The sequence below is a fragment of the Jiella avicenniae genome (assembly GCF_021390325.1).
GTDB classification, from domain to species: Bacteria; Pseudomonadota; Alphaproteobacteria; order Rhizobiales; family Rhizobiaceae; genus Jiella; species Jiella avicenniae.
Map to the genome: position 1 here is coordinate 281223 of NZ_JAJUWU010000004.1, position 56250 is coordinate 337472.

Consider the following 56250-nt stretch of genomic DNA (forward strand, 5'->3'; position numbering starts at 1 on the left):
TGCAGCATTCCAACGGCGCCAATGTCGGGCGCTACGGCTACCGCGTGGTGGTGCCGAAGAGCGAGGTGGCGAACTGCCTGCCGGAGCGCGCGGAGACGGCGGAGGTCGCCGAGACGGCAGGGCCGAAGGCGGACGAGACCGTGCCGCCGCAGCCCGAGCCCGTCGCCGCCTGCTCGTCCGCCTTCGATGCGGCGCGGGCGGGTGGCTCCGTCGGAGCGATCCGGGCGTTCGTCGCGGACAACGTCGCGTGTGCCGAGGAGCGCCGGCTGGCCGATCTCTTGCTCGACCAGATCGCCGCGAGCTGCGCGGCGGAGGCGGACAGCCTCGCCCCGGCCCAGGCGACGGCGCGGCTCGACGTCTGTCTGGCCGAGTTTTCCGGCAGCGTTCGCCACGAGATCGGCCTCAGGGCAGCGCGCGACCGGGCGGTCCTGAGGGAGCGCAGCGCCGCCGCCGAGGCCGAGCGGCAGAAGCGCGAGGCCGAGCTGCGCGACCAGCTCGAAGCCGACTACCGCGCCCGGCTCGAAGAGATCGAGACGCGGCTCGAACGCGAACGCCGCGAGCGCGAGGAGGCCGAGCGTCGCGTCGCCGAAGCGCGGGCAGAGGCCGAGAGCCGGGCCGCGGAAGCCGAGCGCCGAGCGGCCGAGGCCCGGGCGAATGCGGCATCGGCTTCGCCTGGCGACGGCCGCCGTCGCTGCGTCGTCGCCGATCCCTCGCCGACGCCGCTCAACGTCAGGGCCTCGCCTGGCAACGGCGGCAAGGTGATCGGTACGCTGAACGACGGCCACGTCGTCTTCGTCCTGCGCGAATATCCGGGCGGCCGGCCCTGGGCCTATGTCGCCGACACGGTCGGCGGCGGCAGGCGCGAGCTCGGCTGGGTGTACCGGCCCTACATCCGCTGCTAGGCATCTGAGCCGAGATCGATCGGATTCGCGTTTTTTCGGAGCAGCAGTCTTGGGTGAGTCGCAGGCGTCCCGCTTCGTTGCGATCGGGGAATGCATGGTGGAACTGTCCGTCGCCGGCGACGGGCTCTATCGCCGGGGATTTGCCGGCGACACCTTCAACACGGCCTGGCATTTCGCCCGCCATGCGCCGGAAGGATGGCGGGCCGCCTATCTGACCGCGCTCGGCACGGACGAGATGTCGGCGGAAATGCTCCGCTTCTTCGCGGCGAGCGGCATCGAGACGACCGCCGTGCGGCGTATCGCGGGCGCTTCGCCGGGCCTTTACATGATCCACCTGAAGGACGGGGAACGGTCGTTTTCCTATTGGCGGGAAATGGCGGCGGCGCGGCGCCTCGCCGAGGACGGGGAGCATTTGAAGGCGGTCTTCGCGACGGGAGATGCGTTCTATTTTTCCGGCATCACGCTCGCGATCCTTCCCGAGGAGGACCGAGACCGGCTTCTGCGATATCTCGCTGCGGCGAAAGCGAGGGGAAAGACGGTCGCCTTCGATCCGAACATCCGTCCGCGCCTCTGGCCCGAGATGGCGACGGCCTGCGATGCGATCGGATGGGCGGCACGCGTCGCGACGCTGGTGATGCCGAGCTTCGACGACGAGCGCTCGGCCTTCGGCGACGAGACCCCGGAATCCACCGCCGCCCGCTATCACGCGCTCGGCGCGGGCGAGGTGATCGTCAAGGACGGCGGCGGAGCGGCGCGGGCCTCGTGGGACGGCGGCCGCCGGAGCGAGATCGTGCCCGCCGTGCCGCCGGCGAAGATCGTCGATACCACCGGCGCCGGCGACAGCTTCAACGCCGCCTATCTCGCCGCAAGGCTCGGCGGGGCAGCGCCGGCCGACGCGACGCTGGCGGGGCACCGGCTGGCCTCGCGGGTGGTCGGCGGGCATGGAGCGCTGGTGGGGTAGAAGAAGATGAAGGGGGCGACCGAAACTGCCGAATTCATGCGAGGCCCCGCAGCGGATTGAGGATTTCGACGCCGTCGAAATCCTTTTCGTTGTCGGTCACCACGGTGCAGCCATTCACCGCGGCGACGGCGGCAATGATGGTGTCGAGGGCGCTGCGAGGTCGCCCCCGCGCCGTTGCATCCGACATCATCTGCGCCCAGGCGAGGGCAGCCTTTTCGTCGAAGCCAAGCACACGCCCCGCGAACAGGGCTTGCGGCCCTTCCGGGCCGAAGAACCAAGCATCGAGGCGATCGCGTCGCTTGCCCGCGGGTTTCTGCAGAATGCCCCTGCGGATTTCGGCGACGGTCAGGGAGGCAATGAACAGGTCTTCGTCCCGTTGGGCGCCCATCCAAGCGAGGAGGGGCCCGGAAGGCATCTGCTTGGTGACGTTGCTGATGATATTGGTGTCGAGCAGATAACGCATCAGATGTCGGGCGTCCGACCCTCTTCGTGGGAACGGTCGGGGTCGAGGTCTTCACCGACGAGCGGCGAGCGGCGGAGCGCCGCCAGGATGCCGCCTTTCTTCGCAGGTGTCTCGGCAATGGCTTCGGCCACGACTGCGCGCAGATGGATGGCCCCCGGCCCGTCTTCCGCCAAATGCCGGGCCAGGGAGCGAATCAGATCTCGGTCGATATCCCGCCCGAGAACTTCGAAGCGCGCCAGGCCACGCTCGCCGAGGCGTGCCCGATAGTTCTGGATGGCGCGTTTCTGAGAACTGCCCACGGCCGCCTCCCCGATATTTCCAGTAATATAGCCGCGGACGGCATGGACCTCAACGATCGCCGCAAGGAGCGCGCCGATCATCAAGCGATCTGGAAGCACCACCCGGGCGACGACACGGACACCGCCCGCATCGGGTGGATGCGGATGGTTCCGGCCATTGCTGCGGTCGGCCTACTCCGCCGGCTCCAGCGCCGCGTCCGCGTTGCCGAACTCGCGCACGTCCACGAACCGTCCGGCGATCGCCGCGGCTGCCGCCATGGCGGGCGAGACGAGGTGGGTGCGGCCCTTGTGGCCCTGGCGGCCCTCGAAGTTGCGGTTCGAGGTGGAGGCGCAGCGCTCGTAGGGGGCGAGGCGGTCATCGTTCATGCCGAGGCACATGGAGCAGCCGGCCTCGCGCCACTCGAAGCCGGCGTCCTTGAAGATCCGGTCGAGGCCTTCGGCTTCCGCCTGCAGCTTCACGAGGCCGGAGCCGGGCACGACCATCGCCGAGACGCTCGGCGCCACCTTGCGGCCCTCGACGATCTTGGCCGCCGCCCGCAGGTCCTCGATCCGGCCGTTGGTGCAGGAGCCGAGGAACACCCGGTCGATGGTGACGTCGGTCATCTTCGTACCCGGCGTCAGGCCCATGTATTCCAGCGCCCGCTCTTTCGATTTGCGCTTGTTCTCGTCCGGGATCACGGCCGGGTCCGGCACGGTGCCGTCGATGGTGGTGACGTCCTCCGGCGAGGAGCCCCAGGTAACGATCGGCGGCAGGTTCCGCGCGTCGAGCTTCACCACCTTGTCGTAATGGGCACCGGAGTCCGAGACGAGCGTCTTCCAGTAGGCGACCGCCTTGTCGAATTCGGAGCCCTTCGGCGCGCGGGGCTTGTCCCGGATGTAGTCGAAGGTCGTCTCGTCCGGCGCGATCAGGCCGGCGCGGGCGCCCGCCTCGATCGACATGTTGCAGACGGTCATGCGGCCTTCCATCGTCAATTGCCGGATCGCCTCGCCGGCATATTCGATGACGTAGCCGGTGCCGCCCGCCGTGCCGATCTGGCCGATGACGGCGAGGATGATGTCCTTCGCCGTGATGCCCGCGGGGATCGGCCCCTCGACCTCGACGAGCATGTTCTTGCCCTTCGACTGGATCAGCGTCTGGGTGGCGAGGACGTGCTCGACCTCGGATGTGCCGATGCCGTGGGCGAGGGCGCCGAAGGCGCCGTGGGTCGAGGTGTGGCTGTCGCCGCAGACGATGGTCATGCCGGGCAGGGTGAAGCCTTGCTCGGGGCCGATGATGTGGACGATGCCTTGGCGGTTGTCGGCGGCGTCGAAATACTCGATGCCGAAGTCGGCCGCGTTCTTCGCCAGCGCCTCGACCTGGATGCGGCTTTCCTCGTTCTTGATGCCGTTCACCCGGTCCGAGGTCGTCGGCACGTTGTGGTCGACGACGGCGAGAGTGCGCTTCGGCTGGTGCACCTTGCGGCCGGCGAGGCGCAGGCCCTCGAAGGCCTGCGGGCTGGTCACCTCGTGGACGAGATGGCGGTCGATGTAGATCAGCGACGAGCCGCCCTCCTGGTTCTCGATCAGATGGGCGTCCCAGATCTTGTCGTAGATCGTACGGGGCTTCTCGCTGGGCTGGGTCATGGGGTCTCTCCCGGAAGGGCGGATCGTCGGCTCAAAGGCGCGACGGCCGCAAGACATCGGTTCGGATTTCTGATGGCGAAACGGGCGCGCTGCGCGGCGCCCTATCTGCCGCCGGCGACCGTCATGCGGTAGAAGAACCGGCCGGGCAGGCGCGCATGATCGGAGAGCTTGGCGAAGCCCTCGCTGGTCGGCAGTCTGACGCGCCCTCGGGCGCGCGACCATGCTCGCAACAATCCGTTCATGGCGGCGAAAATAACAACTCGGCCCCGCCATGACAATCGAATGGTTCCAGAGCAGCGGCGGCCGGCGCCTCGCGCCCGGTGCCAGTAGCGGCCGAAAGGCTGCGCCCGAGCCGGGCGAGACGCCGGTTGAACAACCTCTGATTTGCAGATATCCATTTCAAACTACTTTTTGATGCATTCGGAGCAGCGCTCGCCCGATGTCGTGGTACAGCAAGGTCGCCTGGACGGAAGGGCTTTTCCTGCGGCAGCACCATCTGCAGCAGCACGACCGCTATCTCGAAAAGCTGATCGAATGCCGCGTCCGGCATCTGACGCCCTATCCCTGGGGCTTTGCCGAGATCGAGATCGACGGCGATCTCGCCCAGCAGTCGAAATTCGCGCTGCGCAGGGCGTCCGGCATCATGCCGGACGGCACGCCCTTCGACATGCCGGGCGTCAGTCCGCTGCCGGAGCCGGTGGAGGTGGCGGAGGAGGCGGGCAATCTCTTCGCCTGGCTGTCGCTGCCGGCGGCGATCGCGCTCGGGCAGGAGATCGACATGGCCGAAGCGGGCAGCGCCAGCCGCTACGTCACCGGCACCTTCAAGACGATCGATTCCGTCTCGGCCATGCCGCTCGAGGAAGCGATCACGGTCGCCCATCCGCGGCTTGCCCTCGACATCCGCGAGACGCCGCGGCCCGGCTTCCATTGTCTGAAGGTGGCGCGGATCGTCGAGGTGCGCGATCGCACCATCGTCTTCGATCAGAGCTTCGCCCCACCCGTTTTCGTTCTCGATGCCAGCCGGGTCGTTGCAGGGTTCGCCGAGCGGGTGATCGGCTGGATCGACAACCATCTGGCGGCGCTCGCCCGTTTCGGCGCCGATCCTTCCTCGCACGGCGGCTTTCAGAACATCGATTATTTCAGGCTGCAGATGCTCAACCGGGTGATCGGCGGGCTGAAGCATCTCGCCGCCTCGCGCTACACCCATCCGGTCGAACTCTACCGCGAACTCCTGGCGATCGCCGGCGAACTCTCGACCTTCTCGCCGGAGCGGCGCGCCAAGACCTACCGGCCCTACGACCAGGACGATCTCACGGCGAGTTTCGAGCCGGTGCTCGACGACATCCAGCGGTTGCTCGCCATCGACATCGGCCGGCCGACCCGGCTCGATCTCGAAGGGCGGGGAAGCAACCAGTTCGTCCACCACATCAAGGACCGCAACGTGTTTCGCGACGCGACCCTGGTCCTCGAGGTCGCAGCCGCCCGGCCACCCGCGATGATCCGCGACAAGTTTCCGTATCTCTGCAAGATCGGCCCGAACACGAAGATGAACGAGATCGTGCAGACGCATCTGCCCGGGGTGCAACTGGTCCACATGCCGACGCCTCCCCGGCAGATCCGTACCTATTCCGACCGGGTGTATTTCTACTTCGACAAGCAGACGCCCCTCTGGAGCGAGTTTTCGATCGCCAACGGCATCGGCATCCAGGTTTCGGCCGACTGGCCGGATCTGTCGATGGAACTCTGGGCGATCCGGGAGGGCTACCGATGACCGGCTCGGGCGACGGATGGGGCGGGCGGACGGTCATCCGTCCCGATCCGGGCGGGATCAGGCGAGACGGACGGGCCGATCCGCCGGCCCGATCGCCGCTCCGGGACGACTGGGCACAGCCGGTCCGCGGCGAGGCCGGCGGCTGGGGCGCATCGGACGCCGCCGGCAGCCGGCAGGCCTGGGCGCGCGACGGCGAAACGTCGGGCGGCTGGCAGGCACCGCGCGCCGGCCAGGAAACCCACGACTTCTTTCCCGGGGACCGGCCGAAACAGGCGGCGGCGACGCCGGTGCAGAGAATCCCGCTGGCGGCTGTGGTCAATGCGCGCGAGGGCGAGCGGATGGCGAGCGCCAACCCTCTGCTCGACGCCGCGGCGCCGCTGCTGATCCTGATCGGTCGGCTGAGGCTCGGCGTCGTCGAGATGGAAGCCGCGCCGCTGATGAACCACGTCATCGGCGAGATCGAAGGTTTCGCCAGGAAGGCCGTGGCGGCCGGCCATTCCAGCGACGATGCGCGGCGCGGCCAATATGCCCTCGCGGCCACCGCCGACGACATCGTCCAGAACCTGCCGAGCGAAGAGCGGGCCGAATGGCTGCGCTATCCGATGCTGGCGCGGTTCTTCGGCGTTCGCGATTCCGGCGTCGAGTTCTTCGAGGTGCTGCGCGACGTCCTCGCCAACCCGGCGGCCGAATACGACCTTCTCGAACTCTACCATGCCTGCCTGTCGCTCGGCTTCGAGGGAAAGTATCGCACCAGCCACGGCGGCGATACGGGCCTCGCCAACGAACGCCGGCAGGTCTACGACGCGCTGCGGCGGGTCAAGGCGAGGGCCGACGACGACCTCTCGCCGCGCTGGCAGGGCCAGGCGATCGGGGCGCGGGCGCTCAAGGCCGCCGTGCCGCTCTGGGTCGTCGCCTCGCTCGCGGCGGTCGCGCTGGTCGCCCTGTTCTTCACCCTGCGGATCCTGCTCGTCGGCGAGGCCGAGGCGGTCGCCGGCCAACTGGCGGAGCTGAACCTGAAACCGCTTCCGACGCTGGTGCGGCCCGCCAGCGCCGAGATCGTCCAGCCGCCGCCGCCGCAGACGAGCCAGCTCGAGCGCATCCGCGAGGCGCTTTCCGACGAGATCGGCAAGGGCGGGCTCGACGTCGTCCCGGTGGGCGACAGCATCACCGTCCGCGTCGACAATTCGCTGCTGTTCGACAGCGGCAGCGCCGACGTGACGCCCGCCTTCCAGACGCTGGCCGCCGACATCGCCGCGGCGCTCGACCGCGAGCCCGGGCAGATCTTCGTCACCGGCCATACCGACAATGTCGGGATGAACGGCTTCGGCCGTTTCAAGTCGAACCAGGAACTCTCGCTGGCACGGGCAAAGGCCGTCGAGGCGATCCTCGCCGAGGGCCTTTCGGACCGTGCGCGCCTCGTCGTCGAGGGCCGCGGGGCCGACGTGCCGATCGCCGACAACGCGACGAAGGAAGGCCGGGCACGCAATCGCCGGGTGGAGATCGCCATTCCGCGGGAGGAGACGCTCTGATGCCGACGACAGCGGGTGAGCCCCGACGATGAACCGCATTTTCCTGCCCGTCCTCGTCACCCTCGGCCTCCTGGCCTTCGCCGCCGTCGTCTGGCTCGCCGGGCCCTTCATCGCCATTGCCGACGTCCGGCCGCTCGGCTCGGCCGGGATGCGCTCGGCGGTCATCGCCGTCGCCGCGTTGGCGGTCGGCCTCGTCTACGGCATCCGCTTCTGGCGGCGCCGCCAGCGGCAGAGGGCGCTGGAAGCGGCGCTGACCGCCGAGAGCGGCGAGGCCGAGATCATCGGCGACGAGGCCGTCCTCTCCGACCGCATGGCCGACGCGCTCGCCGTCCTGAAGAAGTCGAGCGGCAGGAGCACCTATCTCTACGAATTGCCCTGGTATCTGATCATCGGCCCGCCCGGCTCCGGCAAGACCACCGCACTGGTCAATTCCGGTCTCGAATTTCCGCTGGCCGGTCCCGGCGGCCCGGCTGCCGTCGCCGGGGCGGGGGGCACCCGCTACTGCGATTTCTGGTTCACCGAGGATGCCGTGCTGATCGACACGGCCGGCCGCTACACGACCCAGGATTCCGACGCGAAGGCCGATGCCAAGAGCTGGCTCGGTTTCCTCGCTCTGCTCAAGGCGAGCCGGCCCCGCCAGCCGATCAACGGCGTCATCGTCGCGATCAGCCTGGAAGACCTGATGACGCTTCCGGCGGCGGAGACGGAGGAATTCGCCACCCGGATCCGCGACCGGCTGACCGAGCTCCACCGCGAGCTGAAGGTCGACTTTCCGGTCTATGCGCTGTTCACCAAGGCCGATCTCGTCGCCGGCTTCTCAGACTATTTCGGCAGCTTCACCAAGGCGCGGCGGCAGAAGGTCTGGGGCGCCACGGTGCAGAGCGGCCGGCGCGACGCCTCGCTCCTCGCCAAGGTGCCGGAAGAGTTCGACGCGCTCGTCCGGCGGCTGACGGAGGAGCTGACCGACCGGCTGCACGAGGAGCCGGACCGCCATTCGCGCATCGCCATCTACGGATTTCCGGCCCAGTTCGCGATGCTGCGCGAGGCGGTCCTCGGCATGCTCGGGCGGATTTTCGAGCCGACGCGCTACAGGGCGAAGGCGAGCCTCAGGGGCTTCTACTTCACCTCCGGCACCCAGGAGGGAACGCCGATCGACCAGCTTCTCGGGGCGATGGCGGGAACGGCGACCAGTGGCTCGCCGGATCGCCGATCCGCCGGCGGCCTGATGTCCGGCCTCGGCCGGAGCTTCTTCCTGCACGATCTTCTGAAAAAGGTGATCTTCGCGGAGGCGGGCCTCGTCTCCCACGACCGGGCTGCCGTGATGCGCGGCCTTGCGGTGCGCTACGGCGCCTTTGCCGCGATCGGTCTGGTGGCGTTCGTCCTCGCCGCACTGTGGGGGCTCAGCTATGTCGCCAATCGCAGCCTCATCGCCGAGACCCGCGCCGACGTCGAGCGATACCAAGCAGCGGCGGGCGCCGATCTCGACGCGAGCGAGATCGCCGACGCCGAGGTGGCGGGGCCGGCCGCCGCCCTCGACATTCTCAGAACCATGGAGGTCGGCTACGACAACCGCGACCGGCCGGTTCCGCTCGCCGAGGGCTTCGGCCTCGCCGTCAGGCCGGAACTCGTCTCGGCAGCGGGGACAGGCTATCAGGCCGGTCTCGACAGGATGCTGAAGTCGCGCATCCTCATCGACGTCGAAAACCATCTCGCCGGGCTCGTCGTCGCCAATCAGCCGATGCCGACCTTCGACGCCTTGAAGGTCTATCTGATGTTGAGCGGCCAGGCCGCGAAGGTCGACGCGGCCTTCGTCGGCGACTGGTTGCGCCAGAACCTCTGGCAGGATGCGTTCGTCGGTCAGGAGGGCCGACGCCTCACCGAGGCGCTCGACCGGCACGTCGCGGCCATGCTGGCCTTTGCGAGGCGCCGCAACGCCGAATACGGGCTGAACGCCGATCTCGTCGACGACGCCCGCAAGACGCTCGCCCGCATGACGATCGCCGATCAGGTCTATGCCGCGATCCAGTCGGGCGAAGCGGGCGCGGTGGCCGCCTATCCGGACTTCGTCCTCGCCGACCGCATTCCCCAGGACGCCGATCTCGTGCTGCGGACGCGCGGCGGGACGCCGATCGAGAGCGTCCGGATTGCGATGCTCTACACCTATTCCGGCTTCCACGAGGTGTTTCTGGAGCGATTGTCCCAGGCCGCCCAGCGCTTCGATGACAATCGCTGGGTGCTCGGCGACTATGGCGATCAGACGGCGATCGAAAACCAGATGGCCAATCTCGGGCCGGAGCTTCTGGAGCGCTATGGCCGCGATTTCGTCGCCGCCTGGGAGGGGATGCTCGACGATCTCGAACTTCAGCCGATGGCTGCCGACAAGCCCTTCTACCGGGCGCTCGGGGCACTCGGCGCGCCGACCTCGCCGCTGGTCGTCCTGGTCGAGGAGGTGGCTCGCGAGACCGAACTGACGCGGGGCGAAGCGGAGGGCCAGCCGGGTGCGGGCCCGGCAGGAAACGACGGTTCGGTGGCGGCCGAGGTCGCCAGCGCGGTCAAGACGCGGATCAGCGACCGGCTGGGCGGGCTGTCGCGCATCGGCCTCGACATCGCGCTGCGCAAATCCCAGAGCCGGCTCGGCGCCTTCGCGGGCGCAAACGCTTCCAACCCGGCCGAACTTCTCTCCGGACGCAACGTCGAAGCGCGTTTCCGCGCCTATCATCAACTGGTCGATGGAACGCGCGGCAGCCGGCCGATCGATGCCCTGCGCCAGAACTTCGCCGAGGTCCACAAGACCCTCGTGACCATGGAGCAGAATCCCGCCTCCGTCGGCCAGGGCGAGGCGGCGATGCAGGGCTATGTCGGCACGCTGCGCTCGACGATCTCCCGGCTGCCGGAACCGGTCGCCCGGATGGTGCAGTCGGCCGTCAACGACATCGAGGGCGGGGCGGTGGACGCCTCCAAGGCCGAACTCGAGCAGGATCTGCAGGGCCGCGTCACCCGCGACTGCCGGCGCATCGTCGAGGGGCGCTATCCCTTCGACCGGCGGAGCACGAGCGACGTGTCGATCGCCGAATTCTCCCGGCTGTTCTCGCCGGACGGCATCGTCGACCGCTTCTTTCAGCAGAAGCTCGCCTCCTATGCCGACCTCAGCGGCAAGACCTGGCGCTGGCGTGACGACACGCCGCTCGGCCGGTCGCTGTCGCCGGCGACGCTGGCCGAGTTCCAGCGCGCCGCGACGATCCGCGACGCGTTCTTTCCGCAGGGCGGCGGCAGCCCGAAGGTGACGCTCAGGGTCGAGCAGACGGCGCTCGACGGCGCGGCGCAATACGCGCTTCTGACCGTCGACGACGAAATCCTCCAGACCTATGCCCAGGGCTTTTCGTCGAGCCAGGCTCGCAGCTTCGAGTGGCCGGGCGCCGACGGCGGCGAGGTGATGGTGCATCTGATGCCGCCGATCGAGGGCCGCGAGCATTTCGTCAAGAAGGTCGGCCCCTGGGCGCTGATGCGGATGATCGCCGCCGGCTCGCCGCAGAAGCGCGGCGACGTCATCCAGCTGCGCTATCCGATCGGCGGCCGCTCGGTCAGCTATCAGGTGAAAATCGACACGGCGCTGAATCCCTTCTATCTCCCGGCGCTGACGGAGTTCCAATGCCCGGCGGCGCTTTGAGCGCGGCGCGCCTTCCGGCCGGCGACTCGGCGCTCCACGGTGATGGCGTCGCCTTCGCCCTTTACGGCAAGCTGCCGCAGCGGCGCGACTTCGTCACCCACGCCATGCCGCCGGCGCTGCTTTCGCCGTTCGAGAGGTTTCTTTCGGACGGCATGGGGCAGGCCCGGCAGGATCTCGGCGAGACCTTCGCGGCGAATTATCTGGTGATGCCGGCCTGGCGGTTCTGGATCGGGCCCGGCTGCTTCGGCCATGCGGCGCTCGGCGCGCTCGTCCCGTCGGTCGACGGGGTGGGGCGGCATTTTCCGCTGGCGATCCTTGCAGTCGCGCCCGAGGGGCGGTGCTTCGAGCACCCGCTGACCGAGCCATGCGGGAAAGTGCTGCAGGTGATCGAGGCGCGGCTGCTGGCCGCCCTCGGCGCCGAAACGGCGGCGCCCTTCGATGCGACGGTGGCCGTCGCCGGCCTCGATCCGCCGGCGCTCCTGCCGGCCGGAGCCGGGACGGGCGGGCTCATGGAGGCCGACTCACGGGATGCTTCCGGCGGGGACGGAACCGGCGGCCTCGACGCCTTCCTGCAGAAAGCGCGCCTTGAAGACCAACGCCGGCTCGCGGCCGGCCTGTGCTATTTCTGGACGGCGGGGCATGGTGGCGCGCGTCCGGCGCTGTTCGTTCGCGCCGGCCTGCCGGCGCCCGCCGATTTTTCCGCCATGGTCCGCGGCGTCGCGCCTCCAGAGCCCGTGCCGGGCGGGGCGGAGGTCTTGCCGTGACGCGGCCGGCGTTCCGTTTCGACGTCTTCGGGGCGACGCATGTCGGCCGGGTGCGTGACCTCAACGAGGATCGCTTTCTCGTCGATGCCGCGACCGGCGTCTTCGCCGTCGCCGACGGCATGGGCGGCCACCACGGCGGCGACCGCGCCAGCGCCGCGATCGTCGAGCGGTTGGCGACCGTCGGCCTCGCCACCACCGCCGCCGACCTCAGGGCCCGGGTCGAAGCCCGGCTGATCGCCGCCAACGAGGCGATCCGCGCGATGGGCGAGGCGGCGGGCGCCACGATCGGCTCGACCGTCGTCGTGCTCCTCGTCTTCGGCGATCGCTTCGCCTGCCTGTGGGCCGGCGACAGCCGCCTCTACAGGCTGTCGCGCGGCATCCTCACGCAGGTCACCCGCGACCATTCGAAGGTCCAGGAGCTTCTCGACGCCGGCGTGATCTCACCCGGCGAGGCCGCCACGTGGCCGGAACGCAACGTCATCACCCGCGCCGTCGGCGTCTCCCCGCGGCTGGATCTGCAGCGGGTCTCCGATGCCGTCAGGGTCGGCGACGTGTTCGTTCTCTGCAGCGACGGGCTGACCGGCCATCTCGGCGACGGCGAGATCGCCGCCCTCGTCACCTGCTTCGACGCGAGGACGGCTGCCGAGGCGCTGATCGCCGCGGCACTGGAACGCGGCGGCAGCGACAACGTCACGGTCGTCGTCCTGCGCTGCCTCGGCGCCCTCGGTCCGGGATCGATCCATGGCTGACGATCGGCTTTCCGGCCCCGGGGGGCGAGGCTCTGCACCCCGGACCGAGATCCACCGGCCGGCCGCGCGGCTGGAACCCGGCACCGAACTCAACGATACCTACGTCATCGAGGCGCCGCTCGCCGCCGGCGGCATGGGCGAGGTGTATCGCGCCCGCAATCTGGCGACGGGCGAGACGGTGGCGATCAAGGTGATCCTGCCGGAATTCGCCGGCGATCCGACTTTCATGCGGCTGTTCCTTCGGGAGGCCGAAACGCTCGCCCGGCTCGCCCACGACGCCATCGTGCGCTCCCATGTCATGACGATCGATCGGCGGCTCAACAGGGCCTATTTCGCCATGGAATTCGTCGAGGGCCGGTCGCTGAAGGAGATCGCGTCGCAGGAACCGATGACGCCGGAGGCGGTGCGGCGGCTGCTCCTGCGGCTCGCCTCGGGGCTCGACGTCGCCCACCGGGCCGGCATCGTCCACCGCGATCTCTCGCCCGACAACGTCATCCTGCCGGAGGGCGACGTCGACCGGGCGAAGCTGATCGACTTCGGCATCGCCAAACTGGCGCGGCCGGGCGACAAGACGATCCTCGGCGACACCTTCGCCGGCAAGGACAACTTCGTCTCGCCCGAACAAATCGGCGGCATCCGTGGAGAAGTGACCGGCCGCTCTGACGTCTACAGCCTCGCCCTCGTCGCCGTGGCGGCCCTGCGTGGCCGGCCGCTCGACATGGGTGGCAGCGACTTCGACCGGCTGGAGAAACGCCGGCGCCCGCCCGAACTGTCCGACGTGCCGCAGCCCTTGCGCGGTCTTCTCGAACGCATGCTCCAGCCCGACCCGGCGAACCGGCCGGCCGGCATGGCCGAGGTGTGCCTCGCGCTGATCGACATGGAGGGCGAACTGCGGGGCGACGGCCCCGTGGATCGCGGCTGGCATCCCGGCCGCTCGCGCGGCGCAGCCCGCCCGGCGCCGCCGCATGGACCCGTCTCAGGCATCGCCGGCGCGCGAGCGAACCCGACGTCCGCCACGGCCGGGCGAGGCTCTCGCCGCAGGCGCCGCGTGGCCCTGGCAGCCGGCCTCCTGATCGTCGCCGTCGCGGGTGTCGGTAGCGTCATATGGCTTCGGCCGGATTTCGTGTCGCCGCTTTTCGGCGACGGTGCCGAACACGAAGCCGCAGCGTCGAATGCCGCGCCGGCCGAGGTGGCGCGCGATTTCCTCGTGAAGGGAGCGGGCGGGCCGGATGCGGCACAGGCGGACCTCTCACAGGCCGAAACGTCCCCGACCGCGGCGGAAGACCGGACCACCATGCGGGCCGAGCCGGCCGGGCCAGAATTGGACGAGGCCGCGCGACGGCCATCCGCACCCGCCCGGCCAGCCGCGGTCGATCCGGCGAAGCCGGCCGCGTCGGACGGTGACGAAGCCCGGCAGCCGGAGCCCTCGCTTCCCGACGAGCTCGGGCCGCTGAAGGACAGCGGCGAGGCGCTCGACGACACGGCCCGCTTCGTCGACTTCATCCAGCGCTTCGACGGCGGCAGCTGCTTCTATGCGATTCCGGCCGACGTCGCCGACACCGCCGTCCGGATCGAGGCCTATGGCGGCGACGTCGCGCCGGCCGAGCGGCTGCTGCGGCAGTTCCGGGCGCGATTCGGCATCGAGCCGGACATCGGCTTTCGCCCGGTGACCGAGCGGCAATGCGCCGCCCTGGAGTTTGCCGCCGAGCGGCGAAGCGCCGTTATCGATCGCGCCGTCATCGCCCTTCGCGAGGACGTCGTCGCCAGCGGCGAAACCGTCAGCGCACGGATCGAAGGCCTCGGCGCGAGCGAACTCGTCGTCCTCTTCGTCGACGGCCACGGCTTCGTCCAGGACGCCAGCGCCGCAGCCCGGCGGCGGGGCGAAACCGCCGAGCTCGGCCTCGTCGCCCATCTCGACGGCGACGCGCCGGAGCAGCATCTCATGCTGGCGATGACGTCGAAGACCGCGCTCGGCCCGATGCTGCCGCAACTGCCGGCCCAGGCGGCTTCGGTCTTCGCCCGGCTGGACGAACGGCTGAAGCAACGGACGATCGCGGTATCGGTCGGCCTGGAGTCGCTGCGGATCGGTCGCTGACGACGGCGCCGACATCCTTGCGCGCCGCCTCGTGGCAAGCGCGGTTCGTCCCCTGGCATCGAGCGTGAGGGGACGCGGCCGTCGCCGTTTCGGATACAAATTGCGATTGCCCGCCCTATCTGAGAGGCGAGGCAAACCGAGAATCGTCGCCACGCCACTCTGGATCGAACCCGCCCGAGACCGATGAAGCGCCCCCCAGCAATCGACCCGACCCGACATGCCCTGTTTCTCGATTTCGACGGAACGCTCGTCGACCTCGTCGACGATCCGACCGAGGTCGCGCTCGCCGGCGATCGGATCGAACGTCTCGCCGAGATGACCGAGCGGCTTTCCGGCGCGCTGGCGATCGTCAGCGGCCGCAGGATCGCCGATCTCGACCGGTTCCTCGCGCCGCTGGCCTTCGCCGCCGCCGGGGTCCACGGGCTGGAACGCCGCCGAGAGCCGGGGGGCGAGACCGAGTTCTTGATGCAGCCCGAGGCCCTCGACCCCATCCGGGACGCCCTGGCGCCGATGCTCGAGGAGAACCGTCGGCTGCAGCTCGAGGACAAGGGCACCGCCCTCGTCCTCCACTATCGCACCGCGCCGGATCTCGCGGAGGCCGCCAAGTCGGTGATGCGCCACGCGGTCGAGGGGCGCGACGACCTCGTCGTCATGGAGGGCGACAACATCGTCGAGGTCCATCCCGCCGGCATGGACAAGGGCAAGGCGCTCGCCGATTTCATGGCGGCAGCGCCCTTCGGGGGACGGATCCCGGTCTATCTCGGCGACGACACGACCGACGAATTCGCGCTGAAGATCGTCACGGAGATGCGTGGGATCGCGATCAAGGTCGGCGGAAAGGAGAGCGTCGCCGAATATCGCCTCGCCGACGTCGTCGACGTCCATCACTGGCTGGACGTCTGCGGGATCTGACGAACGACCGGTCGGGCGCGCCCGGCCGGCACCAAGAGAAGGAAGGGAGACGATGGCTGAGGGGCATCGCCGTCTGGTCGCGGTATCGAACCGGGTCGGGCCGCTGAACGACGAGGGCAAGGCAGGCGGACTCGCGGTCGGCTTGTCCGACGCGCTGAAGCGGCGCGGCGGTCTCTGGTTCGGCTGGAGCGGCAACACCTCTGCGGAGGGAACCTTCAGAGAGGCGGTCACGGAGATCGAAGGTGACGTCGCCTTGACGACGATCGACATGAACGAGGAGGAGCTGAGCGGCTTCTACTACGGCTACGCCAACCGCTCGCTCTGGCCGCTTCTGCACTATCGGCTCGACCTCGCCGAATTCGACCGGCAGTCCGACCGGATCTATCGCTCGGTGAACCAGCGCTTCGCGGCGCGGCTGGCGCCGCTTCTGGAGGAGGACGATCTCGTCTGGATCCACGACTACCATTTCTTCTACATGGGATCCGAGCTTCGCCAATGCGGCTTCAAGGGCAAGATCGGCTTCTTCCTGCACATTCCCTTCTGCCCGCCGGAGATCTTCACCGCCCTGCCGGCGAGCCACGACATCGTCCGGGCGATGCTGGCCTATGACGTGATCGGCTTCCAGACCGATACCGATCGGCGCAACTTCGTCAATTTCTGCGTTCGCGAACTCGGCGGCGAGAAGCTGCCGGGCCATCGGGTCAAGGTCGGCGAGCGGATCGTCGTCGCCGACAATTTCCCGATCGGCATCGACGCCCCCGGCTATGCCCGCTTCGCCGTCTCGCCGGAGGCGGGCGAACACGAGGAGATGGTTCGCGAAATCGCCGGCGACCGCCTGCAGATCATCGGCGTCGACCGGATGGACTACTCCAAGGGTCTCGTCGAGCGCTTCCGCGGCTTCGAGCGGCTGCTCGAGGAATATCCGGAAAATCGCGGCACGGTGCAGTTCCTGCAGGTCGCGCCGCTGTCGCGATCCGAACTCGACGCCTATGTCGAACTGCGGCGTGAACTCGAGGAACTGGCCGGCCACATCAACGGCCGATTCGCCACCCTCGACTGGACGCCACTGCAGATCATGACGCGCGGCTTCACCCGCCGGGCGCTCGCCGGCATCTACCGGGCGGCGCGGGTCTGCCTCGTGACGCCGCTGCGCGACGGCATGAACCTCGTCGCCAAGGAATATGTGGCCGCGCAGGATCCGGACGATCCCGGCGTGCTCGTACTGTCCCGCTTTGCCGGCGCGCGTTCGGAGCTCAAGGACGCGCTGGTGGTCAATCCCTATTCGACAGACGACATGGCGAGAGCCTTGCAGCGCGCGCTCACCATGCCCTTCGACGAACGCAAGCGGCGTTGGGAGAAGATGCGCGAGGCCGTCTTCCACGGCACCTCCGCCCACTGGTGCGACGGCTTCCTGCATCGGCTGGAGGCGGCGGGCGACGACGAGGATGGGCCGGCCGCCGAGGCGATCGTCGAGGCGCATCCTTCCTGAGCGGGCGCCCGGCGGGACCTTCGGAACGTACGTCCGGATCGGGGCGACTCGGAGGTCGTGCGCGACCAAGACCCTTGCGGCGCGCCGGCCTTGAGTAGGGCCGGCTGCCGGGTCAGGCCGTGCGCCCGCGGATCGCCCACAGCAGCGCGAGAAGGCCGAGGGTGAGGACGCCGGCGGAGGCGGCGAGCGGCATCCCGTAGTCGCCCTCTCCCGAAACGAGCATGCCCGCGGCATAGGGGCCCACCATCTGGCCGAGCCCGAAGCCGGCCGTCAGCACGGCGAAGCCCCGGCCGCCGAGCCCGTTTCGGCCGAGCGGCATGGTGAGCAGGGTGATGGCGATGAAGGTGCCACCGAAGAGAACGGCTCCGACCAGTGCGGCTGCGGGCGCCCCGCTGACGACCGGCAGCATGACGCCGACGATCTGCGCCACATAGGCCGCGGAAAGGGCGGCGGCGAAGCCGATCTTTTCGGCGATCCTCGACCAGAACAGGCAGCTCGGCAGGATCGCAAGGCCGGTGACGATCCACACCCAGTCGCCCAGCGCCTCGATGCCGGGCCGGGTCTTGATCAGTGCGACGATGAAGGTCGCGAAGACCGAATAGCCGAGACCCTGCAGCGTGTAGCCGGCGAGGAGCGGCCAGAAAGGCAGGGGACGGGGGATCCGGCGTCTCGGGTCGGCCTTCCGGACCGAAGCCGGCAGATCGCGTTCGCGCACCAGCATCAAGGGAAGCGGCGCGAGCAGCGCCGTGATGGCACCGACCAGCACCCACAGCGTCGACGACGCCATCGTGTCGACGAGCAGGTGGACGACGAGGCCCGAGGCCGCGATCCCGGCGCCGACGCCGCCGAACACCCAGGCGAGCCGCCCCTCCTCGCCGACCTTCGCGAGCCGTTCGGCGACGATCCCCGCGGCCGAAATCATCGCGAAGGCGCTGGCGAGACCCGACAGGAGGCGCAGGATCAGCCAGAGCGCGACGTCGTCGGTGAGGCCCATCAGGATCGTCGTCGCGACGCTCGCCGCAAGACCGCCGCGAAAGGCGAGACGGCGTGACGCGCCGTGCGAGGCGAGGGCGGCGAGCATCGAGCCGGCGAAATATCCGGCGAAATTGGCACTGGCGATCAGCCCCGCCACCTCCGCTCCGAAACCGTACTGGCGCTGCATCAGCGGCAGCAGCGGCGTGTAGAGGAACCGCCCGACGCCCATGACGATCGCGAGGGTGAGGCTCCCGCCGAGGAGAAGTCTGGTCGTCCGGTGCATGGCGATCGGGAAAACGGGGGAGCAAAAGGCAGAGCGGGTCCGCTGGGCGCGGACGGGCCGTGCGACGACTCTAAAGGACACAGCCGCCGGCGGCCATATGCCTCGGCGTGAAATTACCCGTCGCCGGTATGAGCGAAACGCATGGCCGGGACGACGGGGCCGCGCGCCGAGGTCCACCCGTGCCGTTCGTTGCCCGGCCTCAGGTCACCGTCGGCGGCGCGCCGTGAACCTGCGCCGGGACCTTGACCGGGTCCTGGTGCCTCGCCGCTTCCGCCTCGGCGCCGGCCGCCTTTTCGCGGTCCAGCCGCCGCTTGCGCTTGGCGAGGATGTTGAGAATCTCGACGAGGGCCGAGAACGCCATGGCCGCGTAGACGTAGCCTTTCGGCACGTGGAAGCCGAGGCCGTCGGCGATCAGCGTCATGCCGATCATCAGCAGGAAGCCGAGGGCGAGCATGACCACCGTCGGGTTCTGCTCGATGAACCGGGACAGCGGCCCGGAGGCGAGCAGCATCACCAGCACCGCCACCACGACGGCGATCACCATGATGCCGATCTCGTCGGTCATGCCCACGGCTGTGATGATCGAATCGATCGAGAAGACCAGGTCGAGAAGCAGGATCTGCATGATCACCGCCCCCATGGTGACGGTCGCGGCCCGCGAGACGATCGTATCCTTGTGATCCTCCGGATCGACGGAATGATGGATCTCCTTCGTCGCCTTCCAGACGAGGAACAGACCGCCGACGATGAGGATGATGTCGCGCCAGGAGAAGCCATGGCCGAACAGTTCGAAGATCGGCTCGGTCAGCTGGACGATGATCGCCACGGTGGAGAGGAGGGCGAGCCGGAGGATCAGGGCGAGGCCGATGCCGGCGCGCCGCGCCGTGGCCCTGCGGTTTTCCGGCAGCTTGTTGGACAGGATCGAGATGAAGACGAGATTGTCGATCCCCAGCACGATCTCCATCACCACCAGGGTGAACAGGGCCACATAGGCAGTGGGGTCTGCGAGGAAGGCGAACATGTCGGCCATCGGGGCTCCAGGGCGCGAGGTGGTCGACCGCAGGACGGATGGGCCGGAAGAGGACGGCCTCCTCGGGCGCGTTCCGCGCAGGCAAGACGGTCACCCGCGATCACCGGATCCGGGCCAGGAGGACATGTGGTGCCGAAGGGGCGATTAAAGGGTAGGGCTACCAAAAATCCGGGCGGCATTCCTCGAGCCGCGATCCGATCCGCACGGCGGAGACCTTTTCGGCGAGGCCGGTGCGGTCGGAAATCTCGACCGCCAGTCCGCAGATCGTCGCCGGCCCCTGCGCCGCCTCGAATCTGCCGCGCGGGACCTTGGTGACGAAGCGGTTGAGCGGCTCCTCCTTCTCCATGCCGAGAGAGGAATCGTAGTCGCCGCACATGCCGGCGTCGGACTGATAGGCCGTGCCGTTCGACAGGATCTGATGGTCGGCAGTGGGGACATGAGTGTGGGTGCCGACCACGACGCTGACCCGCCCGTCGAGGAAATGTCCCATCGACTGCTTCTCCGAGGTCGCCTCGGCATGAAAGTCGATGACGATCGCGTCGGCCTGTTCGCCGAGCGGGCAGGAGGCGACGAGCTGATCGGCGGCGGCGAAGGGATCGTCGAGGTCGGGCGACATGAACACCCGGCCCATGATGTTGGACACGAGGACGCGCGCGCCGTTCTTCGCCTCGAACAGCCCCGAGCCCTTTCCCGGCGCCCCCCTCGGATAGTTGAGCGGGCGCAGGAACCGCGGCTCGCGTGGGGCGAATTCCAGCGCCTCGCGCTGGTCCCAGACATGGTTGCCGGTGGTCATCACGTCGGCGCCGGCCGAGAGCGTCTGGTTGAAGATCTCCTCGGTGATGCCGAAGCCGCCGGCGGCGTTCTCGCCATTCACCACGACGAAGTCGAGCCGGTAGTCGGCGACGAGGCCGGGAAGAGCGGCGAAGACCGCGTTGCGGCCCGAGCGGCCGACCATGTCACCGAGAAAGAGAAAGCGCATCAGCCCTGTTTCGAACGCTTGGCGTGATCGAGCTTCTCGATAGCCGCCTTTACTGCAGGACGCGAGCCCACCCGCTCCGTCCAGGCCTTCAGATGGGTCAGGGTGTCGGCACCCTCGTCCTTCAGCCCGGAGAGGCCGGAGCGCGCCCAGCCGAAGTTCACGACGTCGGCAATGGAATAGTCCCCGGCGAGGAAGTCGCGATCCTTCAGACGGTCGTCGAGGACACCGAGGAGACGCAACGACTCCTTCTTGTAGCGCTCGATCGCATAAGGAAGCTTTTCGGGCGCAGCATTGGTGAAGTGGTGCCACTGGCCGAGCATCGGTCCTGTCCCGCCGACCTGGAAGAAGGTCAATTGCAGCGTCTCATAGCGGGCGGTTCCGGCGGCGGGCAGCAACTTTCCGGTCTTCTCCGCGAGGTAGATCAGGATCGCGCCGGATTCGAAGACGGCATGGTCTTCGCCGCCCTCCCTGTCGACGATCGCCGGGATTTTGCCGTTGGGATTGATGGCGAGGAATTCCGGGGTTTTCTGCTCGCCGGCGGAGATGTCGATCATATGGAGGCGATAGTCGAGCCCGCACTCCTCGAGCATCAGAACCGGCTTTTCTCCGTTCGGCGTTTGCCAAGTGTAAAGGTCGATCATGAAAAATCCTCGGTCTGAGGTCATTGGCTGGCGGAGCTGGCACGGGAGTTAGGTCGCTTCGCCAATGCGAAAAGGAGGCGCGGCGCTGCAGCCCGGCCGGGCGACACGATCTGGGGGATTGCGAAATGACTGAGACGCAACGTCGATCTTTCGGGGCGCAGGGCCCGGTTCGCGCGGCCATGGCGGTTTTCGTTGCGCTGACACTCTCGCTCGGGCTCGCGGGATGCGCCGGTGGCCTCGGCAGCGTCGACGTCGCCGCCACCCGCGACGTTCCGGTCGACCGGCCGCTGGCCCTCGCCTCGATCAACGCGTTCCGGGCCGAAAGCGGGCTCCCGGCGCTCCGATTCGATCCGCTGCTCGACCAGGTGGCGGAACGTCAGGCGCGGGCGATGGCGGCGCGGGGCGATCTTTCCCACAGCGTCGACGGCAGCCTGCCGGAGCGCGTCCGCGCCTATGGCTACGACGTCTACGCCGCGGCGGAGAACCTCGGCTGGAACTATCGCTCCGTTCCGGCCGTCATCACCGGCTGGAAGAACTCCGCCGGTCATCGCAAGAACCTGCTCAACCCGCGTGTTCGCGACGTCGGCTTTGCCGCCGCGGCCGGCCCGAACGGCGAGCCTTACTGGGCGCTCGTGCTCGGCGCGGCGGAGTGAAGCTGCCGGCGAGCTGTCTGCCGGGGGCTCGCGATGCCGTTCGCCCTAAGGCGCGATGACTTCGCGCTCGGTGACGATAAGGTCCAGCGGCACGTCGTGGGCGTCCATCGGCACGGCCGGAGCTTCCTGGCAGGCGAACGCCACTCCGATCAAAAAGGGCGAAAGCTCTTTTGCGCGGAGGGCCGCGATCGCCCGGTCGTAATAGCCGCGGCCATAGCCGACGCGCCCGCGCCTGCGGTCGAAGGCGGCGAGCGGAACCAGCATCAGATCCGGATCGAGGATCGCCGCGTCCGCCCCCGGAGCATGGGTGCCGAAGCCCTGCGGCTCCAGCGGCGCCCCGCGGACGAGTTCGCGGAACTGAAGCTCGCCATCGACGATCGCCGGAACGCAGAGCCGCGCGCGGCGGTCGGCGAAGGCCGTCATCAGCGGGCGGATGTCGATCTCCGAGCGAATCGGCAGAAAGCCGGACACCACGTCCGGTCGGGCATCGACGCGTTCGGCAATGCGATCGCAGACAACGAGCGACGCCTCGATCCGCTCGGCCGGCGCCATCGCGGCGCGACGGGCGAGGGCGTCCCGGCGTATCGCCGTCTTGCGCTCTTGAAGGTCTGAAGCCATCGTCGGGCGGACGTCCCAATTCGTTCGGGCAAAGGCGCTGGCGCCCCGAAAGGCGAAAGGGTGAGACGGCGAGCCACCCGGCCGATGGAGAAGTCGAACCCGGGAACCTACAACGTAGGTGGGCGCCATATGCCCCAGCCCACGGGCCGAGGCAGGGACAGCTCCCTTGGGAATGACTAAGGCCCCGAGGAAATGTTACCCCTGTCGCACCGCGCAGCCCGCCTGGAACGAGATATAAGCCGAGGGGATTCCCGGCGAAAGGGCCAGCCCGCGAAAATTGCTCCCGGCGGGTCCTCGGCGTCGTCGTCGTGCCCGCAAGGCGCGGCGATTTCGATCGTTCGGGGGTGGGCGATTGCGGGCGGATCCCCGAGCGCGATCGCTCGGGCTATCCGATCGTATCATTCTGTCGCGCTTGATCCTCGGGCCGACCCGCCACAATTTGGCGGCCATACGGTCGGCATATCGAGCCGAAGAGGATGAAATCATGGAACAAAGCAATTTTCCGGTCACCCGCACCGATGCCGAATGGCGCGCGATGTTGACCCCCGAGCAATATGAGGTGATGCGAGGCCACGGCACCGAACGGCCCGGCAGTTGCGCGCTGCTGCACGAGAAGCGCGCCGGGGCCTTTTCCTGTGCCGGCTGTGGCCAGCCGTTGTTCGTCGCGACCCGCAAGTTCGAAAGCGGCACGGGCTGGCCGAGCTTCGACACGCCGGTCGAAGGAGCCGTCGAGGAGACCGTCGACCGCAGCTACGGGATGGTGCGAACCGAGGTCCATTGCAGCCAGTGCGGCAGCCATCTCGGCCATGTCTTCCCCGACGGTCCGCCGCCGAGTGGCCTGCGCTACTGCATCAATGGCGTGGCGCTGAATTTCGAGCCCGAGTGACACCATCTTCAGAGCCTCGCAGGCCTCTGTCGGAGCGCTCTTCCGGGTTCTTTCTCAAGAGAAGCATCGATCGTTCGCGACGAGGCGCCTTCCCGGCCTCGTGGCGGGGGAGATGACGGTGCCTTGCGCGGGAGGGATTCCTCGATGCGGTTTTACGCGTTCATGCAGCGGGTCGGATGGCCCCGGTCGTATCGCGGCAAAATTCTGGCCATCTGCTTCGTCGGAACGCACGTCCCGCTGATCGCGCTGATCGCGTGGCTCATCGGCACGGGGCCCGTCGAGGGCGGCCTCGCCGAGATTCTGGTCGTGCTCGCCGCGACGTTGCTCGGCACCGCCGGGGCGCTGCTCGGTCTTTCGGCGATGCTGTCGCCGATCCTGCACGCCACCCAGACGTTGGACGCCTATGCCGAGACGGGCCGACGGCCGGATCTGCCGACGGTCCACGGCGATGCCGCGGGTCGTCTGATGGCAAGCGTCCAAATGACGCTCACGCAGCTCGACCGGACCATCGAAACGCTGGAAAGCCTCTCCGTCACCGACCCGCTGACCGGGCTCTACAACCGCCGCTGGCTCGACGACCGCGGCGAGCGCATCGTCGCGGAGGCTCGGCGCGAGAGACGGCCCCTGTCGCTTCTCGTCATCGACGTCGATCGCTTCAAGTCCTTCAACGACGAACATGGACATGCTGTCGGCGACCAGGTTCTCATCCTCGTCGCCGATGCTATCCGGGAGGGGGCAGGCGGCCATGGCGTGCGGCTCGGCGGCGACGAGTTCTGCGTCCTGCTGCCGGACGCGGACCGGAAGACCGCAGAGGCGACGGCGAGGCGCATCCGTCTCGCCAGCGAACTCGGAGTGGAACGTTTCGTCGCCGCCTTCGCCGAGGTCACGCTCAGCATGGGATTGGCGACGCTCGGTCCCGACGACCGGACCTTCGACGGGTTGTTCTCCCGCGCCGACGAGCAGCTCCTGACGGCGAAGCGGAAAGGCCGAAACCGCCTGTCGGCGGGGTGAAGCGCCCGGCGCGACGCATCCACGGCCGGGCCGATGACGGCCGGACGGCCGAACCGTCGGGATCGCAGGCGATGAAGCTGCGGCCCGACGAGGAAAAACACGGCAATCGAGCCATTCGACGTTTCAGGGGGTGGGCTCTGGCCCCGCTCGGCACCAGACTGTATGTGCGCGACGACGTTCGGACGGAGGGTGCGGGGGCGAGATCATGGCAGACTATTTCGCCTTTTACGGAACGCTGATGGACGGCGCGGCCGATGTCGACACGCCGCTCACGGAGGGGCTGGTGCAAAAGGTCGGGCCATGCCGACTCGCCGGCACCTTGCGCGATCACGGGGCGTATCCCGGCTATTTTCCGGCGCAGGTGGGAGCCGCCGTCGGTGGGATAGCCGGTCACTTCGTCGTCGCCGAGCTGCACGAGATCCTGCGGCCGGAAGCCTTTGCGGTCTTCGACGCCTGGGAAAACTACGATCCGGCGGACGAGGCCGGTTCGATGTATCTTCGCCGGAAGCTGCCGTTGGCCGAGCCGGCCGGAATTCTTGCCTGGGTCTATGTCTCGCAGCTGCCGGCGAGCGACCCCGCCGTGCCGGGCGGAGACTGGCGGGCTCATCGCGCTCGATCTTCGGGCTGACGTCGACGGAAGGTCGAGGCGCCTGCGCGATGCCGCGTCGAGGCCCCGCTATGCCTGCAACAGCCGGCTCGCCTCGGTGCCCAGCGCCCGGAACACCGTGTCGACGATGGCCTTGGCGTCGAGCCCGGCTTCGCGGATCATCCCGTCCGGCGAGGCGTGGTTGACGAAGCGGTCCGGCATCGCCATCGGGCGCACCTTGAGGCCGCCGTCGAGAAGCCCGTTCATCGCCAGGAACTGCATCACCTGCGAGCCGAAGCCGCCGACGGCGCCCTCCTCGATCGTCACCAGCACTTCGTGCTCGCGCGCGAGGCGAGCGATCAGCGCCGTGTCGATGGGCTTGGCGAAGCGGGCGTCGACGACGGTGGTGGAGAGGCCGAAACCATCCAGCTCTCGCGCGGCGGTCATCGCGTCGGCGAGGCGCGTCCCGAGGGAGAGGATCGCGACCTTCGAGCCCTCCTTGATCACGCGGCCCTTGCCGATGTCGAGGATCTCGCCCCGCTCGGGCATCTCGGCGCCGACGCCGTTGCCGCGCGGATAGCGGAAGGCGATCGGCCCCTCGTCATAGGCTGCGGCGGTGCGCACCATGTGCTTCAGCTCAGCCTCGTCGGCGGCGGCCATCACCACCATGTCCGGCAGCGACGTCAGAAAGGCGACGTCGAAGGAGCCGGCGTGGGTCGGCCCGTCTGCGCCGACGAAGCCGGCCCGGTCGATGGCGAAGCGCACCGGCAGATGCTGGATCGCCACGTCGTGGACCACCTGGTCGTAGCCCCGCTGCAGGAAGGTCGAGTAGATCGCCGCGAAGGGCCGGTAGCCCTCCGAGGCGAGCCCCGCGCAGAAGGTGACGGCGTGCTGTTCGGCGATGCCGACGTCGAAGGTGCGATCGGGAAAGCGGGCGCCGAACTTGTCGAGGCCGGTCCCGGCCGGCATGGCGGCATTGACGGCGACGATCCTGTCGTCCTCTTCCGCCTCGCGGATCAGGCTCTCGGCGAAGACGCCGGTATAGCTCGGAGCGTTGCCCTTGGACTTCGACTGGGCGCCGGTGATGACGTCGAACTTCGAGACGCCGTGATACTTGTCGTCGGAACTCTCGGCCGGGGCGTAGCCCTTGCCCTTCTTGGTGACGACATGGACGAGGATCGGCCCGCTCTCGGCATCGCGGACGTTCTTCAGGACCGGCAGGAGGTGGTCGAGATCGTGGCCGTCGATCGGCCCGACATAGTAGAAGCCGAGTTCCTCGAACAGCGTGCCGCCGGTGAAGAAGGCGCGCGTATATTCCTCGGTGCGGCGGGCCCCCTCGCGGAAGGGCGCGGGCAGATGCTTGCTGAAGCTCTTCGCCCGGTCGCGGAGGGAGCGGTAGGTTTTCCCCGAAACCAGGCGGGCGAGATAGGAGCTCATCGCACCCGTCGGCGGGGCGATCGACATGTCGTTGTCGTTGAGGATGACGATCAGCCGCGCGTCGAGGGCACCGGCATTGTTCATCGCCTCATAGGCCATGCCGGCGCTCATCGCGCCGTCGCCGATCACCGCGACGACGTTGTTCGTCCCGCCGGAAAGGTCGCGCGCGATGGCCATGCCGAGGCCGGCGGAGATCGAGGTCGAGGAGTGCCCGGCGCCGAAAGGGTCGTATTCGCTCTCGGTGCGCTTGGCGAAGCCGGAGAGGCCGCCTTCCTGGCGGATCGTCTTCATCCGCTCGCGCCGGCCGGTGAGGATCTTGTGGGGATAGGCCTGGTGGCCGACGTCCCAGATCAGCCGGTCGCGCGGGGTGTCGAAGACGTAGTGGAGCGCCACGGTCAGCTCGACCACGCCGAGCCCGGCGCCGAGATGGCCGCCCGTCCGAGAGATCTGGTCGATGAGATCGGCACGCAGTTCGTCGGCGAGTTGCGGGAGTCGTTCCTCTTCGATGCCGCGCAGATCCTCCGGAACCCGGATCTGATCGAGCAGCGGCGTATTCGACGTTTCTGCCACCTCTGAACCTTTCAACGACACTGACGCGGCTACGGGTGGATCATTCGGCCGGCCCGCGGCGATGCCGCGATGCCATTGCAGGGCGCTCGCGGCTTGACTGCATTAGATCGTTCACAAACTGCGACCTTCAAGCACGGAACCGCAAGCCCGGCCAACCAATTCGCTCTCTGGGCCTGCCACAGCCGCAGGACGCGGCGGCCCAGCAGCGCGGCAATCGGCAGCCGCGCGACGGGATGGCCGGCGCAACTGCGCCGACGGGTCGCACCCGCTTCGAGGATGCCGGCGCTCCAGTCACGCCGTCGTCAGCCCGGATCGAGCGGCTCGGTGCCCGTCGGCTTGCCGGCGCGGTTCAGCTTGATCTTCTCGACCTTGTCCTCGGCGGCGGACAGCAGCCGCTCGCAATGGTTCTTCAGCTTCTCGCCGCGTTCGTAGATGCGGATCGAGATGTCGAGGGGGACGTCGCCGCGTTCGAGATCGGTGACGATCCGCTCCAGCGCCGCGATCGCATCCTCGAAGCTCATGCGCTTGATGTCGGAATCGTCCGCTGGCAGCGGCGTCTCGGCGGCTTCCGCCATGGTCGGTGCCTTTCGTCTTTGATGGTTCCGGCCGTATCGACCGGCAGCCGGCGGGGGCGACGGTTCAGCCCGTCATCAGCCGCTTGATGTGGGCGGCCGCGGAGAAGGCGAGGCCCTGCAGGTCGTAGCCGCCTTCGAGCAGGCTGACCAGCCGGCCGCCGGAATGGCGCTCCGCGACGTCGAGGAGCTGGGCGGTCGCCCAGTCGAAGTCGGCCTCGGTGAGGTTGATGTTGGCGAGCGGATCGCGCCAATGCGCGTCGAAGCCGGCCGAAACGATGACGAGATCCGGCTCGAAACCTTCGAGTTCCGGCAGGATGCGCTCGCGCATGGCGTCCTTGAAGGCCTCGCCGCCGTCGCCGGCCGAGAGCGGCGCGTTGACGATGTTGCCGGCGCCGGTCTCGGTCTTCGCCCCGGTGCCGGGATAAAGCGGCATCTCGTGGGTCGAGGCATACATGACCGAAACGTCCGACCAGAAGATGTCCTGGGTGCCGTTGCCGTGATGGACGTCCCAGTCGACGATCGCGACGCGCTCGAGGCCGTGGACGGCCTGGGCGTGGCGGGCGGCGATGGCGGCGTTGTTGAACAGGCAGAAGCCCATGGCGACGGCGCGTTCGGCATGGTGTCCGGGCGGCCGGGCGGCGACGAAGACGTTTTTCGCCGCGCCCGAGATCACGTCGTCGACGGCGGCGGTCGCCGCGCCGACACCGTGCATGGCGGCGGCGAAGCTCTTCGGGCTGACCAGCGTGTCGGATTCGATCCGCGTCAGCCCCTCTTCCGGGATCGTCAGCGCCACCTTGCGGACATAGTCCTCTGGATGACAGCGATAGATCGATTCCAGCGCGCCCTCCGGCGCCTCGACCCGGTCGAGCAGATGGAATGTCTCGGCCTCGAGCGCCGCGGCGATGGCCTTCATCCGGTCGGGACGTTCCGGATGGCCGGGGCCGGTCAGGTGCTCGGCGAAGATCTCGTGGAAATAGAGCCGGGTGTTCATCTTACCGAGCTAGCGCCCCCCAGGACAAACTTCAAACCCTCCGGCTGGGGCCATGCACGCGGCTTCAAGAACGCGGCACTCCGGCCTGGCCGCGGTCGCGCAGATAATGGTCGGCGATGGCGCAGGCGACCATCGCCTCGCCGACCGGCACGGCGCGGATCCCGACGCAGGGATCGTGGCGGCCCTTGGTCATCACGTCGACGGCGTTGCCGTCGGCATCGACCGACTGGCGCGGCGTCAGGATCGAGGAGGTCGGCTTGACGGCGAAGCGCGCCACCACCGGCTGGCCGGTCGAGATGCCGCCGAGGATGCCGCCGGCGTGGTTCGACAGATAGTCCGGCCGGCCGTTTGCGCCGGGCCGCATCTCGTCGGCATTGTCTTCGCCCGAAAGCGCCGCGGCGGCGAAGCCTTCGCCGATCTCGACGCCCTTCACCGCGTTGATCGACATGAGGCCCGCGGCGATGTCGGCGTCGAGCTTGCCGTAGATCGGCGCGCCGAGGCCGGCGGGAACGCCCTCGGCGACGATCTCGATCACCGCGCCGATCGAGGAGCCGCGTTTTCTGACGCCGTCGAGATGCTCGGCCCAGCGGACGGCCGTCTCGGCGTCCGGGCAGAAGAACGGGTTCTTCGATGTCTCGGCCCAGTCCCAGCGGGCGCGGTCGATCCAGATGTCGCCGATGGCGACGAGGGCGCCGCGAACCTTCACGCCCGGCACGACCTTGCGGGCGAGGGCGCCGGCGGCGACGCGCACCGCCGTCTCGCGGGCCGAGGAGCGGCCGCCGCCGCGATAATCGCGGATGCCGTATTTGACGTCGTAGGTGACGTCGGCATGGCCGGGACGATAGCGGCGGGCAATGTCGGAATAGTCCTTGGAACGCTGGTCGGTGTTGTCGATCTGGAGCGCGATCGGCGTTCCGGTCGAGACGTATTCGCCCTCCGTCTCGCCCGGCATGGCGCCGGAAAGGACGCGCACCTCGTCGGCCTCCCGGCGCTGGGTGGTGTAGCGCGACTGGCCGGGACGTCTGCGATCCAGCTCGGCCTGGATCTCCGCGAGCGTGAAGCGGGCGTTCGGCGGCATGCCGTCGACGACGCAGCCGATCGCGGGCCCATGGCTCTCGCCCCAGGTGGTGACGCGGAAGAGGTGGCCGAAGCTGTTGTGCGACATGGACGCTCGGGACGGGGCGATGGCGGTGCAGAGGTTTCGCGCTTTCTCTACGCGCAAAGCACCATCCGGTGCAAACGGCGACAGTGAAAGCACGGCGCGATCCCTTGCGACGGGCAGGCGCGAGAGCCGAGACGAGCGGAGGGCGATGGCGTCGCGAAGGTTAAGGAAAGGGTTACCATCCGGGCGAATCTTTCGAAACAATTCTCCACGTCCCGGTACGAGTTTGGACACAATCGGAGGCGAGATTTCCTCCCGGCCAACGATGGTCCGAAGCCCCGGCGCGGGGCGGCGCGTCCGAAGCGGGGCACGCCGGCGCACTGCCGAAGGGCAGGCGGGGCAAAAGCGAGGAGAAGGTCATGACGAGACGAATTCTGGCGCTTTTCGCGAGTTCCTTCCTGACCGTCGCCATGTCGATTCCGGCGATGGCGGAAGAGACCGACGGCGTCATCGAATCGATCGATCCGGAGCATGCGCAGCTGCGCCTGAGCGACGGCCAGGTCTACAATCTGCCGCCGGACTTCGACTACGACGCCATCGCAAAGGGCATGATCGTGGTGCTGATCTACGACGCCGACGCCGAGCGCCCGCAACTCCGCGCGATCTGATCGGCGAGCACTCTCCGCTTCGCGGAGCCACCGTTCGGACGGTCTGCTTCCCGTTGCCGGACGCGCGTGCTGCGATCTGCGGCTACAGGACCCCCGAATAGCGCTTGGCGATGACCGAAAGCGTCGTCTCGCGCCAGCGGGTGTCGCGTTCGCCATGGGGCGTGACGATGTCGTGAACGCCGCGGATGCGGGCGGGGCGCTCGGTCAGGAAGACGATCCTGTCCGACAGCTGCACCGCCTCGCGCAGATTGTGGGTGACCATCAGCGCGGTGGTCGGCCGCGCCGACCACACCTCGATCAACAGCTTGCGGAGCCGTGTCGCGGTCTGTTCGTCGAGCGACACGAAGGGCTCGTCGAGGATGAGCAGCGACGGTCGGATGGCGAAGGCCCGCGCCAGGGACACGCGGCGGGCGAGCCCGAGCGAGAGTTCGGACGGATAGCGCGAGCGCATCTCGGTCAGTCCGAGGGTCGCAAACAGCGGGTCGAGGTCGCGGCCCGCATCCTCTTCCGGCAAAGCGAGGCGGACGTTCTCCTCGACGCTCCGCCAGGGCAGGAGCCGCGGTTCCTGAAACACGGCCGCAACCCGCCCGGCGCCGTCGGCGGGCAGCTTCAGCCGGCCTTTGAAATCCGGATCGAGGCCGAGGATGATCCTGAGCGTCGTCGTCTTGCCGCAGCCGGACGGGCCGATCAGCGTGGCGAAGCGCCCGGCGGCGACTTCGAAGGCGACGTTCTCGATCGCCCGCACGTCGCCGCCGTCGGCGCCGCGAAAGGTCTTGCCGCGGATCTCAACCGCGAGCCCGCCTGGGCCGCCAGCGGGTGGAATGGGCTTCGAAAGGTTGGACAAGGAGGAACTCGATGATCAGCATGACGGCGACGAAGGCGAGCGTATAGGCGAGGATCGCGGCGACGTCGAAGAGCTGGAAATAGAGGTTGATCTGAAACCCGACACCGTTCGAGCGGCCGAGCAGCTCGACGACGAGGGCGATCTTCCAGATGAGCGAGATGCCCGAGCGCGACGCCGCGGCGAAATAGGGCTGAAGCTGCGGCAGGATGACGTGGCGGAGGGTCTTGGCCGGACCGAACCGATAGACCTTCGCCATCTCTTCGAGGTCCCGGTCGAGTGCCCTTGCGCCCTCGCGCAGGGTCACGACGGCGTTGGGGATCTTGTTGACCGCAATCGCCCCGATCGCCGCCGCCTCGTTCAGGCCGAACCAGATATAGGCGAGGACGATGATTACCAGCGCCGGGACGTTGAGGAAGAGGATCAGCCAGGGATCGAAGAAGCGGTTGGCCTCGCGGTTCATTCCGAGCACGATGCCGATCGCCGAGCCGACCGCCATGGCGATGACGAAGGCGCCGGCGACCCGCATCAGCGTCATGGCGAGGTGGAAGAACAATTCGCCGGTCCGGGCGTCGCGCCAGAACGCTTCTGCGACCGCCGGCGGAGCCGGCAGCACACGGCTGTCCGCGACGATCGCCGCGATCCACCAGATCGCCAGCAATCCGGCCAGCGACAGAAGGGTGACGATGCCGGGCGCGAGACGGGAGGGAATGCTGCGATCCGCCGCGACCCGATCGAGCTCAAGAGCCATTCTTGCCGTCGTCGTAATAGGTGCCCGGCTCGAGTTCCTTCGCCGGCCCGACCAGCCTCTCCCCGCCGATCTCGGCGAGCAGCCGGTAGAGCTTTTCGGTATCGGCCTTTTCTTCCGCCGCGGGCCGCGCCGGGATGCCTTCGCGGTAGCGCTCGCGCAGCGTCGTGAAGGTCTTCTCGTCCTCGGCCTTCATCAGCGGCTTCAGCGCTTCCCAGGCGTCGTCCGACGTCGCGAGACGCTGCTTCGTCGCCTTGTCGGCGGCGAGGAACGCGGCGATCGCCTGCGGATGCTTCTTGGCGAAATCTTCGCGGAACACCCATCCGATCGAGGCGACCGGGCCGGAGGCGCCCATCTCCATCGCCGCGTCGGTGCCCGAGACCAGCGTGCGAAACCCCTCCGCTTCGAGCCGCGCGGCGTAGTGCCAGAAATTCAGGACGGCATCGAGTTCGCCCTGCCGCGCCTTTTCGGTGAGCAGCGGCGGCGCGCCGTAGACGATGGAATTTTCCGCGGCGAGATCGACGCCGTATTTCTGTTTTCCCAGCGCCTGGACGAGCAGCCAGTTCTTGTCGAGCGGCCCGCCGGCGACGCCGATCGTCTTGCCCTTGAGGTCACTGAGGGTCTTCACCGGGCTGTCGCCGGCGACCATCAGCGAGCCGACCGAGGTCGAATAGGGCACGAAGGTGTAGTCGGCGCCCGACGCCCTGAGGCGCGACACCCACAGCCAGTCGGAGACGATCATGTCGACGCTGCCGCCCTGCAGCGCGACCGCCGATGCGTCCTCGCCGGCGAAGGCGACGAGTTCGACGTCGACGCCCGCCTTCCGGCCCAGCCCGGCGCGGGTCATCGCGTCGAGTTCCCAGTTCACCGTCCCGAACTTCAGGACGCCGACGCGGATCGTCGGCGTCTCCTCGCTCTCGGCCCGGGCATTCGGGGCGAGCTGGACGGCGAAAAGCAGCGCGAAAACGGCCGTCACGGCGCGGATGAGCCGCATGACGATCCTCCCAAAATCGACGATGCCCGACATCATGATACGGATTTCGATGGAGGAATGCGATGGTCCGTCGTCCCGAAACGGCGAAGCCGGGGCTCACGATCGCGCGTCGATCGCATCGGCGATCTCGTCGGCCATCTTCAAGAGGCGGACGATCACCGGCACGACCAGCGTCAGCGGCGACGGACGGCGGCCCCGGGCGAGCTGCGCCTCGCGGACTTCCGAGGCGATCTGGCCGACGGCCGGGATGAAGCGGATGGCGAGCGAGATGGCGAGGCTGACCTTCCCGACGTCGAGACCGAGGCGGGCAAGCGGCGATAGACCGCGCTCGATCGCCGCGACGAGATCGCTCGTCCGGGTGGTCAGCGTCACCAGGCCGGCGGCGAGGACGAGGGCGGCAAAGCGCAGGACGAGGAGGACGGCTTCCGAGGGCGTCGCCAGCCAGAGCTGGGCGAGGACGAGGACCGCGACGACCACGGCGATCGGCCGGAGCTGAGCCCACAGGACGCGCGGCCCGAAGCCGGCGAGCGCATGGAGCGCCAGCACCGCGAGGAGGCCGATCGCGGCGAGCGGCAGCGAGGAGACCGCCAGAAGCAGCGTCCCGAAAAAGAGCAGGGCGGCGAGCTTGATCCCCGCCCCGGCGCGATGCAGCCGGCTGTCGCCGGCGCGGTAGAGCCCGCCGATCATCCGAGGAGCCGCAGATAGGCATCGATCGCCATCGCCGGCGGTCCGTCGGCGACGACGGCTCCCGCGTCGAAGACCAGGACGCGGTCGAAGCTTTCGACCAGCGACAGGTCGTGGGTGACGAGGACGACGTGCTGGTCGAGCCCGCCGACAGCTTCCATGATCCTCTGCGTGTTGCGCCGGTCGAGCAGGGTGGTCGGCTCGTCGAGCACCAGCCATTCGGGCTTGAGGATCATCACTCCGGCCAGCGCCACCATCTGCCGCTCGCCGCCGGAAAGCTCGTGGACCAGCCGGTCGTGAAAACCGTCGAGCCCGAAGCGCCGCAGGGTCGCCCGGACTTTCCCGGCGATCTCGGCCTCCGGCAGCTTGCGGCCTTTCAGGCCGAAGGCGAGATCCTCGCCGACGGTTGGATAGACGATCTGGTTGTCGGGGTTCTGGAAGAGAAACCCCACCTTCCGGCGAACCGCCTTCGCGTCCCTGCGCGTATCGAGCCCGTCGATCGTCACGCTTCCGCGGCTCGGCAGGAGGAGGCCGTTGAGAAGCCGCGCGAAGCTGCTCTTGCCCGAGCCGTTGGCCCCGATCACGCCGATGCGGCGCTCGGCGAGCGTCAGATCGAGGCCGGACAGGACGGTACGGTCGCCGCGATCGAGACGGACGCCGGCAAAGACGATCATCGGCCCCCCGTCAGGGCCGGCCATGCGCCGGACGGATCATCGGATAGGCGCGCTTGACCATGACGATCGCCGCCGCCGCGAGCCCGGCCTTGATCAGGTCGCCCGGTATGAAGGCGGCCGAGCCGGTGGCGGCGGTGGCCAGCGGCACGCCGCCGACGAGCGAGATCCAGGGGATGCCGATGCCATAGAGGACGACGATGCCGCCGAGGCTCGCCGCGAGGAAGGCGGTGACGAAGTTGAGGCCACGCCAGAACCGCTCGACCAGGAGGCCGGTGACGGCGGCAGCGGCGATCCAGCCGAAGATGAACCCGGCGGTCGGGCCGGCGAAGACGCCGAGACCGCCGCGCCCGCCCGAAAGCAGCGGCAGGCCGACGGCGACGAGGAGGACGAAGAGGAGCATCGACAGGGCGCCGCGCTTCGCCCCGAGAATTCCGCCGGCGAGCATCGGTCCCATCGACTGGGCGGTGATCGGCACGGCGATCGCCGGGATCATCAAGGGAGGGAAGGCGCCGAGCGCCGCCATCAGGGCGGCGAACAGCGCGACGAGGACGATGTCGCGGGTGGACAAGGGTTCGATCCTTTCGAGACGCGAAAACGCGGAACGGCCATCGACTGACTTCAAGAGGGCGGAAAAATCAATGGCCGAGATCGGACTGCCGCGTCTCGGCGGACGGAGCGGGCCGCCTTTCGGCCGCCTTCCGGGAAGGGCCGGAAAGCCCGTTGCGCCACCGCCCGGCGCCGTGACCTGCGAGGATCCAGTAGACGAGGGAAAAGGTGAGCGAGGCGACGAGGATAGCCGTCTGGACGCTCATATGCGGCACGTTGGAGCCATAGGCGGTCATGAGGACGGCGATGCCGCCGAGGAGCCCCGCGACCATGTGAAGGAGCAGGGCCGAAAGCCCGAACGCTTCCGTCGCCAGCATGAAGCACAGCCAGGGCACGAAGGCCACGGCGCCGATCTGAATCGTCTGTGCGCCGAAATAGAAGGCGGCCTCGCCGATGAAGACCGGGTCGAGCGCAGACGATCGGCCCACCTCGACGAAGGGCCAGAGCATCGCGAAGGCCGCCGTGAGGCACGCCGCGACGTAGGCGAGCGGGACGACGAACAGAAATCTCAGGACCGTGCCCATAGGCGCGAACTCTCTTTCAGCGACACGGAACCGTCATCGGATCCCGATGCGGCGACTGTAACCTCTCCTGCCGCACCGTCGAACCCGGGTCGAGAGCAATAAATCGAGGAGAACCCCATGCTTGTCCGATGGATCACCGCCGTTTCGATCGCGACCCTCGGCATCGTCCCGGTTACCGCCGGGCCGCGCCACGTCGTCGAACTCTTCACCAGCCAGGGCTGCTCCTCCTGCCCGCCGGCGGACGCCTTGCTGCGTCAGATGTCCGGCGACGGACGGGTTCTCGCCCTCGGTTTTCACGTCGACTACTGGGACCAGCTCGGCTGGAAGGACACGCTGGGCTCGCCCGCCCATTCCGCCCGCCAGCGCGATTATGCGCTGCGGCGCGGCGACGGCCGGGTCTACACGCCGCAGGCGGTGGTCGATGGCGCCGGCCATGCGGTGGGCTCGAACGCGGGCGCGGTTTCCGGGCTGATGGGGGCGACGCTGCCGGTCGCGGTCGACCTCGACCGCAAGACCGGCCGGGTCGAGGTCGGCGCCGGGAGCGGCGATGCGACGCTCTACCGGGTCGACTACACGCGCTCGGCCGCGGTGCCGATCGCCCGCGGCGAAAACCGCGGCCGCACCGTGCAATACGTCAATGCGGTGCGTGGCTTGACGCCGCTCGGCCGGTGGACCGGCGAGCCGGCGAATTTCGACCTCGGCGACTGCGCCGCGTCCGAGGGCGCCGACGCCTGCGCCGTCATCCTGCAGGCGGGATCGGCGGGCGCGCCCGGCGCGATTCTCGGCGCGGCGGATTGAGACAAACATCAGGCCGTGACGGCAGTGCTTCGCTGAAAGACAAGCGCCCATTCTACTGCAATCGAGCGAATTCCGCCTTATCTCGCGCCTCTTTCTCCCCGGAAATGCGCTTCGATGTCGAGGTGCCCTTCGATGATGTCGACGACCTAGAAGGTGGTACGGTCGTCCACGTAGCGGAAGAAAATGACGTAGCCGCGGAACGGAAAGCTGCGGATATCGGGACGCAGCTCCGGCCGTGGCGTGCCGAGCATCCCCGGAAGTCCGGCGAGGTCGGCACATTTCCGCCGCAGCACGTCGACGAAGCGCCGTCCGATCGGAAGGCTGCCGCTCTCATGGGTCACGTATGTCAGGATCCGCACCAGATCGGCTTGCGCCGAGGGCAGATATTTGAGGCGGGGCACCTCAATAGCCTTCCCTGGCGAGCTCAGTTGCCCGCGTTTCGAGAGCCGCATCGATCTCTGCTTCGTTCGCCTCGCCGCCGGCCTCGATCGAGGCATCGAGAGTCCGGCGCAGGTTGGCCAGCTTGGCCTCGCGCTCCTCGACGAGCCGCAGCCCTTCGCGCACGACCTCGCTGGCCGATCCATAGCGACCCGACTTCACGGCTCGGTCGACGAAATCCTCCCAGCGTTCTCCAATCGAAACGTTCATGTGTTGCCTTCCTGTCCGGCCCGAAGAGGTAGGAATAACAGAAAAGGCGCAATAATCGTTATCCAAGCCGCACGTGAATCGCGGTCGCGCCCGGGCGCTTCCGCCCTGCTCACTCATACGCAAGAAAGCGGGAACACTGCTGGGCTACATTTGTCCGCTAGCCACCGTTGTGGACGAGCCAAGCCTTCATCTGGGCACTTTCGGCGCGCGACGCCGCGATGGTCGCCTCGGCCAGCGCCTGGCTCGCCGGACGCTGGGGGCTGCGCAATGGCAAGGCCCGGCGTCCCGAGCATGCGGGCGGCAACTCACATCGCGATCCTGGTCATGCGTCTCGTCACGACAGGCCCGCGCTCCCGGTTGAGGTCCTCGGGCATTGCGGAGGAGAGATGAAGCTTCTCGCGACTGAAAGGTCAGGGTCGTCGGAGCGCAATCCCGCTATCCGGCGGCGAGTTCGCTGACGCGCGCCGCCTCCAGGCTGTCGCGGTCCTTCTTGCGCATGCGCTCGCTCTCCGACTTGAGCTGGCCGCAGGCGGCGAAGATGTCGCGGCCGCGCGGGGTACGGATCGGCGAGGCGTAGCCGGCCTGGTTCACGGTGTCGGCGAAGCGCTCGATCTGGTCCCAGTCCGAGCAGTCGTAGGCGCTGCCCGGCCAGGGGTTGAACGGGATGAGGTTGATCTTCGCCGGGATGCCCTTGAGGATCTGCACCAGCGCCTTGGCGTCCTCCAGGCTGTCGTTGACGCCCTTCAGCATGACGTATTCGAAGGTGATCCGCCGGGCGTTCGAAAGGCCCGGATAGGCGCGGCACGCCGCGAGGAGATCCTTCAGCGGATACTTCTTGTTGATCGGCACCAGCTCGTCGCGCAACTCGTCGCGCACGGCGTGGAGCGAGATCGCCAGCATCACGCCCATCTCCTCCCCGGCCTTTTCGATCATCGGCACGACGCCGGAGGTCGAGAGCGTGATCCGCCGCTTCGACAAGGCAAGGCCCTCGCCATCGGAAACCACGGCCAATGCCGCCTTGACGTTGTCGAAGTTATAGAGCGGCTCGCCCATGCCCATCATCACGACGTTGGAGACGAGGCGCCCCTCCGAGGGCACGATCGCGCCGGCGGGAGTCGTGGCGTCCGGGAAGTCGCCCAGCCGATCGCGGGCCAGCAGCACCTGGCCGACGATCTCGTCGGCCGTCAGGTTGCGGACGAGGCGCTGGGTGCCGGTGTGGCAGAAGGTGCAGGTGAGGGTGCAGCCCACCTGGGAGGAGACGCAGAGCGTGCCGCGGCCTTCCTCGGGGATGTAGACCGTTTCGATCTCGACCGGGCGCCCGGCGCCCTTGGCCGGAAAGCGCAGCACCCATTTGCGGGTGCCGTCGACCGAGACCTGCTCGGTGACGATCTCCGGCCGGGCGATGGTGAAGGCTGCGGCGAGCTTCTCGCGCAGATCCCTGGAGACGTTCGCCATCTGGCCGAAGTCGGCAACGCCGCGGACATAGAGCCAGTGCCAGAGCTGGGCGACCCGCATCTTGATCTGCCGCCGCTCGACGCCGACCGAGGCCAGCGCCTCGCCGAGCTCCTCGCGCGAGAGGCCGATCAGCGAGGGCTTCTCCTCGCCGGGCGCTGTGCCCGGCACAGCCGCCGGAACGGCCTTCGACGCGATCGCCCGTTCGGCCAGCGCGTCTTCGGCCAGCGAGTTTCCGGCCAGGGCGTTTCCGGAAAGTCCGGCGCGCGCCTGCGGTACCTTCAGATCGATCGAAACGGCCATGACGGTCCTTCGCGGGAATGTCTCGACGTCGGCCGTTCGCGGACGTCGTCGTCGCGGGGCCCCGCCCGCGGCGGCCCGCTATTGGCGCGTGGCGCGCCACAAACCCCCTCACCCCCCCCACTTCAAGGTCCGGCGGAATTGCTTCTGCCGTCCGCTTCAACTCTCGTCGTTCGGAATGTTGAGGATGTGGCCGCAGGCCTTGCAGTGGACGGCATCCGGGTCGTGCCGCGAGAGGCCGCATTGGGGGCAGGGGAAATGCACCTTCGACGGCTTGAAGATCGCCTGGGCGAGCTGCACGAACAGGCTGATCCCGATGATCATGACGACGATCGAGGTCAGCTTGCCCCAGGAGCCGTCGAGGGTGATGTCGCCGTAGCCGGTCGTCGTCACCGAGGCGACGGTGAAGTAGAGCGCATCGAGATAGCCTTCGAGCCCGTCGTTGCGGAAGAAGGTCGTGTAGATGAAGCCCGTCGCCAGGAACAGGAAGGTGACGAGATTGACCACCGCCCGGGCCGGCAGTTCCCATTCGTCGAGGCCCTTGTGGCGCAGGGGCTGCCACAGACGGCCGGTCTTCGACAGGGACCACAGCCGGACGATCCGCAGGAAGCCGAAATTGATCAGCGTTTCGGGCAGGAGCAGGGTGATCAGGATGAACAGGTCGAGCAGGACGACCGGCTGTTTCAGCCTGTGCCAGGGCCGTCGGGAGGCGAGCAGGCGCGCGCCGATGTCGATCGCCAGAACGGCGGCGACGCTGTAGTCGACATAGAGAAACGCCTCGGTGTTCTTCAGGACCGGCTGGGCGATGAACAGGGCGATGATGGCGAGATCGACGATCAGCGCCGCCGCCTGGAAGCGCAGCGCCGCCCGGCTGTCGCCGTGATAGAGACGGCGCAGCGTCGTCCTCAGCCGCGCGAAGGGCCGTTCGTAGCGTGGTACGGCGTCGCTCGGCCGCCTCGATCCGGGCATGGTCTTCCTTTGCAAGCTCGGCGGCGCAGATAGGGCGGATGTCGGTGCCGGCCGACCCCGCCTCCGTGTCGGCGGCGGGGACGCCGGCGCGTCCGGCCCTGCGACGGGCCGGAGACTTCGCCGCCGTTTCCCGGGACCGACGGAACTTGCGGTAGCCGATCGAAGCGGGCATCTGCAATGCTTCCCGAATCCGATCGGCGATTGCACATCGCGGCGCATCGGCACGCCGCATCATGGGAGTTCATCGATGAGCGAGACGCTCGGACCGCGGATTTCGATCACCTACTGCACCCAGTGCCAATGGCTGCTCCGGGCGGCCTGGATGGCCCAGGAACTGCTGTCGACCTTCGGCCCGGATCTCGGCGAGGTGGCGCTCGTCCCCGGCACCGGCGGCGTCTTCGAGATCCGCTACCGGGACGCGAGCGGCGAGGCGCCGATCTGGGACCGCAAGACCGACGGCGGCTTTCCCGAGGCCAAGGTCCTCAAGCAGCGCGTGCGCGACAGGCTCGATCCCGGCCGCGATCTCGGCCACAGCGACCGGAAATGAGGGGAGGGGAACGCGGTGGCGTGCTGGCTGCCCGTCCGTCGTCGACGGCCACGCACGAACCGAGCCGGACAACGCATGGACGGCCCCTGAAGGCTGGACGGACTGGCCATCCCACCATGGGGACCCAGCATGCAGTTCTGGAAACGGCCGGTCCTCGAAGTCGCCATCCGGCTGCCGCCTCGGCTTCGCACGTTGCTTCTTTCCTCGTTTCACCGGTGCTCGAAGCGAGGTCGGATGGTCCCCCACCGCGTCGGCCATAGCCGTTCGCTATTGTGTTCATGCCGACATGTCATTTGCATTTATGGGGTTGAGCCGTAGCGTAGCCGGGCGGAGGACTCACAAATGCATCATGCTCATACGCAGACGCCGGTCATGGTCGAGGCGGCGGACATCCTGCTCCGGCAGCTTCGCCGCCAGGGAATCGACTTCCTGTTCGCCAATGGCGGGACGGACTTCCCGCCGATCGTCGAAGCCTATTCACGAGCCGAAAACGACGGCACCGATCTGCCACGCCCGATGGTCGTGCCCCATGAGAACGCCGCCGTCGCCATGGCCCATGGCGTGTGGCTGGCGACGGGGCGCATGCAGGCGGTCATGGTGCATGTGAACGTCGGCACGGCGAACACGATCAATGCGGTGATGGACGCCTCGCGCGAGCAGGTGCCGCTTCTGGTGCTCGCCGGGCGCTCGCCCTTTTCCGAAAAGGGCCGTCACGGCACCCGGACCCGCTACATCCACTGGGCCCAGGAGATGTTCGACCAGGCGGGGATGATCCGCGAGGCGGTCAAATGGGACTATGAGCTGCACCTGCCGGAACAGACCGCGGACGTCGTCGCGCGGGCCTGCGAGGTCGCCGAAAGTACGCCGAAGGGGCCGGTCTATCTGACGTTGCCCCGCGACGTGCTGGCGGCCCCCAGTATCGAACCCGACACCGTGCCGCCGCGTCCGCCGGTGCGCGCGGGTGCTCCTCATGCCGAACATGTCGCGGCCATGTCCGAGGCGCTGTCCGCGGCCGAACGCCCGGTCATCGTCACCGCCAATGCCGGGCGTAGCGCGCTTGCCTTCGAGCTTCTCTCGACGCTTGCCGAGCGCCATGCGATCCCGGTCGCCAATCTGCACCAGCGCTTCGTGTCGATCGCATCCGACCATCCGATGAATGCCGGCCACGACCCGGCGCCCCATGTGCGCGAGGCCGATGTCGTCGTGGTCCTCGATTGCGACGTGCCCTGGATTCCGAATTTCACCAACCCGCCGGAAGGCTGCAAGGTGTTCCATGTCGGCGAGGATCCGGTCTTCGCGCGGTATCCGATGCGCAGCTTTCCCTCGGATATCTCGATCGCCGCCGAGCCGGCGATGGTGCTGTCGGCCCTTCTGGAAGCGATGGTTCCGGACGAGGCCATGATCTCGAAGCGGCGCGAGCGCCTGACGCCGAAGATCGCCGCGAGCCGAAAGGCGCTGGCCGCCAAGGCCGAGCCGAAAGACGCGCTGACGCCGGAATATGTGAGCCGGGTGATCGGCGAACTGGCCGGGCCGGAGGCGGTGATCGTCAACGAATATCCGCTGCGCGTCGAGCATTGCGAGCGCACCTTGCCCGGCACCTATTACGGCCTTTCGCCCGCCGGCGGTCTCGGCTGGGGATTGGGCGCGGCGCTCGGCATCAAGCTCGCGTCGCCGGAGAAGACGGTGATCGCCACGCTCGGCGACGGCGCCTACATCTTCGCCAATCCCACCGCCTGCCACTGGGCGGCCGAGGCCCATGGCATTCCGGTGCTCACCATCATCTTCAACAATGCTCTCCATGGCGCGGTCCGCAACGCCACGATGGCCATGTATCCGCAAGGGGCGGCGGCCAAGAGCGCGGGCCGGATGCTCGCCGATCTCTCCCCGTCTCCCGCCTTCGAGTGCCTTGCCGGCGCCGAGGGCCATGGCGAGCGGGTGGAGACCGTCGACGGGCTGAAACCCGCCCTGGAGCGGGCGCTGGCGGCGGTTGCCGAGGGACGGCAGGCGTTGGTCAACGTGGTGGTGGACTACTGATGGCGCGCTCGGGCGGATGGGGCGCCGGCTCGCGCAGCGACGCGGCGTCCCAGGCATTGCAGCGTCATCCGACCTATGAGTTCCTGGAAGCGCGGGCGAAGCGCCGTATCCCGCGCTTTGCCTGGGATTTCGTCCATGGCGGCACCGGCGCGGACTACGGCATCGACGTCAACCGCCGGGCGCTGGACGGCGTCGAGATCGTCCCGCGCTATGGCGTGATGGGCAAGGCCGCGACGGAAACGGAGATCTTCGGACGCCGCTACTCCGCGCCGATCGGCATCTCGCCCGTCGGCATGGATGCGCTCGCCTGGCCGGGCAGCTCACGCTGCCTGGCGCGGGCCGCCCGCGACGAGAACATCCCCTACATCACCGGCACCCTGGCCGACAGCGCGCTGGAAGAGGTGGCCGAGATCGCCGGGCCGAACGCCTGGCTGCAGCTCTACGGCTTTCCGCGGGACGACCATCGGGTGACGTTCGACATGATCGCCCGGGCGGAAGCCGCCGGCATGTCGGCGATCGTCGCGACGCTCGACGCGCCGGTTCGCGCCAAGCGCCCGCGGGATCTCGCCAATCGGCTCGTCGTCCCCTTCCGCACGCGGCCCTCGACCGTCTGGCAGGTCGCGACTTCGCCCGCCTGGGTGCGCGCGCTGATGAAGGCCGGCATGCCCGGCTTCGGTTCGATTGCGCGCTACGTGGACGGCGAGCCGACCCTCGACCGGGTGGCGTCCTTCGTGCAGAAGGAGCTGATCGGAAGTTTCAGCTGGGACGAGGTTTCCCGCATGCGCCGGGCCTTTTCGCGCGCCGTCGTCGTCAAGGGCGTTCTGCATCCCGACGATGCCGAGCGCGCCGTCTCGGCCGGTGTCGATGCGATCATGGTGTCGAACCATGGTGGCCGCCAGTCCGACGCCGCGCCCGCGCCGATCGACGTGCTTCCGGGGATCGTCGACCGGGTCGCGGGTCGCGCGAAAATCCTGTTCGACAGCGGCATCCGCTCCGGCCTCGATGCCGCCCGGGCGATCGCGCTCGGGGCCGACGCGGTCTTTTGCGGCCGCGCCTTTCTCTGGGGTCTGGGCGCCGCCGGCGACGAGGGCGGCGCCTTCGTCGCGCGGATGCTGCGCGAGGAGCTCGCCGTCGCCATGGCCCAGTCCGGCGCGTGGACCGTGCCGGAGCTGCGCGAGGCGACGATCCGTCATGTCGGTCGCTTCGACTTCCCGGCCCGCGCCGCGCAATCCGTCCCGCTCGCGGCCCAATGAGCACGCCGCAGGAAATCCCGCCGCTCTGGGACTGGACGCTCGAGCGCTATCGCCGCGACGGCGTCGCGCCTCTCTGTCTCGCGCTGCAGGAGCGCCACGGCGCGGACGTCAATCTCCTCTTCCTCGCGCTCTGGCTCGCCGCCACCGGCCGCGCGCTCTCGCCCGATGACGATCCGGGCGTGGCCGTCGCGGCGTGGCACAGAGAGATCGTCCTCCCGCTCCGCAGCGCCCGGCGCGCGATGAAGGGCTGGCCAATGCCCGAAAACCGCCCGACCCCGGAGGAACGGGATAGGGTTCGCGCGAAACTCCAGGCAGTCGAGATCGAGACCGAAAAGCTGGAGCTGGGGCTTCTGGAGGCATGGTCGACGGGCGCGGAGCTGGCTCCGGCGGATGCGAGTCCCGCCACCGCGCTCGCCAATCTCCGCCACGTCCTGCCGGCGGCGAGCGACGATCCCGGCCTCGCGAAGCTGGCGGAATTAGCCGACTAAGTATACGGTCTCTCCGAGCTGTCTCAGATTGCTCGGCCGTCCACACACTCGTGGCGCGCTCGATGAACCCATGGTTTCGACGCTCGCGTGAGGCCAGGATTTCGGCAGCCCACATCTCAACGGCGTCATCCTCGGGCCTGTCCCGAGGATCTACTACCGGTGACACGACAGAAGCGTCACCCGGCGATCTTCCTCCCTCGGAGAGCCCCACGAACAGCCCGGTAGATCCTCGGGACAAGCCCGAGGATGACGGCGCGGAGGGGCGTCCGGATTTCATCGAAATCCGCGTGGCTCGACCAATTGATCTGCGGCGCGTCCAATCAAGCGTCCGTATCCTTCCACCGCCGCACCGTCCCGAGGTCGATGTCGAAGAGGTCGAGCACCCGCCCGATCGTGTGGTCGACCATGTCCATCAGCGTTTCGGGCTTGGCATAGAAGGCCGGCACCGGGGGGGCGATGATCGCGCCCATTTCGGAGAGTTGGGTCATCGTCCGGAGATGGCCGGTGTGGAGCGGCGTTTCGCGCAGCATGAGGACGAGGCGGCGGCGCTCCTTCAGGACGACGTCGGCTGCACGGGTGAGCAGCGTCGAGGTGACGCCGCCGGAAATCTCCGACATCGAGCGGATCGAGCAGGGCGCGACGATCATGCCCATGGTCTTGAACGAGCCCGACGAGATCGAGGCCGCAATGTCCTCCTGACGCCAGGCGACGTCCGCCAACGCCCGGATCTCGGCGATCTTCATGGTCGTCTCGTAGGCGGCGGTGATTTCCGCCGAGCGCGACATGATCAGATGCGTTTCGATGGGCGTGTCTTTGAGCAGTTCGAGCAGACGAATCCCGTAGATCGTGCCGGAGGCCCCGGAAATGCCGACGATCAGCCGCTGGCGCGGTCCTGTTGCCCTGTCTGTCATCGTCCTCCCCGCGGTGCGCCGAACGACACGGGAGCATGCGGGCTCATCACGGTCCAGTGCTTTCCGGCGATGATTGTCATAGCGCGCCGTTATGGCGTCGCGCCGATCGCCTTGGTCAGATCGGACGAGACCTCGATCATGCGCTCGCGCAATTCCTCGACGAAAAGTTCGGCTGCCCGGCTGAGGGGCCGCGCCGTGTTCGACAGACAGACGAGCCGGCGGGGCACCGAAGGCACGATGGGGTGCATGCGCAACCGCCCGGTTCGCAAGGCCCGATGGACTGCGATCGGCGGCAGGATGGTGGCAAAGCCGCTGTCGGGCAGGAACTCTTCGATGGTCTTCAACTCGTCGAACTCGAAACGCGGCGCAAGCGTCGCGTCATGGGCCGAAAACGCCGCGTCGATGATCAGGCGCAGCCCATGGCGTTGCGAGGGGATGACGAGATCGCGCTCGGCCGCCTCGCGGGGATGGAGCGTCGCCGGCAGGGGCGGATGGGCGATGTCACAGATCAGCGCCAGATCCTCGTTGATGATCGGCAGCGTGTCGAACCCCCGGCCGCCCCGCGATGGCGTGTTGACGATGACGAGGTCGAGCTGGGCCGTCCGCAGCATCTCGATCAAATCCGTCGTGTAGCCGCCGGTCGCGCGCAGCGTCACCTCCGGATAGCGGCCGTGGAAGATACGGAGCGTCTCCGACAGTGCATTGTTGGCGACGGAGGAGACCGCGCCCAATGAGACGTGGCCCTTCACCGTATCGCCGCCGATCGTCAGCGCGCGCCGCGCCTGTTCCACCTCGCGCAGGATCGGCTGGAAGCGGCGATAGGCATCGTCGCCGGCATGGGTGGGCACCATGCCCTTGGGCGTCCGGTAGAACAGCTTTTGCCCGATCGATTCTTCCAGCCGCGCGAGCTGCACGCTGACGGCCGGCTGCACGATGTTGAGCCGCTCGGCGGCGCGGGTGACCGACGCCTCCTCGTACATCGCGACGAAATAGCTCATCTGCCGAAGATCCATCGCTTCCCCTCCCATAACGCAACGATATGGATGCCATCATCCCAAATTGTTGGCAATGATGCCTCGGACCGCACTAGCCTCGAAATCGGCAAGGGAGGACGCCAAGTGGATCAAACCGTCGCAGTTTCGCGAAGCGATCAGGACGGGGCGGGGAACGCCTATACCGATCTGCGCGGCTGGCTGAAGCGGCTCGAAGAGACCGGCCGTCTCGCGATTGCCAGGCCGGAAACGGCCCTGCACTTCACGCTCGCCGGCATCGCCAATCGCAACGACGGCGACCGGGCGACGATCTTTCCCAATCCTTCCGGACATTCCGGTACGGTCGTCTCGGGCCTCCTGTCCCAGCGCGCCTGGATGGCCGAGGCGCTCGGCATTGCCGAGGACGATCTGCTCGATCGCTTCCATGACGCCGAGAAGCATCCGCTCACGCCGGTCGAGATCGACGATGCGCCCTGCCAGGAAGTCGTCCACGAGAACGATTTCGATCTGGCAGACCTCCTGCCGATCCCGGTCCACAACGAGCATGACAGCGGCGCCTACATCACCGCCGGCCTGCTCATCTCCGCCAATCCGAAGACCGGCATCCAGAACGTCGCGATCCACCGGCTGCAGTTGTCCGGCCCCCGCGAACTCGGCGCCCTTCTCCTGCCGCGCCATACGCTGGCCTTCACCGACGCGGCGGAGGCGGAGGGTGCGGACCTTCCCGTCGCGATCGTCATCGGCGCGAGCCCGGCCTGCATGCTGGCGAGCCAGGCGATCGTGCCCATCGATTTCGACGAGCTCGGCATTGCCGGCGCGCTCTGCGGTGCCCCGCTGGAGGTCGTGCGCTGCAAGGGGTCGCACCTCGTGGTGCCGGCCCGTTCGGAGATCGTCATCGAAGGGCGCTTGCGTGCCGGCAAGCGGGCCCCGGAAGGGCCGTTCGGCGAATTCCCGCAATATTACGGCGAGCGGGACGACCGTCACGTCATCGAGGTCGACCGGGTGACGACCCGGCGCAAGCCGCTGTTCCACACGATCGTCGGCGGCGGGCTCGAACATCTGCTTCTCGGCGGCATTCCCCGAGAGGCGACGATCCTCGCCGCGATGCGCCGCTCCCATCCCGGCGTCGTCGACGTCCATCTCTCGCGCGGCGGCGTCTGCCGCTACCATCTCTACGTCAAGCTCAAGCGCCGCGAGGCCGGCGAGGCGAAGAACGTGATCCTCGCCGCACTCGCCGCCCATTACGACATCAAGCATGTGATCGTCGTCGACGAGGACGTCGACATCCACGATCCGACCGAGGTCGAATGGGCGGTGGCGACCCGCTTCCAGGCCGACCGCGACATGCTGGTGATCCCCGGCAGCCAGGGCTCGAAGCTCGACCCCTCGACCCAGAACGGTCTCGGCTGCAAGACCGGCTTCGACGCGACCGTCCCCGCCGGCTCACCGGAGTTCAAGTTCCGCCGCATCCGCGTGCCGGGCGAGGAGGAGATCGACCTCGAGGCCGCCCTCGATCCCACCGTGACCATCAAGGATGTGTTGTCGTGACCGACGCCGACTATAACCGCCGGGATTTCCCGGCGCGTCCGTGCCGTCGGATGGCGGCACGATCAACGCCTGGGGAGACGCCGGCGTCCGGCGTCGAGGTGGACGGGAATTTCGTCAGGCCCCACCCATCGGTCCCGGGAGACGTTCACCGCACCTGACGACCACACCCAACCGAACCGCGAAGGGAGGAGATCGCGAAATGAACATCTTCAAGAGAACGTTGGCCGCAGCCGGCGCCCTGATTCTGGCGACCACGGGAGCCATGGCCCAGGAGGGCGAGCCGGTCAGCCTGAAATTCGCCTCGTTCAACGTCGGCGGAAGCTGGTACATCTACGCCACGACGCTCGCCGACATCGCCCAGAAGGCGCTGCCTGAAGGCTCTACCGTCGAGGTTCTTCCCTATCAGGGCGGCGTCGGCAATCCGATCCTGGTCAATCGCGGCGAGGCCGATCTCGGCCTGTCCTTCTCGGCGCTGTCGAACTGGGCACGCCAGGGCATCGTCAGCTTCAAGGAGCCACATGAGGACATTCGTGCCCTCATCGGCGGCCTCAACGTGCCGCACCGTCTCGGCATCGTGGTGCGCAAGGACGCGGGGATCACCAGCCTCGACCAGGTCAAGGACAAGGCCGTGCGGCTCGTGACCGTGCAGCGCGGCGGCGCCGGCGAGGCGCTCGCGCAGATGGCGTTGGAAAGCTACGGCCTCACCTATGATGATGTCGAAAAGGCCGGTGGCCGCGTCACCAACATCGATTTGCCGGTGGCGATCCAGCAGCTGCGCGACGGCCAGGCCGACATGTTCATTCACAATATAGGCTACCGCCAGCCGGACGTGATGGAGCTCGCGCTCGGCGGCGACATCACCTTCATCCCGCTCGGCGAAGAGCAGATGAAGTCGATCTCCGAAAAATACGGCCTCCAGACCGGCCTGTCCGTGCGGGCCGGCGAGTTCGAGGGCGTCGAGGAAGCCGTTCCCTCGGTCGGCTATCCGACCGGCGTGATTGTCAATGCGAACATGTCCGACGATACGGCCTATTCGATCGTCAAGGCGGTCTGCGAGAACCAGGAAAAGGTTCGCGAGGCGCATTCGAGCCTCGCCGAGTTCGACTGCAAGACTGCGGGCGAGCCCGGCCGTAACGGTGGCGTGCCGCTGCATCCCGGCGCCGAGCGCTACTACAAGGAACAGGGCTGGATGTAATCCAGACAGCCGGGGTCTGAGGCTTTGTCCTTTCGCGTGACCTCATCCGAAAAAGTCACGCGGCTTCTCGGCATCATGCTTCAGGCCCCGGCGCCTCTTTCGTCTGGCTCCAGCGTCATCCCGCATCGAGGGCGGGATGACGCGGCCGAAAAATCTGGCGGTCATGCCCGCTGGTGTCGCGACGACCCGTCAGGCCGCATCGGGTCTGGTGCCGAGCCCCGCCGTACCATTGCTTTCCGTGATCTGATCCGAACGGGTTCGCGGCCTTTCGGCATCATTTTCCAACCACAAGCCCAGTCGCCGGAACGAAACCGATGAAGCCGTTGCAGTATGCCATACGCGGTGTGGCGATCGCGCTGACCCTGCTCCAGCTCTGGACCATCCTGGTCGAGCCGCTGCCGCTGATCCTGCACTACGTGCTGTTCCTCGCGGCGACCCTGATCCTGGTCTTCGGTGAGACCCTCGATCAGCGCACGGGTCTGCAGAGGATCATCGATCTCGCCCTGATCGCCGCGACTATCGGTTGGGCGGTCTTCATGGCCCTCAACATCGAGCGCTACGTCACCCGGATCGCCTTCGTCGACCGGCCGACCACCGGAGACGTGATCGCCGGCGTGGCGCTGATAGTCACCCTGTTCGAGGCAACGCGCCGGGCCGCCGGCTGGGGGCTCTTCGTGATCGCGCTGCTGTTCACGGCCTATGCCTTCTTCGGCAATGTCCTGCCGATCTCGATCGGCCATTCGGGCATGTCGCTGTCGCGCTTCATCGACGTGCAGGTGTTGTCCAACAACGGCATCTTCGGCATCCCGCTCGGCGCCGTCGTCAGCTATATCTTCTTCTTCATCCTGTTCGCCACCTTCCTGGAAATTTCCGGCGGCGGCCAGCTCTTCATCGATCTCGCCTTCTGGCTGACCGGCCGCACCCGCGGCGGACCGGCGAAGAGCGCCGTCATCGCGTCGGGCCTGATGGGCTCGATCAACGGCTCGGCGGTGGCGAACGTCGTCGGCACCGGCACCTTCACGATCCCGCTGATGCGCCGCTTCGGCTACAAGCCGCCTTTTGCGGCGGCCGTGGAAGCGGCATCCTCCACCGGCGGCCAGTTGATGCCGCCGATCATGGGGGCTGCCGCCTTCGTCATGGTGGAGCTCACCGGGCTCGACTATGTCACGATCCTTCTCGGCGCGGCGGTTCCCGCTCTCCTCTACTACCTCGCCATTCTCTTCGCGGTCGATCTGACGGCCAAGCGTGACGGCCTGCGCGGCCTCAAGGGCGACGAGATGCCGGATGTGAAGACCGGCCTTTGGAAGCGCCTGCATCTGCTCCTGCCGCTGGTCATCCTCGTCTACATGATGATCGACGGCTCCTCGCTCGCCATGGCCGCGATCTATGCGCTGGCGGCGACGGTCGCCGTCTCGATGATCACCAGGGAAACCCGGCTGACCTTCTGGAAGGTGGTCGAGGGCTTCGAGAAATCGGCCATGTCGATCCTGATCGTCGCCGTGCCCTGCGCCATGGCGGGGCTGATCATCGGCGTGATCGTCCAGACCGGCATCGGGCTCAAATTCACCGGCTTCATCCTGGCGCTCTCCGAGGGCAGCCTGCTTCTCTCCCTCATCGCCGTCATGGTGGCCTGCATCATCCTCGGCATGGGCATGCCGACGGTCTCGGCCTACATCATGGTCGCGATCCTGATGGCGCCGGCACTGACCCAGCTCGATCTCTATATCCTGTCGGTCCACCTCTTCATCTTCTACTTCGCACTTCTCTCCTTCGTGACGCCGCCGGTGGCGCTGGCCTCCTACGCGGCGGCCGCGCTCGCCCAGACCAATTCGACGACGACCGGCTGGCAAGCCTTCAAGCTGACGCTGCCGGGCTTCCTCATTCCCTTCGCCTTCGCCTACAACCCGGCGCTGGTGATGAACGGCGAGTGGTGGGAGGTGATCTGGGTCACGGCCACCTGCGCCTACGGCATCTTCGGCATCGCCGGAGCCTTCGTCGGTACGCATTTCCGCCGCTCCACCACGATCGAGCGGGCGGTTGCCCTGGTCGCCGCCATCCTTCTGATCTCGCCCGAAGGGATCACCGACATCATCGGCGCCGTGCTGATGACCGGAATGCTCGCCTGGCAGCTGCAGCGGCCGAACGATGACGCCGAAGCGTCGGCCAAGACCGGCCCGCAGCCCGCCGAGACCCGTGAACCGTCCGTCCAGGAGATCCCCCGCCATGCCGGCTGACCTGCTCGCCCAAATCCGGATCGGCCGCCGCATCGTCGACACGGCGGCGACCCACCCCTCGATCAATCCGGCGACCGGGGAAACCCTGGGAGCCATCGCCGACGCCGGCGTCGAAAAGGCCGAGATGGCGATCGAGGCCGCGCGCCACTGCTTCGACCATTCCTTGTGGGCGCAGTCGCCGCGCCTGCGTCAGGACATCCTGCTCGCCTGGGCGAGCGGGCTCGAAGCCATCACCGAAGAGGCCGCGCGCTGGCTGACGCTGACCAACGGCAAGCCGCTCGCCGCCGCCAGGGGCGAGATCGCCGCTTCCGTCAGCGAGATCCGCTATTATGCGGGGCTCGCCCGCCACAATCCCGGCCATGCGATGGAGGTGGCGCCCGGCGAAGTCTCGGTCATGCTGCGCGAACCGGCGGGCGTCGCCGGCATCATCGTGCCCTGGAACGCGCCCGCGGTGCTCCTGATCCGCTCGCTCGCGCCGGCGATCGCGGCGGGCTGCACGTCGGTCATCAAACCCGCGCCGCAGACGGCCGCCTTCACCGATGTCTGCCTGCGCCCGCTTCTGGAACTGCCGCAATTGCCGGATGGGGCGATCTCGGTCCTGCCGGAAGCGGGTCACGCGGTCTCTCAGGCTCTCGTCACGAGCCCGGCGGTCGACGTCATCTCCTTCACCGGCTCCAACGCGGTCGGCCAGTCGATCATGGCCGCCGCCGCTCCCACCATGAAGAAGCTGTCGCTCGAACTTGGGGGAAAAAGTTGCTGCATCGTATTGGAGGATGCCGACGTTGCCGCGATCGCGCCTAAACTGGCGGCGGCCGCGACCATCATTTCCGGCCAGCAATGCACGGCCGCCCGGCGCATCCTCGTCCATGAAAGCCGGTTTGAGGAGACGAAGGCGGCGCTCGCCGCCGCGCTCGAGGCAACGAAGATCGGCGACGGCCTCGATGCTGGAACCCAGATGGGCCCGCTGATCAGCGCCGCCGCACGCGATGCCGTCAAGACGCGAATTGAGGAAGTCTTCGACACGGCGGACGAGGTGGTGCTTCGCCATTCCGTCCCCGCCGACGGGCCTGCGGGTTCGGCCTTTCTGACGCCCTCGCTCGTCGCCCATCACGATCCGAAGGCCGATTTCTGTCAGGAGGAGATCTTCGGCCCGATGCTGGTCATCGAGCCTTTCTCAAACGAAGTCGAAGCCGTCGCCAAGGCGAACGACACGGTCTACGGTCTGTCCGCCTCGGTCTGGACCAATCGCGGCGACGCCGCCTGGCGGATCGCCCGGGCGTTGCGCGACGGTACGGTCTGGATCAACGACCACAACAAGCTCTTCGCCGAAGCCGAAACCGGCGGCTATCGCCGCTCCGGCCTCGGCCGCCTCCACGGCTTCGACGCGCTGCTCGACTTCTGCGAACTCAAGCACGTCTACCAGAATGTCGGCGTTGTCGGGATGTGATCCTGCGGCGCGTCGCCGGTCTGCGGCGGCGCGCCCTTCGGATTCAGTGGGCGCCACCCGTCGACGTGGCTTCCTTGCGAGCGCCGGCCGTCGGCCACTCGACGAGGGCCGAGATTGCGGCGCCGGCGAGAAGCGCCCAGAACGGCGCGCTGATGCCGAGGATCGAAATGTTCGACATGGCGACGATCAGGGCGACGAAGGCGCCGATCTGGTAGCCGGCGGACTTCGAGAAGGCCGACTGGAAGGCCATGACCAGAACGTTGATCATCGCAAGCCCCGCAACCGCGCCGATGAGCGGGCCGGGCAGCATCAGGATCAGCGGCACGACCGCGCCGGCGAAGACGCCGAACGCCGCAAAGAGGATGCCGTTGACGACCGTCGCGCCATAGCGCCCCTGTCTGTCCTCGCCCGCCTGATCGGAGGAGCAGATCGCCGTCATCGGCCCTGCGATGTTGGCGTTGTGCCCACCGAGGAAACCCGCGAGGATTCCCCCGATCCCGGAAATGATCGTCATGGCGTTGACGGGCGCGCGATAGCCTTCGGCGAGGAGAACGCCGGTCGCCTGCGCGTTCTCGGCGCCGACGACGAGGATCGCCAGCGGAACGGCGATGGCCAGGAACGCATCGATGGTGAAGGTCGGTGCCGTGAATTCCGGCATGACGAAGCTGATCCCGGCTTCGCCCGTTCCGAAGGAGCCTGTCAGTGCCACCGCGACGAGGCCGACCACGAGGGCGGAGAGCACCGGCGGAATCACTTTCACGAAGCGCATGGACAGGAAGAACGCGATCGTCGCCGCGCCCACCACGATCGGCAGCTTGCCGACCGCATCGACCGCGCCGATACCGAAACGAATCAACGCGCCGGCGATCATCGCCATGACGATCGGCATCGGAAGCCAGCGCATCACCTTGCCGATGAGACCGGTGACGCCGAGGATGAGGACGAGCACGCCCGCCATGATGAAGGCACCGACCGCCTGGTCGAAGGAGAAGGTCGCGAGCGAACCGGCGACGAGGGCCGCGCCGGGGATGGAATAGGCGCCGGTGATCGGCATCTTGTAGTTCAGCGCCATGATGAAGCTGATCAGGCCGCCGAGTCCGTAGATCGCCAGGAGCCAGGCCACGGTCTGGCCGTTGCTCAGATTGCCGGTATCGGCAGCGCCGATGACGATCAGCGCCGGTCCGGAGCATCCGAAGATCGCCGCGACGAGCCCGGCGCTCATCGTCTTCGGATTGACGTTTGCCGGCAGGTCGCGAAAGCCCGCGCCAATTCCCGGCCCGGGCTCCACGAAGCCGCGTTTCGTCCTGTCCACTTTTATCCTCCCTTTCATGGAGGGGCCGTCCGGCCCTCCGCCGGACGATGCCCCTCGTCGATGCGGCTCAGCGGCCGGTGAAGTTGGGCTTGCGCTTTTCGTGGAAGGCTTCGACGCCTTCCTTGAAGTCTTCCGACTGGCGCAGGCGGCTGTAGTTGAGCCCTTCGAGCTCGATCGCCGTCGTCAGGAAGGCGTCGTCGGTCTCGTTCAGCATCTTCTTCGCCGTGCGCTGGGCCATCGGCGAGAACTCCAGGAGCTCGTCCACCAGCGCGTCGACGGTTTTCTCGAGATCGGCGTCGGCGACGCATTCCGTGGCGATGCCCCAGGCTTCGGCCGTCTTGCCCGGAATGCGCTTGGAGCGCATGACGATGTCCTTCGTCCGGGTGACGCCGACGATCTTCTGGAGCCGCGCCGAACCGCCGGAGCCGGGGATCTGGCCGAGCTTCTGCTCGGGCAGGGCGTAGCGGCAGGTCTCGGACACGATGCGGAAGTCGCAGGCGAGAGAGATTTCGAAGCCGACGCCGAAGGTGTAGCCGCGATTGGCGGCGATCACCGGCTTCGAGCAGCGGGCGGGTGCGGCGATGTTCCAGGCGAGCTTGGAGACGTGCTCGGGGCTTGCTTCCATGAAGCCCTTGATGTTGCCGCCCGACGAGAAGTGCTCGCCCTCGCCGGCGAGCACGATGATGCGGACGCGATCGTCCTCGTCCAGCGTCTCGAAGACGAGGCGAAGCTGGTCGCGCTGGCCCATCGAGACGACGTTGTAGGGCGGGCGCGACAGGATCACGTCGGCGCGCTGCTTGGCCGGATCGATCGTCACCTTGAAGCCGTCGAGCGTAGCAAGCCGCGGGTCGGTGAAGGAATAGGGTTCGCTCATGGTGGGTCCTCGGATGGTTCAGGAGTGTTGGGCGTCGTTGCCCGAAGGCGCGGTCTTTTCCGCCTCGAAGTCGCCGGAAACGAGCATGCGGCGCAGCAGCTTTCCGACCGGCGATTTCGGGATCTGGTCGACGAACACGTAAGCGCGCGGGCGACGGAAATTGGCGAGACCGGAGGTCTTGCAATGGGCGTCGAGATCGGCCTCGGCGACGAGCCGAGAGCGCTTGACGAAGGCGGTGACCACCTTGCCCCAGCGCTCGTCGGGAAGCCCGACGACGGCCACTTCCTCCACGGCCGGATGGAGCGACAGGCAGCTCTCCACTTCGACCGGCGAGACGTTTTCCCCGCCGGTGATGATCATGTCGTCGGCACGGCCGGTGACGAAGAGATCGCCGTCCTCGTCGAAATAGCCGGTGTCGCCGGTGAAGTACCAGCCGTCCCGGAGCGACTTGGCGGTGGCTTCCGGGCGCTTCCAATAGCCCTCGAACGCCTCGTCACCTTTCAGCGACGCGACGATCTCGCCCTCTTCGCCGGGCTTTGCACGGGTCTCGGCGTCATTGGCGCCGAGCGGCACCACGCGGATCATCTGGTTGAGGCCGGAGCGTCCCGCAGAACCCGGCTTCAGCGGCGCCTTCTGGTCGATCGTGCAGGTATAGACCTCCGACGAGCCGTAGTGATTGACGAAGAGCTCCGGCTGGAACGCCTCGTTCAGCTTCTTCATCAGCCCGTCGGTCATCGAGGCGCCGGCAAAGCCGAGCTTCGTCACCGAGGCGACGCGCTCCTTCGAGAAGGCCTTGTGATGCAGGATGTCGTGATAGAGCGTCGGCACGAGATAGAGGTTGGTGACCTTCTTCGTCTCGATCGCCCTCAGCGCGCCCTCGACATCGAAGCGCCGCAGGCAGACGAAGGCGCCCCCGATCAGCGAGGTGGCGAGCAGCGAGCGGACGCCCATCGTGTGATAGAGCGGCATGACGCCGAGCGTGCGCTCGCCATGCCGGTAGAGGTTCTGGGCGACATGGGCGATGGCGGCGGCGCGCTCGGCCCGGTGGCGGCGCGGCACGCCCTTCGGCCGTGACGTCGTGCCGGAGGTGTAGAGCATCAGCGACCAGTCGTCGGCCGAGGCTTGCGGGGTCGCGTCGGCGGCCTTGGCGGCCAGCATGTCGTTCAGGGAATGAGCGCCGCCTTCAGCGTCGCCCGCGATCACGCGCGGAAGGTTCTGCGCTTTTCCAGACTCTGCCACGGCCTCGGCGGAGACATCCTGATAGAACAGCGCCTTGGCCTCCGAGTCCGCCAGCGCGTAGTCGATCTCGTCGGGTTTCGCCCGCCAGTTGATCGGCGTGATGACGATGCCGGCGAGCTGGCAGGCCCAATGGAGGGAGGCGTTCTCCCAGCGGTTCTGCATGACGGTCACGACGTGGTCGCCTTGCTTCAGACCCATCGCATCGAGGCCGTCGACGAGGGCCGAGATCTTTGCGAACCATTCGCCATAGGTGAGGTCCAGATCGCCGTCGGAGATCGCCAGCGCGTTCGGATCGCGCTCGACGCTGGCGAGAAGGCTGGTGCCGAGATCAAGCATTTTCGGGGGTCTCCTCCTTCATGCGTGCTTGCGCCGCGAGCGCCGCCTTGACGATCGGCGCGTAGCCGGTGCACCGGCAGAGATGGCCGGACAGATGTTCGCGGATCGCCTCCTCCGAGGCGTCGGGCTCGCGCGTCAGCAGCGCGTCGAGGCTCATCAGGATGCCGGCGGTGCAGAAGCCGCATTGGAGCGCGAAGTGCTCGCGAAACGCCGCCTGAAGGGGCGACAGCTCGCCGGCGGCGGGCTCCAGCCCCTCGACCGTGCGGATGTCCGCGCCCTCGGCCTGGGCCGCCAGCATCAGGCAGGCGCGCACCGGCTCGCCGTCGAGCTGCACCGTGCACGCCCCGCAGACACCGTGCTCGCAGCCGACATG

Annotated in this window: 53 protein-coding genes and 1 other RNA gene (2 of these 54 running past the window's edge); 24 read left to right on the forward strand and 30 right to left on the reverse strand. The window is 67.9% G+C overall.

Features of this window, described 5'->3' with window-relative positions:
• Together LZD57_RS05750 and LZD57_RS05755 are read left to right on the forward strand one after the other, a co-directional pair.
• Positions 1 to 902, forward strand: partial view of an SH3 domain-containing protein gene (locus LZD57_RS05750; protein ID WP_233718407.1) — the 3' end only. Its footprint begins 961 nt before the window's first position; the window shows 902 of its 1863 coding nt (coding positions 962–1863); its start codon lies off the left edge, out of view; its stop codon occupies positions 900 to 902.
• 94 nt (positions 903 to 996) lie between these two features.
• Entirely contained in the window at positions 997 to 1863 is an 867-nt protein-coding gene (locus tag LZD57_RS05755; RefSeq protein WP_233718408.1) for a sugar kinase, read from the forward strand.
• Between the two features lie 34 nt (positions 1864 to 1897).
• Here the strand turns inward: LZD57_RS05755 and LZD57_RS05760 are convergent, their stop codons facing one another.
• The 3 genes from LZD57_RS05760 to leuC form a co-directional block, all read right to left on the reverse strand.
• Entirely contained in the window at positions 1898 to 2326 is a 429-nt protein-coding gene (locus tag LZD57_RS05760; RefSeq protein WP_233718410.1) for a PIN domain-containing protein, read from the reverse strand.
• Positions 2326 to 2625: a hypothetical protein gene (locus tag LZD57_RS05765; protein WP_233718631.1), complete on the reverse strand. Its 300-nt coding sequence runs from the start codon at positions 2623 to 2625 to the stop codon at positions 2326 to 2328. Before LZD57_RS05765 ends, LZD57_RS05760 begins: the two co-directional genes overlap by 1 nt.
• Before the next feature lie 171 nt (positions 2626 to 2796).
• The gene (gene leuC, locus LZD57_RS05770) at positions 2797 to 4248 is read right to left on the reverse strand and encodes a 3-isopropylmalate dehydratase large subunit (protein ID WP_233718412.1); all 1452 of its coding nucleotides are present in this window, start codon (positions 4246 to 4248) and stop codon (positions 2797 to 2799) included.
• 439 nt (positions 4249 to 4687) lie between these two features.
• Between leuC and tssK the strand changes: the two genes are divergently transcribed.
• The 8 genes from tssK (at position 4688) to LZD57_RS05810 (ending at position 17224) form a co-directional block, all read left to right on the forward strand.
• Positions 4688 to 6019 carry a type VI secretion system baseplate subunit TssK gene (tssK, locus tag LZD57_RS05775; RefSeq protein WP_233718413.1) on the forward strand — a complete coding sequence of 444 codons (1332 nt, stop codon included), beginning with the start codon at positions 4688 to 4690 and terminating at the stop codon, positions 6017 to 6019.
• Positions 6016 to 7548, forward strand: a complete 1533-nt coding sequence (gene tssL, locus LZD57_RS05780) for a type VI secretion system protein TssL, long form (RefSeq protein ID WP_233718415.1) — start codon at positions 6016 to 6018, stop codon at positions 7546 to 7548. The genes tssK and tssL overlap by 4 nt, the downstream gene beginning before the upstream one ends.
• Positions 7549 to 7576: 28 nt before the next feature.
• Entirely contained in the window at positions 7577 to 11215 is a 3639-nt protein-coding gene (gene tssM / locus LZD57_RS05785) for a type VI secretion system membrane subunit TssM (protein WP_233718416.1), read from the forward strand.
• Complete coding sequence (tagF, locus tag LZD57_RS05790) at positions 11197 to 11979, forward strand: type VI secretion system-associated protein TagF (protein WP_233718418.1); 783 nt, start codon at positions 11197 to 11199, stop codon at positions 11977 to 11979. The genes tssM and tagF overlap by 19 nt, the downstream gene beginning before the upstream one ends.
• A complete protein-coding gene (locus LZD57_RS05795) occupies positions 11976 to 12728 on the forward strand; it encodes a PP2C family protein-serine/threonine phosphatase (RefSeq protein WP_233718419.1) in 753 nt (250 codons plus the stop codon). The genes tagF and LZD57_RS05795 overlap by 4 nt, the downstream gene beginning before the upstream one ends.
• Entirely contained in the window at positions 12721 to 14823 is a 2103-nt protein-coding gene (locus LZD57_RS05800) for a serine/threonine-protein kinase (protein WP_233718421.1), read from the forward strand. The genes LZD57_RS05795 and LZD57_RS05800 overlap by 8 nt, the downstream gene beginning before the upstream one ends.
• Positions 14824 to 15006: 183 nt before the next feature.
• The gene (otsB, locus tag LZD57_RS05805) at positions 15007 to 15735 is read left to right on the forward strand and encodes a trehalose-phosphatase (protein WP_233718423.1); all 729 of its coding nucleotides are present in this window, start codon (positions 15007 to 15009) and stop codon (positions 15733 to 15735) included.
• Between the two features lie 52 nt (positions 15736 to 15787).
• The gene (locus LZD57_RS05810) at positions 15788 to 17224 is read left to right on the forward strand and encodes an alpha,alpha-trehalose-phosphate synthase (UDP-forming) (protein ID WP_233718425.1); all 1437 of its coding nucleotides are present in this window, start codon (positions 15788 to 15790) and stop codon (positions 17222 to 17224) included.
• Positions 17225 to 17336: 112 nt separating this feature from the next.
• On the opposite strand, the gene LZD57_RS05815 is transcribed toward LZD57_RS05810, so the two are convergent.
• The 4 genes from LZD57_RS05815 to LZD57_RS05830 form a co-directional block, all read right to left on the reverse strand.
• Positions 17337 to 18482, reverse strand: coding sequence for a YbfB/YjiJ family MFS transporter (locus LZD57_RS05815; protein WP_233718426.1), 1146 nt, complete (start codon positions 18480 to 18482; stop codon positions 17337 to 17339).
• A 199-nt stretch (positions 18483 to 18681) separates the two neighbouring features.
• A complete protein-coding gene (locus tag LZD57_RS05820) occupies positions 18682 to 19512 on the reverse strand; it encodes a TerC family protein (protein WP_233718428.1) in 831 nt (276 codons plus the stop codon).
• 157 nt (positions 19513 to 19669) lie between these two features.
• Entirely contained in the window at positions 19670 to 20491 is an 822-nt protein-coding gene (locus tag LZD57_RS05825; RefSeq protein ID WP_233718430.1) for a TIGR00282 family metallophosphoesterase, read from the reverse strand.
• Positions 20491 to 21132: a glutathione S-transferase family protein gene (locus LZD57_RS05830; RefSeq protein WP_233718432.1), complete on the reverse strand. Its 642-nt coding sequence runs from the start codon at positions 21130 to 21132 to the stop codon at positions 20491 to 20493. The genes LZD57_RS05825 and LZD57_RS05830 overlap by 1 nt, the downstream gene beginning before the upstream one ends.
• Positions 21133 to 21311: 179 nt before the next feature.
• On the opposite strand from LZD57_RS05830, the gene LZD57_RS05835 reads away from it, so the two are divergent.
• Positions 21312 to 21785, forward strand: coding sequence for a CAP domain-containing protein (locus LZD57_RS05835; protein ID WP_233718434.1), 474 nt, complete (start codon positions 21312 to 21314; stop codon positions 21783 to 21785).
• Positions 21786 to 21830: 45 nt separating this feature from the next.
• On the opposite strand, the gene LZD57_RS05840 is transcribed toward LZD57_RS05835, so the two are convergent.
• Together LZD57_RS05840 and ssrS are read right to left on the reverse strand one after the other, a co-directional pair.
• Positions 21831 to 22403, reverse strand: coding sequence for a 5-formyltetrahydrofolate cyclo-ligase (locus LZD57_RS05840; protein ID WP_233718436.1), 573 nt, complete (start codon positions 22401 to 22403; stop codon positions 21831 to 21833).
• A 66-nt stretch (positions 22404 to 22469) separates the two neighbouring features.
• Positions 22470 to 22626, reverse strand: a non-coding RNA gene (gene ssrS, locus LZD57_RS05845) — 6S RNA.
• Positions 22627 to 22887: 261 nt separating this feature from the next.
• Between ssrS and msrB the strand changes: the two genes are divergently transcribed.
• The 3 genes from msrB to LZD57_RS05860 all read left to right on the forward strand — a co-directional run bounded on the left by msrB (position 22888) and on the right by LZD57_RS05860 (position 24928).
• Entirely contained in the window at positions 22888 to 23289 is a 402-nt protein-coding gene (msrB, locus tag LZD57_RS05850; protein WP_233718438.1) for a peptide-methionine (R)-S-oxide reductase MsrB, read from the forward strand.
• A 144-nt stretch (positions 23290 to 23433) separates the two neighbouring features.
• Positions 23434 to 24300, forward strand: coding sequence for a GGDEF domain-containing protein (locus tag LZD57_RS05855; RefSeq protein ID WP_233718440.1), 867 nt, complete (start codon positions 23434 to 23436; stop codon positions 24298 to 24300).
• Between the two features lie 205 nt (positions 24301 to 24505).
• Complete coding sequence (locus LZD57_RS05860) at positions 24506 to 24928, forward strand: gamma-glutamylcyclotransferase family protein (RefSeq protein WP_233718441.1); 423 nt, start codon at positions 24506 to 24508, stop codon at positions 24926 to 24928.
• A 48-nt stretch (positions 24929 to 24976) separates the two neighbouring features.
• Here LZD57_RS05860 and dxs read toward each other — a convergent pair whose 3' ends face one another.
• The 4 genes from dxs to aroC form a co-directional block, all read right to left on the reverse strand.
• Positions 24977 to 26893, reverse strand: coding sequence for a 1-deoxy-D-xylulose-5-phosphate synthase (gene dxs / locus LZD57_RS05865; RefSeq protein WP_233718442.1), 1917 nt, complete (start codon positions 26891 to 26893; stop codon positions 24977 to 24979).
• A 302-nt stretch (positions 26894 to 27195) separates the two neighbouring features.
• On the reverse strand, positions 27196 to 27468 hold the full coding sequence (locus LZD57_RS05870; protein ID WP_233718444.1) for an exodeoxyribonuclease VII small subunit: 273 nt from the start codon (positions 27466 to 27468) through the stop codon (positions 27196 to 27198).
• A 64-nt stretch (positions 27469 to 27532) separates the two neighbouring features.
• Complete coding sequence (locus LZD57_RS05875; RefSeq protein WP_233718446.1) at positions 27533 to 28459, reverse strand: histone deacetylase family protein; 927 nt, start codon at positions 28457 to 28459, stop codon at positions 27533 to 27535.
• Positions 28460 to 28523: 64 nt separating this feature from the next.
• Complete coding sequence (aroC, locus tag LZD57_RS05880; protein ID WP_233718448.1) at positions 28524 to 29624, reverse strand: chorismate synthase; 1101 nt, start codon at positions 29622 to 29624, stop codon at positions 28524 to 28526.
• Between the two features lie 356 nt (positions 29625 to 29980).
• Here aroC and LZD57_RS05885 point away from each other — a divergent pair, with 356 nt between their 5' ends.
• Positions 29981 to 30229 (forward strand): DUF1344 domain-containing protein, encoded by a 249-nt coding sequence (locus tag LZD57_RS05885; RefSeq protein WP_233718450.1) that lies wholly within the window; start codon positions 29981 to 29983, stop codon positions 30227 to 30229.
• An 82-nt stretch (positions 30230 to 30311) separates the two neighbouring features.
• Here the strand turns inward: LZD57_RS05885 and LZD57_RS05890 are convergent, their stop codons facing one another.
• The 7 genes from LZD57_RS05890 to LZD57_RS05920 all read right to left on the reverse strand — a co-directional run bounded on the left by LZD57_RS05890 (position 30312) and on the right by LZD57_RS05920 (position 35300).
• Positions 30312 to 31073, reverse strand: a complete 762-nt coding sequence (locus tag LZD57_RS05890; protein ID WP_233718452.1) for an ABC transporter ATP-binding protein — start codon at positions 31071 to 31073, stop codon at positions 30312 to 30314.
• Positions 31015 to 31758 carry an ABC transporter permease gene (locus tag LZD57_RS05895; protein ID WP_233718633.1) on the reverse strand — a complete coding sequence of 248 codons (744 nt, stop codon included), beginning with the start codon at positions 31756 to 31758 and terminating at the stop codon, positions 31015 to 31017. The genes LZD57_RS05890 and LZD57_RS05895 overlap by 59 nt, the downstream gene beginning before the upstream one ends.
• Before the next feature lie 52 nt (positions 31759 to 31810).
• Positions 31811 to 32848: an ABC transporter substrate-binding protein gene (locus LZD57_RS05900; RefSeq protein ID WP_233718453.1), complete on the reverse strand. Its 1038-nt coding sequence runs from the start codon at positions 32846 to 32848 to the stop codon at positions 31811 to 31813.
• Positions 32849 to 32908: 60 nt separating this feature from the next.
• Positions 32909 to 33499, reverse strand: coding sequence for an energy-coupling factor transporter transmembrane component T family protein (locus LZD57_RS05905; RefSeq protein WP_233718455.1), 591 nt, complete (start codon positions 33497 to 33499; stop codon positions 32909 to 32911).
• Complete coding sequence (locus LZD57_RS05910; protein WP_420844755.1) at positions 33496 to 34170, reverse strand: energy-coupling factor ABC transporter ATP-binding protein; 675 nt, start codon at positions 34168 to 34170, stop codon at positions 33496 to 33498. Before LZD57_RS05910 ends, LZD57_RS05905 begins: the two co-directional genes overlap by 4 nt.
• Before the next feature lie 10 nt (positions 34171 to 34180).
• The gene (locus tag LZD57_RS05915) at positions 34181 to 34738 is read right to left on the reverse strand and encodes a biotin transporter BioY (RefSeq protein ID WP_233718459.1); all 558 of its coding nucleotides are present in this window, start codon (positions 34736 to 34738) and stop codon (positions 34181 to 34183) included.
• A 67-nt stretch (positions 34739 to 34805) separates the two neighbouring features.
• Entirely contained in the window at positions 34806 to 35300 is a 495-nt protein-coding gene (locus LZD57_RS05920) for a hypothetical protein (RefSeq protein WP_233718460.1), read from the reverse strand.
• A 117-nt stretch (positions 35301 to 35417) separates the two neighbouring features.
• Between LZD57_RS05920 and LZD57_RS05925 the strand changes: the two genes are divergently transcribed.
• A complete protein-coding gene (locus LZD57_RS05925; protein ID WP_233718461.1) occupies positions 35418 to 36098 on the forward strand; it encodes a DUF1223 domain-containing protein in 681 nt (226 codons plus the stop codon).
• A 146-nt stretch (positions 36099 to 36244) separates the two neighbouring features.
• Here LZD57_RS05925 and LZD57_RS05930 read toward each other — a convergent pair whose 3' ends face one another.
• From LZD57_RS05930 to LZD57_RS05945, 4 genes are all read right to left on the reverse strand, one after another.
• Complete coding sequence (locus tag LZD57_RS05930; RefSeq protein ID WP_233718463.1) at positions 36245 to 36499, reverse strand: type II toxin-antitoxin system RelE/ParE family toxin; 255 nt, start codon at positions 36497 to 36499, stop codon at positions 36245 to 36247.
• 1 nt (position 36500) lies between these two features.
• Positions 36501 to 36746, reverse strand: a complete 246-nt coding sequence (locus tag LZD57_RS05935) for a type II toxin-antitoxin system ParD family antitoxin (protein WP_233718464.1) — start codon at positions 36744 to 36746, stop codon at positions 36501 to 36503.
• A gap of 435 nt (positions 36747 to 37181) precedes the next feature.
• Positions 37182 to 38501: a dual-specificity RNA methyltransferase RlmN gene (gene rlmN, locus LZD57_RS05940; protein WP_233718466.1), complete on the reverse strand. Its 1320-nt coding sequence runs from the start codon at positions 38499 to 38501 to the stop codon at positions 37182 to 37184.
• A 156-nt stretch (positions 38502 to 38657) separates the two neighbouring features.
• Entirely contained in the window at positions 38658 to 39467 is an 810-nt protein-coding gene (locus LZD57_RS05945; protein WP_233718467.1) for a potassium channel family protein, read from the reverse strand.
• Between the two features lie 247 nt (positions 39468 to 39714).
• Between LZD57_RS05945 and LZD57_RS05950 the strand changes: the two genes are divergently transcribed.
• The 4 genes from LZD57_RS05950 (at position 39715) to LZD57_RS05965 (ending at position 43789) form a co-directional block, all read left to right on the forward strand.
• Positions 39715 to 40014, forward strand: coding sequence for an Rdx family protein (locus tag LZD57_RS05950; RefSeq protein ID WP_233718468.1), 300 nt, complete (start codon positions 39715 to 39717; stop codon positions 40012 to 40014).
• Positions 40015 to 40356: 342 nt separating this feature from the next.
• On the forward strand, positions 40357 to 42048 hold the full coding sequence (locus tag LZD57_RS05955; protein ID WP_233718470.1) for a thiamine pyrophosphate-requiring protein: 1692 nt from the start codon (positions 40357 to 40359) through the stop codon (positions 42046 to 42048).
• The gene (locus tag LZD57_RS05960; RefSeq protein WP_233718472.1) at positions 42048 to 43301 is read left to right on the forward strand and encodes an alpha-hydroxy acid oxidase; all 1254 of its coding nucleotides are present in this window, start codon (positions 42048 to 42050) and stop codon (positions 43299 to 43301) included. The genes LZD57_RS05955 and LZD57_RS05960 overlap by 1 nt, the downstream gene beginning before the upstream one ends.
• Positions 43298 to 43789, forward strand: coding sequence for a TIGR02444 family protein (locus tag LZD57_RS05965; RefSeq protein WP_233718474.1), 492 nt, complete (start codon positions 43298 to 43300; stop codon positions 43787 to 43789). Before LZD57_RS05960 ends, LZD57_RS05965 begins: the two co-directional genes overlap by 4 nt.
• Before the next feature lie 320 nt (positions 43790 to 44109).
• Here the strand turns inward: LZD57_RS05965 and LZD57_RS05970 are convergent, their stop codons facing one another.
• Together LZD57_RS05970 and LZD57_RS05975 are read right to left on the reverse strand one after the other, a co-directional pair.
• Complete coding sequence (locus LZD57_RS05970) at positions 44110 to 44700, reverse strand: UbiX family flavin prenyltransferase (protein ID WP_233718476.1); 591 nt, start codon at positions 44698 to 44700, stop codon at positions 44110 to 44112.
• An 89-nt stretch (positions 44701 to 44789) separates the two neighbouring features.
• Positions 44790 to 45698: a LysR family transcriptional regulator gene (locus LZD57_RS05975; protein WP_233718478.1), complete on the reverse strand. Its 909-nt coding sequence runs from the start codon at positions 45696 to 45698 to the stop codon at positions 44790 to 44792.
• 120 nt (positions 45699 to 45818) lie between these two features.
• Between LZD57_RS05975 and LZD57_RS05980 the strand changes: the two genes are divergently transcribed.
• The 4 genes from LZD57_RS05980 (at position 45819) to LZD57_RS05995 (ending at position 52116) form a co-directional block, all read left to right on the forward strand.
• The gene (locus tag LZD57_RS05980) at positions 45819 to 47240 is read left to right on the forward strand and encodes a UbiD family decarboxylase (RefSeq protein WP_233718479.1); all 1422 of its coding nucleotides are present in this window, start codon (positions 45819 to 45821) and stop codon (positions 47238 to 47240) included.
• A 199-nt stretch (positions 47241 to 47439) separates the two neighbouring features.
• Positions 47440 to 48435 (forward strand): TAXI family TRAP transporter solute-binding subunit, encoded by a 996-nt coding sequence (locus tag LZD57_RS05985; protein ID WP_233718480.1) that lies wholly within the window; start codon positions 47440 to 47442, stop codon positions 48433 to 48435.
• Positions 48436 to 48749: 314 nt separating this feature from the next.
• A complete protein-coding gene (locus LZD57_RS05990; RefSeq protein ID WP_233718482.1) occupies positions 48750 to 50669 on the forward strand; it encodes a TRAP transporter permease in 1920 nt (639 codons plus the stop codon).
• Positions 50659 to 52116, forward strand: coding sequence for an aldehyde dehydrogenase family protein (locus tag LZD57_RS05995; protein WP_233718484.1), 1458 nt, complete (start codon positions 50659 to 50661; stop codon positions 52114 to 52116). The genes LZD57_RS05990 and LZD57_RS05995 overlap by 11 nt, the downstream gene beginning before the upstream one ends.
• Before the next feature lie 43 nt (positions 52117 to 52159).
• Here the strand turns inward: LZD57_RS05995 and LZD57_RS06000 are convergent, their stop codons facing one another.
• The 4 genes from LZD57_RS06000 to LZD57_RS06015 all read right to left on the reverse strand — a co-directional run.
• Entirely contained in the window at positions 52160 to 53428 is a 1269-nt protein-coding gene (locus LZD57_RS06000; RefSeq protein ID WP_233718486.1) for a benzoate/H(+) symporter BenE family transporter, read from the reverse strand.
• Between the two features lie 67 nt (positions 53429 to 53495).
• The gene (locus LZD57_RS06005) at positions 53496 to 54302 is read right to left on the reverse strand and encodes an enoyl-CoA hydratase/isomerase family protein (RefSeq protein WP_233718488.1); all 807 of its coding nucleotides are present in this window, start codon (positions 54300 to 54302) and stop codon (positions 53496 to 53498) included.
• A gap of 18 nt (positions 54303 to 54320) precedes the next feature.
• Positions 54321 to 55877 carry an AMP-binding protein gene (locus tag LZD57_RS06010; protein ID WP_233718490.1) on the reverse strand — a complete coding sequence of 519 codons (1557 nt, stop codon included), beginning with the start codon at positions 55875 to 55877 and terminating at the stop codon, positions 54321 to 54323.
• Positions 55870 to 56250: the 3' portion of a (2Fe-2S)-binding protein gene (locus LZD57_RS06015; protein ID WP_233718492.1), read on the reverse strand. It continues 132 nt past the right edge of the window; 381 of the gene's 513 nt are visible here — the last part of the coding sequence; the start codon falls outside the window, past its right edge; its stop codon occupies positions 55870 to 55872. Before LZD57_RS06015 ends, LZD57_RS06010 begins: the two co-directional genes overlap by 8 nt.

Bases quoted from the DNA above. Each gene is read 5' to 3' on its own strand.
- LZD57_RS05755 (WP_233718408.1), top strand. From the start codon at position 997: ATGGTGGAACTGTCCGTCGCCGGCGACGGGCTCTATCGCCGGGGATTT.
- LZD57_RS05760 (WP_233718410.1), bottom strand. From the start codon at position 2,326: ATGCGTTATCTGCTCGACACCAATATCATCAGCAACGTCACCAAGCAG.
- leuC (WP_233718412.1), bottom strand. From the start codon at position 4,248: ATGACCCAGCCCAGCGAGAAGCCCCGTACGATCTACGACAAGATCTGG.
- tssK (WP_233718413.1), top strand. From the start codon at position 4,688: ATGTCGTGGTACAGCAAGGTCGCCTGGACGGAAGGGCTTTTCCTGCGG.
- tssL (WP_233718415.1), top strand. From the start codon at position 6,016: ATGACCGGCTCGGGCGACGGATGGGGCGGGCGGACGGTCATCCGTCCC.
- tssM (WP_233718416.1), top strand. From the start codon at position 7,577: ATGAACCGCATTTTCCTGCCCGTCCTCGTCACCCTCGGCCTCCTGGCC.
- tagF (WP_233718418.1), top strand. From the start codon at position 11,197: ATGCCCGGCGGCGCTTTGAGCGCGGCGCGCCTTCCGGCCGGCGACTCG.
- LZD57_RS05800 (WP_233718421.1), top strand. From the start codon at position 12,721: ATGGCTGACGATCGGCTTTCCGGCCCCGGGGGGCGAGGCTCTGCACCC.
- otsB (WP_233718423.1), top strand. From the start codon at position 15,007: ATGAAGCGCCCCCCAGCAATCGACCCGACCCGACATGCCCTGTTTCTC.
- LZD57_RS05810 (WP_233718425.1), top strand. From the start codon at position 15,788: ATGGCTGAGGGGCATCGCCGTCTGGTCGCGGTATCGAACCGGGTCGGG.
- LZD57_RS05815 (WP_233718426.1), bottom strand. From the start codon at position 18,482: ATGCACCGGACGACCAGACTTCTCCTCGGCGGGAGCCTCACCCTCGCG.
- LZD57_RS05820 (WP_233718428.1), bottom strand. From the start codon at position 19,512: ATGGCCGACATGTTCGCCTTCCTCGCAGACCCCACTGCCTATGTGGCC.
- LZD57_RS05825 (WP_233718430.1), bottom strand. From the start codon at position 20,491: ATGCGCTTTCTCTTTCTCGGTGACATGGTCGGCCGCTCGGGCCGCAAC.
- LZD57_RS05830 (WP_233718432.1), bottom strand. From the start codon at position 21,132: ATGATCGACCTTTACACTTGGCAAACGCCGAACGGAGAAAAGCCGGTT.
- LZD57_RS05835 (WP_233718434.1), top strand. From the start codon at position 21,312: ATGGCGGTTTTCGTTGCGCTGACACTCTCGCTCGGGCTCGCGGGATGC.
- LZD57_RS05840 (WP_233718436.1), bottom strand. From the start codon at position 22,403: ATGGCTTCAGACCTTCAAGAGCGCAAGACGGCGATACGCCGGGACGCC.
- msrB (WP_233718438.1), top strand. From the start codon at position 22,888: ATGGAACAAAGCAATTTTCCGGTCACCCGCACCGATGCCGAATGGCGC.
- LZD57_RS05855 (WP_233718440.1), top strand. From the start codon at position 23,434: ATGCGGTTTTACGCGTTCATGCAGCGGGTCGGATGGCCCCGGTCGTAT.
- LZD57_RS05860 (WP_233718441.1), top strand. From the start codon at position 24,506: ATGGCAGACTATTTCGCCTTTTACGGAACGCTGATGGACGGCGCGGCC.
- LZD57_RS05870 (WP_233718444.1), bottom strand. From the start codon at position 27,468: ATGGCGGAAGCCGCCGAGACGCCGCTGCCAGCGGACGATTCCGACATC.
- LZD57_RS05875 (WP_233718446.1), bottom strand. From the start codon at position 28,459: ATGAACACCCGGCTCTATTTCCACGAGATCTTCGCCGAGCACCTGACC.
- aroC (WP_233718448.1), bottom strand. From the start codon at position 29,624: ATGTCGCACAACAGCTTCGGCCACCTCTTCCGCGTCACCACCTGGGGC.
- LZD57_RS05885 (WP_233718450.1), top strand. From the start codon at position 29,981: ATGACGAGACGAATTCTGGCGCTTTTCGCGAGTTCCTTCCTGACCGTC.
- LZD57_RS05900 (WP_233718453.1), bottom strand. From the start codon at position 32,848: ATGATGTCGGGCATCGTCGATTTTGGGAGGATCGTCATGCGGCTCATC.
- LZD57_RS05905 (WP_233718455.1), bottom strand. From the start codon at position 33,499: ATGATCGGCGGGCTCTACCGCGCCGGCGACAGCCGGCTGCATCGCGCC.
- LZD57_RS05910 (WP_420844755.1), bottom strand. From the start codon at position 34,170: ATGATCGTCTTTGCCGGCGTCCGTCTCGATCGCGGCGACCGTACCGTC.
- LZD57_RS05920 (WP_233718460.1), bottom strand. From the start codon at position 35,300: ATGGGCACGGTCCTGAGATTTCTGTTCGTCGTCCCGCTCGCCTACGTC.
- LZD57_RS05925 (WP_233718461.1), top strand. From the start codon at position 35,418: ATGCTTGTCCGATGGATCACCGCCGTTTCGATCGCGACCCTCGGCATC.
- LZD57_RS05935 (WP_233718464.1), bottom strand. From the start codon at position 36,746: ATGAACGTTTCGATTGGAGAACGCTGGGAGGATTTCGTCGACCGAGCC.
- rlmN (WP_233718466.1), bottom strand. From the start codon at position 38,501: ATGGCCGTTTCGATCGATCTGAAGGTACCGCAGGCGCGCGCCGGACTT.
- LZD57_RS05945 (WP_233718467.1), bottom strand. From the start codon at position 39,467: ATGCCCGGATCGAGGCGGCCGAGCGACGCCGTACCACGCTACGAACGG.
- LZD57_RS05950 (WP_233718468.1), top strand. From the start codon at position 39,715: ATGAGCGAGACGCTCGGACCGCGGATTTCGATCACCTACTGCACCCAG.
- LZD57_RS05955 (WP_233718470.1), top strand. From the start codon at position 40,357: ATGCATCATGCTCATACGCAGACGCCGGTCATGGTCGAGGCGGCGGAC.
- LZD57_RS05960 (WP_233718472.1), top strand. From the start codon at position 42,048: ATGGCGCGCTCGGGCGGATGGGGCGCCGGCTCGCGCAGCGACGCGGCG.
- LZD57_RS05965 (WP_233718474.1), top strand. From the start codon at position 43,298: ATGAGCACGCCGCAGGAAATCCCGCCGCTCTGGGACTGGACGCTCGAG.
- LZD57_RS05970 (WP_233718476.1), bottom strand. From the start codon at position 44,700: ATGACAGACAGGGCAACAGGACCGCGCCAGCGGCTGATCGTCGGCATT.
- LZD57_RS05975 (WP_233718478.1), bottom strand. From the start codon at position 45,698: ATGAGCTATTTCGTCGCGATGTACGAGGAGGCGTCGGTCACCCGCGCC.
- LZD57_RS05985 (WP_233718480.1), top strand. From the start codon at position 47,440: ATGAACATCTTCAAGAGAACGTTGGCCGCAGCCGGCGCCCTGATTCTG.
- LZD57_RS05990 (WP_233718482.1), top strand. From the start codon at position 48,750: ATGAAGCCGTTGCAGTATGCCATACGCGGTGTGGCGATCGCGCTGACC.
- LZD57_RS05995 (WP_233718484.1), top strand. From the start codon at position 50,659: ATGCCGGCTGACCTGCTCGCCCAAATCCGGATCGGCCGCCGCATCGTC.
- LZD57_RS06005 (WP_233718488.1), bottom strand. From the start codon at position 54,302: ATGAGCGAACCCTATTCCTTCACCGACCCGCGGCTTGCTACGCTCGAC.
- LZD57_RS06010 (WP_233718490.1), bottom strand. From the start codon at position 55,877: ATGCTTGATCTCGGCACCAGCCTTCTCGCCAGCGTCGAGCGCGATCCG.